This is a genomic window from Shewanella hafniensis (assembly GCF_019655335.1).
GTDB classification, from domain to species: Bacteria; Pseudomonadota; Gammaproteobacteria; order Enterobacterales; family Shewanellaceae; genus Shewanella; species Shewanella hafniensis.
In genome coordinates, this window is the sequence record NZ_BPFD01000026.1 from 1 (window position 1) to 54,287 (window position 54,287).

At 45.9% G+C, this 54,287-nt stretch carries 40 protein-coding genes; 17 read left to right on the plus strand and 23 right to left on the minus strand.

Translation table 11 applies throughout. The annotated features are described in order from the left end of the window. Nucleotides 1-831: 831 nt before the first annotated feature. A complete protein-coding gene (gene purL / locus K5Q99_RS09590; protein ID WP_220776745.1) occupies nucleotides 832-4,713 on the minus strand; it encodes a phosphoribosylformylglycinamidine synthase in 3,882 nt (1,293 codons plus the stop codon). A 280-nt stretch (nucleotides 4,714-4,993) separates the two neighbouring features. On the opposite strand from purL, the gene mltF reads away from it, so the two are divergent. Next, nucleotides 4,994-6,424 carry a membrane-bound lytic murein transglycosylase MltF gene (gene mltF, locus K5Q99_RS09595; protein ID WP_220776731.1) on the plus strand — a complete coding sequence of 477 codons (1,431 nt, stop codon included), beginning with the start codon at nucleotides 4,994-4,996 and terminating at the stop codon, nucleotides 6,422-6,424. A gap of 418 nt (nucleotides 6,425-6,842) precedes the next feature. On the opposite strand, the gene tadA is transcribed toward mltF, so the two are convergent. Continuing rightward, nucleotides 6,843-7,361 (minus strand): tRNA adenosine(34) deaminase TadA, encoded by a 519-nt coding sequence (gene tadA, locus K5Q99_RS09600; RefSeq protein WP_106651858.1) that lies wholly within the window; start codon nucleotides 7,359-7,361, stop codon nucleotides 6,843-6,845. Nucleotides 7,362-7,754: 393 nt separating this feature from the next. Here tadA and K5Q99_RS09605 point away from each other — a divergent pair, with 393 nt between their 5' ends. After that, nucleotides 7,755-8,402 (plus strand): GGDEF domain-containing protein, encoded by a 648-nt coding sequence (locus K5Q99_RS09605; RefSeq protein WP_220590771.1) that lies wholly within the window; start codon nucleotides 7,755-7,757, stop codon nucleotides 8,400-8,402. Between the two features lie 49 nt (nucleotides 8,403-8,451). Here the strand turns inward: K5Q99_RS09605 and guaA are convergent, their stop codons facing one another. Both guaA and guaB read right to left on the minus strand, forming a co-directional pair. After that, on the minus strand, nucleotides 8,452-10,029 hold the full coding sequence (gene guaA / locus K5Q99_RS09610; RefSeq protein ID WP_220590772.1) for a glutamine-hydrolyzing GMP synthase: 1,578 nt from the start codon (nucleotides 10,027-10,029) through the stop codon (nucleotides 8,452-8,454). Between the two features lie 119 nt (nucleotides 10,030-10,148). Next, the gene (gene guaB / locus K5Q99_RS09615; RefSeq protein ID WP_106651111.1) at nucleotides 10,149-11,615 is read right to left on the minus strand and encodes an IMP dehydrogenase; all 1,467 of its coding nucleotides are present in this window, start codon (nucleotides 11,613-11,615) and stop codon (nucleotides 10,149-10,151) included. A gap of 120 nt (nucleotides 11,616-11,735) precedes the next feature. Between guaB and xseA the strand changes: the two genes are divergently transcribed. Further along, a complete protein-coding gene (xseA, locus tag K5Q99_RS09620; RefSeq protein ID WP_220776732.1) occupies nucleotides 11,736-13,082 on the plus strand; it encodes an exodeoxyribonuclease VII large subunit in 1,347 nt (448 codons plus the stop codon). A 153-nt stretch (nucleotides 13,083-13,235) separates the two neighbouring features. Here xseA and K5Q99_RS09625 read toward each other — a convergent pair whose 3' ends face one another. Further along, entirely contained in the window at nucleotides 13,236-14,909 is a 1,674-nt protein-coding gene (locus K5Q99_RS09625) for a diguanylate cyclase (RefSeq protein WP_220776733.1), read from the minus strand. 246 nt (nucleotides 14,910-15,155) lie between these two features. Between K5Q99_RS09625 and K5Q99_RS09630 the strand changes: the two genes are divergently transcribed. After that, complete coding sequence (locus tag K5Q99_RS09630; RefSeq protein ID WP_106651114.1) at nucleotides 15,156-16,007, plus strand: DMT family transporter; 852 nt, start codon at nucleotides 15,156-15,158, stop codon at nucleotides 16,005-16,007. Nucleotides 16,008-16,067: 60 nt separating this feature from the next. On the opposite strand, the gene K5Q99_RS09635 is transcribed toward K5Q99_RS09630, so the two are convergent. The 3 genes from K5Q99_RS09635 to K5Q99_RS09645 form a co-directional block, all read right to left on the minus strand. After that, a complete protein-coding gene (locus tag K5Q99_RS09635) occupies nucleotides 16,068-16,607 on the minus strand; it encodes a YfaZ family outer membrane protein (protein ID WP_106651115.1) in 540 nt (179 codons plus the stop codon). A 165-nt stretch (nucleotides 16,608-16,772) separates the two neighbouring features. Then, nucleotides 16,773-17,276: a GNAT family N-acetyltransferase gene (locus K5Q99_RS09640; RefSeq protein ID WP_220776734.1), complete on the minus strand. Its 504-nt coding sequence runs from the start codon at nucleotides 17,274-17,276 to the stop codon at nucleotides 16,773-16,775. Between the two features lie 141 nt (nucleotides 17,277-17,417). Next, the gene (locus K5Q99_RS09645; RefSeq protein WP_011846297.1) at nucleotides 17,418-18,788 is read right to left on the minus strand and encodes a magnesium transporter; all 1,371 of its coding nucleotides are present in this window, start codon (nucleotides 18,786-18,788) and stop codon (nucleotides 17,418-17,420) included. Nucleotides 18,789-18,939: 151 nt separating this feature from the next. Here K5Q99_RS09645 and K5Q99_RS09650 point away from each other — a divergent pair, with 151 nt between their 5' ends. Continuing rightward, complete coding sequence (locus K5Q99_RS09650; RefSeq protein WP_106651117.1) at nucleotides 18,940-19,425, plus strand: glutathione peroxidase; 486 nt, start codon at nucleotides 18,940-18,942, stop codon at nucleotides 19,423-19,425. A gap of 615 nt (nucleotides 19,426-20,040) precedes the next feature. On the opposite strand, the gene K5Q99_RS09655 is transcribed toward K5Q99_RS09650, so the two are convergent. From K5Q99_RS09655 to K5Q99_RS09675, 5 genes are all read right to left on the minus strand, one after another. Then, a complete protein-coding gene (locus tag K5Q99_RS09655; protein ID WP_220776735.1) occupies nucleotides 20,041-21,900 on the minus strand; it encodes a M1 family metallopeptidase in 1,860 nt (619 codons plus the stop codon). Between the two features lie 686 nt (nucleotides 21,901-22,586). After that, nucleotides 22,587-23,558 (minus strand): PstS family phosphate ABC transporter substrate-binding protein, encoded by a 972-nt coding sequence (locus K5Q99_RS09660; protein WP_106651120.1) that lies wholly within the window; start codon nucleotides 23,556-23,558, stop codon nucleotides 22,587-22,589. Nucleotides 23,559-23,789: 231 nt separating this feature from the next. Continuing rightward, complete coding sequence (gene phoR / locus K5Q99_RS09665; protein WP_220776736.1) at nucleotides 23,790-25,088, minus strand: phosphate regulon sensor histidine kinase PhoR; 1,299 nt, start codon at nucleotides 25,086-25,088, stop codon at nucleotides 23,790-23,792. Between the two features lie 80 nt (nucleotides 25,089-25,168). Then, the gene (phoB, locus tag K5Q99_RS09670) at nucleotides 25,169-25,858 is read right to left on the minus strand and encodes a phosphate regulon transcriptional regulator PhoB (RefSeq protein WP_006085167.1); all 690 of its coding nucleotides are present in this window, start codon (nucleotides 25,856-25,858) and stop codon (nucleotides 25,169-25,171) included. Nucleotides 25,859-26,044: 186 nt separating this feature from the next. Next, nucleotides 26,045-26,989, minus strand: coding sequence for a porin (locus K5Q99_RS09675; protein WP_012196809.1), 945 nt, complete (start codon nucleotides 26,987-26,989; stop codon nucleotides 26,045-26,047). Between the two features lie 291 nt (nucleotides 26,990-27,280). Here K5Q99_RS09675 and rdgC point away from each other — a divergent pair, with 291 nt between their 5' ends. Continuing rightward, nucleotides 27,281-28,195 carry a recombination-associated protein RdgC gene (rdgC, locus tag K5Q99_RS09680; RefSeq protein ID WP_006085165.1) on the plus strand — a complete coding sequence of 305 codons (915 nt, stop codon included), beginning with the start codon at nucleotides 27,281-27,283 and terminating at the stop codon, nucleotides 28,193-28,195. A 202-nt stretch (nucleotides 28,196-28,397) separates the two neighbouring features. On the opposite strand, the gene K5Q99_RS09685 is transcribed toward rdgC, so the two are convergent. Next, nucleotides 28,398-30,215: a M61 family metallopeptidase gene (locus K5Q99_RS09685; protein WP_220776737.1), complete on the minus strand. Its 1,818-nt coding sequence runs from the start codon at nucleotides 30,213-30,215 to the stop codon at nucleotides 28,398-28,400. Nucleotides 30,216-30,349: 134 nt separating this feature from the next. On the opposite strand from K5Q99_RS09685, the gene K5Q99_RS09690 reads away from it, so the two are divergent. From K5Q99_RS09690 to K5Q99_RS09710, 5 genes are all read left to right on the plus strand, one after another. Continuing rightward, nucleotides 30,350-32,512 carry a tetratricopeptide repeat protein gene (locus K5Q99_RS09690; RefSeq protein WP_220776738.1) on the plus strand — a complete coding sequence of 721 codons (2,163 nt, stop codon included), beginning with the start codon at nucleotides 30,350-30,352 and terminating at the stop codon, nucleotides 32,510-32,512. 151 nt (nucleotides 32,513-32,663) lie between these two features. Further along, nucleotides 32,664-34,220, plus strand: coding sequence for a GGDEF domain-containing protein (locus tag K5Q99_RS09695; RefSeq protein WP_220776739.1), 1,557 nt, complete (start codon nucleotides 32,664-32,666; stop codon nucleotides 34,218-34,220). Between the two features lie 56 nt (nucleotides 34,221-34,276). Continuing rightward, nucleotides 34,277-35,632, plus strand: coding sequence for a nucleotide 5'-monophosphate nucleosidase PpnN (gene ppnN, locus K5Q99_RS09700; RefSeq protein WP_106651124.1), 1,356 nt, complete (start codon nucleotides 34,277-34,279; stop codon nucleotides 35,630-35,632). 21 nt (nucleotides 35,633-35,653) lie between these two features. Continuing rightward, nucleotides 35,654-36,442: a flap endonuclease Xni gene (xni, locus tag K5Q99_RS09705; protein WP_220776740.1), complete on the plus strand. Its 789-nt coding sequence runs from the start codon at nucleotides 35,654-35,656 to the stop codon at nucleotides 36,440-36,442. A 110-nt stretch (nucleotides 36,443-36,552) separates the two neighbouring features. Then, on the plus strand, nucleotides 36,553-36,975 hold the full coding sequence (locus K5Q99_RS09710; protein WP_220776741.1) for a DUF3192 domain-containing protein: 423 nt from the start codon (nucleotides 36,553-36,555) through the stop codon (nucleotides 36,973-36,975). 228 nt (nucleotides 36,976-37,203) lie between these two features. Here K5Q99_RS09710 and K5Q99_RS09715 read toward each other — a convergent pair whose 3' ends face one another. Next, nucleotides 37,204-40,038 carry a S9 family peptidase gene (locus tag K5Q99_RS09715; RefSeq protein ID WP_220776742.1) on the minus strand — a complete coding sequence of 945 codons (2,835 nt, stop codon included), beginning with the start codon at nucleotides 40,036-40,038 and terminating at the stop codon, nucleotides 37,204-37,206. Nucleotides 40,039-40,293: 255 nt separating this feature from the next. Between K5Q99_RS09715 and K5Q99_RS09720 the strand changes: the two genes are divergently transcribed. After that, nucleotides 40,294-41,301: an isocitrate dehydrogenase gene (locus K5Q99_RS09720; RefSeq protein ID WP_106651128.1), complete on the plus strand. Its 1,008-nt coding sequence runs from the start codon at nucleotides 40,294-40,296 to the stop codon at nucleotides 41,299-41,301. 263 nt (nucleotides 41,302-41,564) lie between these two features. On the opposite strand, the gene rlmM is transcribed toward K5Q99_RS09720, so the two are convergent. The 4 genes from rlmM to K5Q99_RS09740 form a co-directional block, all read right to left on the minus strand. Then, nucleotides 41,565-42,650, minus strand: a complete 1,086-nt coding sequence (rlmM, locus tag K5Q99_RS09725; RefSeq protein ID WP_012088667.1) for a 23S rRNA (cytidine(2498)-2'-O)-methyltransferase RlmM — start codon at nucleotides 42,648-42,650, stop codon at nucleotides 41,565-41,567. 177 nt (nucleotides 42,651-42,827) lie between these two features. Next, nucleotides 42,828-43,220 (minus strand): DUF423 domain-containing protein, encoded by a 393-nt coding sequence (locus K5Q99_RS09730; RefSeq protein ID WP_006080891.1) that lies wholly within the window; start codon nucleotides 43,218-43,220, stop codon nucleotides 42,828-42,830. A 58-nt stretch (nucleotides 43,221-43,278) separates the two neighbouring features. Further along, nucleotides 43,279-43,923, minus strand: a complete 645-nt coding sequence (locus K5Q99_RS09735; RefSeq protein ID WP_220776743.1) for an alpha/beta family hydrolase — start codon at nucleotides 43,921-43,923, stop codon at nucleotides 43,279-43,281. Next, nucleotides 43,904-44,815, minus strand: a complete 912-nt coding sequence (locus tag K5Q99_RS09740; RefSeq protein WP_006080889.1) for a transcriptional regulator GcvA — start codon at nucleotides 44,813-44,815, stop codon at nucleotides 43,904-43,906. The genes K5Q99_RS09735 and K5Q99_RS09740 overlap by 20 nt, the downstream gene beginning before the upstream one ends. A 211-nt stretch (nucleotides 44,816-45,026) precedes the next feature. Here K5Q99_RS09740 and K5Q99_RS09745 point away from each other — a divergent pair, with 211 nt between their 5' ends. Next, nucleotides 45,027-45,269 carry a hypothetical protein gene (locus tag K5Q99_RS09745; protein ID WP_006080888.1) on the plus strand — a complete coding sequence of 81 codons (243 nt, stop codon included), beginning with the start codon at nucleotides 45,027-45,029 and terminating at the stop codon, nucleotides 45,267-45,269. A gap of 131 nt (nucleotides 45,270-45,400) precedes the next feature. On the opposite strand, the gene thiI is transcribed toward K5Q99_RS09745, so the two are convergent. From thiI to pomA, 3 genes are all read right to left on the minus strand, one after another. Continuing rightward, complete coding sequence (gene thiI, locus K5Q99_RS09750) at nucleotides 45,401-46,855, minus strand: tRNA uracil 4-sulfurtransferase ThiI (protein ID WP_006080887.1); 1,455 nt, start codon at nucleotides 46,853-46,855, stop codon at nucleotides 45,401-45,403. Between the two features lie 462 nt (nucleotides 46,856-47,317). Beyond that, nucleotides 47,318-48,250, minus strand: coding sequence for a flagellar motor protein MotB (locus tag K5Q99_RS09755; RefSeq protein ID WP_006080886.1), 933 nt, complete (start codon nucleotides 48,248-48,250; stop codon nucleotides 47,318-47,320). A gap of 3 nt (nucleotides 48,251-48,253) precedes the next feature. Continuing rightward, nucleotides 48,254-49,021: a flagellar motor protein PomA gene (pomA, locus tag K5Q99_RS09760; protein WP_006080885.1), complete on the minus strand. Its 768-nt coding sequence runs from the start codon at nucleotides 49,019-49,021 to the stop codon at nucleotides 48,254-48,256. Nucleotides 49,022-49,335: 314 nt separating this feature from the next. On the opposite strand from pomA, the gene xseB reads away from it, so the two are divergent. The 3 genes from xseB to dxs are packed head-to-tail and all read left to right on the plus strand — an operon-like array spanning nucleotide 49,336 to nucleotide 52,349. Then, the gene (gene xseB, locus K5Q99_RS09765) at nucleotides 49,336-49,575 is read left to right on the plus strand and encodes an exodeoxyribonuclease VII small subunit (protein ID WP_006080884.1); all 240 of its coding nucleotides are present in this window, start codon (nucleotides 49,336-49,338) and stop codon (nucleotides 49,573-49,575) included. 2 nt (nucleotides 49,576-49,577) lie between these two features. Then, nucleotides 49,578-50,459, plus strand: coding sequence for a (2E,6E)-farnesyl diphosphate synthase (gene ispA / locus K5Q99_RS09770; RefSeq protein WP_220590785.1), 882 nt, complete (start codon nucleotides 49,578-49,580; stop codon nucleotides 50,457-50,459). A gap of 21 nt (nucleotides 50,460-50,480) precedes the next feature. After that, nucleotides 50,481-52,349 (plus strand): 1-deoxy-D-xylulose-5-phosphate synthase, encoded by a 1,869-nt coding sequence (gene dxs, locus K5Q99_RS09775; RefSeq protein ID WP_220776744.1) that lies wholly within the window; start codon nucleotides 50,481-50,483, stop codon nucleotides 52,347-52,349. Between the two features lie 169 nt (nucleotides 52,350-52,518). Here the strand turns inward: dxs and grpE are convergent, their stop codons facing one another. Next, nucleotides 52,519-53,139 carry a nucleotide exchange factor GrpE gene (gene grpE / locus K5Q99_RS09780; RefSeq protein WP_028760692.1) on the minus strand — a complete coding sequence of 207 codons (621 nt, stop codon included), beginning with the start codon at nucleotides 53,137-53,139 and terminating at the stop codon, nucleotides 52,519-52,521. Between the two features lie 100 nt (nucleotides 53,140-53,239). Between grpE and nadK the strand changes: the two genes are divergently transcribed. Beyond that, complete coding sequence (nadK, locus tag K5Q99_RS09785; protein ID WP_106651138.1) at nucleotides 53,240-54,118, plus strand: NAD(+) kinase; 879 nt, start codon at nucleotides 53,240-53,242, stop codon at nucleotides 54,116-54,118. Nucleotides 54,119-54,287 lie beyond the last annotated feature (169 nt).

The window sequence follows — 54,287 nt, forward strand, 5'->3', positions numbered from 1 at the left end:
AATTAGTGTAAACCCCTACTTTTATTGATTAGCCGCCACAAATCAGCTCCAGTTGCCAAAAAACTAACAAACAAATAATGTTGCAACAAATTAACTAAGAAAACATAAAATTATTTTCAGCGGAAATTAATTTAAAACCTTTAAAATCAATATATAAATCCATACATAGAAATTAGCATATAAAAACAGCAATAAAATTCATTAGTTTTAATAATGAATAATTGTATTTTTTCTCGTTTGAGAAGCTAACCTGAGTTGTTTAATATATATCCTGTGTTAAGGAGACAATTTGGTAGAACTGGTGTCGTAGCCCAGTCAATGCCAACTTCGCGCACATAGGTATTAACTTTTGGTGTGGAGATATCGATATGACTAAATTATTTGAACGTCTGGTTAACAGCTACAAGCGTGTTTTTGTTGAACTTTATACAGCTAATGAGCTGAAATAATCTCCAGAATTACTCGTGAAATTTATTGCATTAATTTGAAGTTTTGTTAGCGCAAAACGAGCCCCCATCTCTTTGAGAGTGGGGGCTTTTTCTATTCTAAAGCCGCAACATCTGCCTTCAACTCTAGAACCCCATAAAACGTCGCTTCCAGCATCAAGTATGCAACATACCTATTAATAGGTATTTACCGATGAAAGAAGCTATTTTTTCACTTTGGTCTATTAGATTATTTGCAATAAGTGTTAATGATTTGAAATCCAAGATATTTCATAAAAGTGCATTTTAAATATAAAAAAAGGAGCGAAATTATCGCTCCTTTTTTACCATTAACTAAACCCACTTTTACCCATCAATACAGGTAAAAGCCGCTGAGTTTACTCGCTTAACCTAAGGTCACTCGCGCATTACGGAACATACGTATCCAAGGGCTATCTTCACCCCAAGCATCTGGATGCCAAGAGTTAGCGACCGTTCTGAACACACGTTCAGGATGCGGCATCATCAAAGTAACGCGTCCGTCAGTGGTACAAATGCCCGTTAGGCCATTTGGAGAACCGTTCGGGTTTTGTGGATACTGAGTCGCGATATCGCCCTTGCCATTGACAAAGCGCAGGGCAATGGTGCCTGACGCTTCGGCCATTGCCAGCGCCTCAGCGCTGGCAAACTCAGCCAAACCTTCACCGTGTGATACGGCGATAGGCATACGCGAACCCACCATACCTTGGAAGAATAACGACGGGCTCTGTTGCACTTCAACTAAGCTGAAACGCGCTTCGAAACGCTCTGAGCGGTTACGCACAAAACGCGGCCAATGTTCGCTTCCTGGAATAATTTCTTTCAGGTTTGACAGCATTTGGCAACCGTTACACACGCCAAGGGCAAAACTTGAGTCACGTTCGAAGAAACGTGAAAACTCATTGCGGGCACGCTCGTTAAACAGAATCGACTTAGCCCAACCTTCACCTGCGCCTAATACGTCACCATAAGAGAAGCCACCACAGGCCACAAGACCTTGGAAATCCTCTAGGCTAATACGGCCAGATAAAATGTCCGACATGTGTACGTCGCGGCTTTCAAATCCAGCGCGGTCAAAAGCAGCGGCCATTTCTACGTGGGAGTTAACGCCCTGCTCACGCAAAATCGCCATCTTAGGTGCAGCGCCCTTAAGGATATAAGGCGCGGCAACGTCAGCACTTGGATCAAAACTTAAGTTAACGGTTAAGCCTAAATCGGTTTCGTCTTGCTTAAGTTTGAACTCTTCAAGTGCGCAGGCTGGGTTATCACGCAGTGCTTGCATACGATAAGTGGTTTCTGACCACACAGTGCGCAGCGCTACACGGCTATCACTGAAGATTTCACGCGCGCCATCATTAATGGTGATGCGTTGATCGTCAGCTAACGTGCCGATCACGTGGCAAGGTACGCCTGCGATAGCAAACTGAGCGGCAATTTTCGCCGCATTGTCGCGGCTCACTTGCAGCACAGCGCCGAGCTCTTCATTAAAGAGTCGCTCTAAATCCGTGCCCTGTAGATCTTCTAAATCGATATTCAGACCTGTATTACCCGCAAAGGCCATTTCCACTAAGGTAGTGAATAAACCGCCGTCGCTACGGTCGTGGTAAGCGATAACCGATTTCTTAGCCACTAGATTTTGCATGGTTTCGAAGAAACCGCGCAGCAGTGCAGCATCGTCAAGATCCGGCGCAACATCACCCAGCTCACCAAAAACTTGGGCTAAACAAGAACCGCCTAAACGATTTTTGCCCGCGCCTAAATCCACTAACAGTAAAGACGTTTCGCCCTTATCTGTGCGCAGTTCTGGCGTTACTGTATTGCGAATATCTTGCACCACACCAAAGGCGGTGATGACCAATGACATAGGCGATGTCACGGTTTTATCCGCGCCATCTTGCTGCCATGCGGTCTTCATCGACATAGAGTCTTTACCGACCGGAATAGTCAGGCTGAGCTCTGGACACAGTTCTTCACCCACGGCTTTCACCGCTTCATAAAGACCCGCATCTTCGCCAGGGTGACCCGCGGCAGACATCCAGTTGGCAGAAAGCTTGATACGCTTAAATGAACCGATATCGGCACCGGCGATGTTCATGATGGATTCAGCCACCGCCATACGGGCAGAGGCGCCAAAATCAAGCAGCGCCAGCGGTGTACGCTCGCCCAGAGACATAGCTTCACCAGCGTAGGTATCAAAGCTTGCCGCTGTGACCGCGCAATCGGCCACAGGTACTTGCCATGGACCCACCATTTGGTCACGGTTAACTAAACCCGTAACAGTGCGGTCACCAATGGTGATAAGGAAGGTTTTATCCGCAACGGTAGGCAAGCTCAGTACGCGTTTAACCGCTTCTTTAACTTCAATATTATCTTGCGCTAACGCGGGTGATACCGCTTTAGCCGATACCACATCGCGGCTCATCTTAGGCGCTTTGCCTAATAAGACTTCAAGCGGTAAATCGATAGGATTATTATCGAAATGGCTGTCGCTAAGCGTTAAATGTTTCTCAGCTGTAGCTTCACCCACAACCGCAAACGGGGCACGCTCACGCTCACAAATTGCAGTAAATAGTGCGAGGTTTTCAGGGGCAACGGACATCACATAACGTTCTTGTGATTCGTTACACCAGATTTCCAGCGGGCTCATGCCAGGCTCATCTGAAGGCACGTTACGCAGATTGAATAAACCGCCGCGCTCGCCGTCATTCACAAGTTCAGGGAAAGCGTTCGACAAACCGCCCGCGCCCACATCGTGGATAAATTGGATAGGGTTTTTATCGCCAAGCTGCCAACAGCGGTCAATCACTTCCTGACATCGACGTTCCATTTCGGGGTTTTCACGTTGCACAGAAGCAAAGTCGAGATCTTCACTCGATTGACCCGATGCCATAGATGAAGCAGCGCCGCCGCCCAAACCAATGTTCATCGCAGGGCCACCCAGCACAATCAGCTTAGCGCCGACGGTGATTTCGCCCTTCTGTACATGCTCTTCGCGAATGTTACCCAAACCACCGGCTAACATAATCGGCTTATGGTAACCACGGACTTCTACGCCGTTATGGCTGCTGACTTCCTGCTCGTAGGTACGGAAATAACCGACCAGTGCCGGACGACCAAACTCGTTGTTAAATGCCGCGCCGCCCAGTGGGCCTTCGGTCATGATGTCCAGCGCGCTCACGATGCGCTCTGGCTTGCCATAGTTACCTTCCCATGGCTGAACAAAACCCGGGATTTTTAAATTGGATACGCTAAAGCCCGTTAAACCGGCTTTAGGTTTAGAACCGCGGCCCGTTGCGCCTTCATCACGAATTTCACCACCTGAGCCGGTTGCAGCGCCAGGATAGGGGCTGATGGCGGTAGGATGGTTGTGGGTTTCCACTTTCATCAGGATGTGCATAGGTTCAGTATGGTAGTTGTACACCCCATCTGGATCGGGGAAGAAACGACCGGCAACCGAGCCTTCCATCACAGCAGCGTTATCTTTGTAGGCAGATAACACGTGATCAGGCGTGGTTTCAAAGGTGTTCTTAATCATTTTGAACAGTGACTTAGGCTGAACTTCACCGTCAATGGTCCAATCTGCGTTAAAAATCTTATGACGACAATGCTCAGAGTTCGCCTGGGCAAACATCATCAATTCGATGTCATGAGGATTGCGACCTAAACGGACGAAGTTCTCGACTAAATAATCGATTTCATCTTCGGCTAAAGCAAGCCCCAACTCAGTGTTAGCCACTTCAAGTGCGCGGCGACCTTCCCCAAGAATATTGACGCTCTTAAACGGCGCAGGCTCAGTGCGCTTAAACAGCACATCGGCTTTGGTAAAATCATCGAGGATAATTTCCACCATGCGATCGTGCAGCAACGCATTCAGGGCTTGTTGCTGAGGCGCAGTGAGCGCGTCTGACTCGACATAATACGCAACGCCTCGCTCCAAACGCTTCACTTTACCAAGGCCACAATTGTGTGCGATGTCAGTGGCTTTTGAAGACCAAGGAGAAATAGTACCGGGGCGAGGAGTGACAAACAGGAGTGAACCTTGGGGGATATGAGCTTCTATCGCAGGTCCATAGGTGAGAATTTTTTCAAGTTGCTGGCGTTCATTTGTGTCGAGCAACTCGCTCAAATCCGCTAAATGAACATACTCAGCATAGATTTGGCGTACCGGAAGCGCAGCGTTTTCGCAGGCCTCCATCAGCTTTTGCACCCTAAACGTCGAGAGTGCAGGGGCTCCGCGGATGATCTCCATCACGTCTATTCACCTTATTATTTATTATTGCAGGGGTCAGAGGTGGCGCTATTATAAGGAAATGTCTGCCACAAATCACCTGTGACCTTACGCAAAACAGTGTTTCCTGTGATATAAAAAACGCGACCATTTTAAGCCGCCATTTTCCCCCACGAATGATTTTTTTACGTTATCGCAGACAAACGGATATAATCCCACCAATGTCGGCCAGTTCACCCCATATGCCCCACTGTTAACTCGCTATCTATAATATTGATTTTATTTACTATAAGTACATTTAATGACTCGATTCCTGTTCGCTCTTATCTTAGGTTTCTTACTGACTGCCTGTCAGCAGGTGACCGTGGACGACACAGAATTCGTGCCGAAAAAATTAACTGAGTTAAGAGTCGGGACACTTTACGGCCCACAGATTTATATGACATCGGGCCAAGGTGATAGCGGTTTCGATTACGATATGGCGGTATTGTTCGCCGAATACTTAGATGTGCCCTTGAAAATGGTGCCCTACACTAATCGCACCGAACTGTACGAAGCCCTTAAAAAGAATGAAATCGACCTGATTGCTGCGGGCATGACAGAAACACCCGCAAGGCGTGAACAGTTCCGCCTAGGGCCGCCGCTGTACCGCGTTAATCAAGTATTGGTGTATCGCGAAGGCATGCCAGCGCCCAAAGACATCAGCGACTTAAAAGGTAAGATCACTGTCATCGCCGACTCTTCCTTCGTCGAGACATTAACTCAATTGCAAAAGCATTATCCAACGCTGGTGTGGGATCAAATTACCGACAAAGACAGCGAAGAATTGCTGGCGATGATCGCCAACAAAGAAATTGACTACACCATAGCCGATTCCAGCAGCGTACAAATCAACCGCCGCTACTTACCCGATCTGCGCTCTGGCCCCGTACTTGAAGAAAAGCTCGATGTAGTCTGGCTGTTGCCGCCGACCCGCAGTGATGAACTCATGAGTCAGTTGCTGGCCTTTTGGCACCAAGAAAAGCTGGCTGGCACGCTCGATCATCTCAACGAGAAATACTTTGGCCATGTGAAGCGCTTTGATTATGTCGATACTCGGGCATTTATCCGCGCCATCGAAACCGTCTTACCCCGCTATCGTCAGTTATTTGAAACCCATGCGGGCAATTTAGATTGGCGAAAACTTGCGGCGACTAGCTATCAAGAGTCCCATTGGAATCCGCATGCCCGCTCAGCAACGGGAGTACGCGGCATGATGATGTTGACTCAGCCTACGGCAAAAGAAATTGGCATCACCAACCGTTTGGATGCGGAAGAAAGCATCCGCGGCGGCGCGGCCTATTTGAACGATATGATCAATCGTCTGCCGGAATCCATTCCCGAGAGTCAACGTATGTGGTTTGCACTGGCGTCCTACAATATAGGGTATGCCCATGTTGAAGATGCACGTAAACTGGCTGAATCGATGGAGTTAAATCCCAATGCGTGGCGAGATTTAAAGAAAGTACTACCGCTACTGCAAAAGCGTAAATACTATCAAAAAACCCGCTACGGCTACGCCAGAGGCAGTGAAGCAGTCCATTACGTTGACAGTATTCGCCGCTACTACGACACGTTAGTCTGGGTAGATAATCAGTCGAAACAGCAAAACCCCGAGGAAGAACCGAGCGATCTTGCGTCGGAAGAACCCGCCATTCCCGCTGGAACATTGAGCACAGAACAACCTCAATAATCCGCATTGCCTGAGCCCAGTCTTTAGATCTGGGTTTCTAGAAACTTAAATCAAAAAGCCAAACTGCTAAACCAAAGCTCTGTGAGCTCAGCATCTGAAACTCTGTGCCAGAACCAAGCAGGCTTAAGCAACTTAGGTTTACGCTTAAAAACATCGCTTAGTTCAGCTTATCTGACCAGTGCTATTGCTGCGCTCAAGTGCAACTGCTACTGTCTTGGGTTTATGACCTGCGATACATCACTGCAGGGCATCAATAATAACAATGAATGGGGTCAATATGAGAAGAAAAACCATCAGCAATACTGTCGCGCGTCGTCGTACTTTACTCAAAGTTCGCCATCGTCGTATTTTGAATCGTCAGAAACTTTTCTTTACTTTTATTCAGTCTCAGGATTAATCCTGTCGCTTTTACCACTGTTTACTCAATTGCTTGCAGCGCCTTTTGAGCCTGTTTCAGGGCTTTTTTCTCCTCTCTACGCCGTTTAAAAAAACGACTCAATTGCGCGCTACAGGCATCGGCTAATACACCCGATGTGACTTCAACTTGATGATTAAATGCTGGGTGTTGCAGTAAATTCACTACCGTCCCCGCAGCACCGGTTTTTTCATCCCGAGCGCCATAAACCACCCGCGCGATCCGGCTGTGCACCATGGCACCTGCACACATAGCACAAGGTTCAAGGGTGACATATAAAGTCGCGTCTAACAGGCGATAGTTTTCGACCAAGCGCCCCGCTTCCCGCAAACATAAAATTTCCGCATGGGCGCTAGGATCATGTTGGCTAATGGATAAGTTGTAACCCGTCGCAATTTGCTGACCGTCTTTGACCAGAACCGCCCCGACAGGTACTTCACCCTCGGCCTCGGCTTTCTCGGCCATCAACATAGCCACTTGCATCCAATGTTCGTCCTGCTGCGATTGTTCAACTTGCTGCATTTGCTCCACTCACACGCTCATTTAATTAGCCTGAAAATAAAACCGGATTATAACAGCCAATCGCCTACATATCACAAAGTCAGCATTTCCAATGCAAGCCCCCTGCATAACACTGCCATCACACTATACTTTACCTATGGTTTTATCATCGATACTCCGATGACTCGATACTTTTGGCAGTGGTTAATTCTGATCATAAGTGCAGGCTTTTCTTGCATTATGCTGCACGGCAAGTCCATTAATAACGAAATCAATTATTACGAACTCAGCCTTGAATTGATCCGTTCTATCATTTGGTTATTTATGATGTTCTATATCAGCTACACGCGACATAACCGTCAAATCTATCTTTGGCTGTTAATTGGCTGTGGGAGCCTATTCATAGGTAACAATATGAATATACTGGATGAATTATCTACCTTCGAAGCCAGTTACTATCAAGAAGTCGAAGACTTACTCTTTACCTTTGGCATTCTCTGCGCTTGGTTCGGCCTCTATCAATTAATCCAACAACAAATCACCAAAAACCAAATACTCAATATTGCCGCAAATACCGACCCGCTAACAGGGCTGCTAAATCGACGCAGTTTCAATCAAAATGTCGAAAACAGTACCGACAATAATCCCAGTGCTTACTTAATCCTCGACATAGATCACTTCAAACAAATCAATGACACCTATGGCCATGCAGCGGGTGATTATGTATTAACAAAGCTTGCAAAACACATCAGCAAGAGTCTACGTAAACAAGATAGAGTTGCCCGCTGGGGAGGTGAAGAGTTTCTCATTGAGCTTAAACACTGCGATAGTCATACGGCCCAACTCAAAGCCGAACAACTCAGGGCGCTGATTGAAAGAAGTGATTTTCATTTTTCAGGTCAGTATCTAAGCGTCACAGTCAGTATTGGTATCGCAACCGTTGCAAATCAACACCTAAATAGAGATGAGATCATTAACCTTGCTGATAAAGCGCTATATCAGGCCAAAAACGGCGGGAGAAATCGAGTGGTTCTTGCTAGTGATCTCAAACAGAATGAATAACAAAAAAGGCGCACTAGGCGCCTTTAAATCGTTAATTCAGATAATTAACTTATTCCCATTCGATAGTCGCTGGCGGCTTGCCAGAGATATCGTAAACCACGCGGGAAATGCCATCGACTTCGTTAATGATGCGGTTTGATACGCGACCTAAGAAATCATACGGCAGATGTGCCCAATGAGCTGTCATAAAATCGATGGTTTCTACGGCACGCAGTGACACAACCCAGTCATATTTACGGCCATCACCCATCACGCCAACTGAGCGCACAGGTAAGAACACGGTAAAGGCTTGGCTGACTTTATTGTACAGATCGGCTTTATGCAGTTCTTCGATGAAGATAGCATCGGCGCGGCGCAGTAAGTCACAGTATTCTTTCTTCACTTCACCTAATACACGCACACCAAGACCTGGTCCTGGGAACGGGTGACGATAAAGCATGTTGTATGGCAGACCTAACTCTAAACCAATTTTGCGCACTTCATCTTTGAACAGTTCGCGCAGTGGCTCAACTAAACCCAGTTCCATATCGTCAGGCAAACCGCCAACGTTATGGTGCGACTTGATCACATGTGCTTTACCTGTGGCGCTGCCAGCAGATTCAATCACGTCAGGATAAATCGTGCCTTGCGCTAACCATTTGGCATTAGCGCATTTTTTCGATTCTTCATCGAAAATTTCCACAAATACGCGGCCGATGATCTTACGCTTAGCTTCTGGATCGGCTTCGCCTTTCATCGCATCGAGGAAGCGATTTTCCGCATCAACATGAATGATATTCAGGCCGAAATGATCGCCAAACATTTCCATCACTTGCTCAGCTTCGTTCAAACGCAATAAACCGTTATCAACGAATACGCAGGTCAGTTTTTTGCCGATAGCGCGGTGCAGCAACATAGCTACAACCGAAGAATCGACACCGCCCGACAAGCCTAAAATCACTTCATCATCACCAATTTGCTTCTTCAAGCGCTCAATTGCATCTTCGATGATAGAAGAAGGTTTCCAGTTCGCCGCACAGCCACAAATGTCTAAGGCAAAGTGCGATAACATGCGCATACCTTGGCGAGTGTGGGTCACTTCTGGGTGGAACTGTACGCCATAGAATTGTTTGGCTTCATTTGCCATAGCGGCAAAGGGACAAGTATCCGTTTTAGCGACCGCCACAAACCCTTCAGGAATGGCCGACACTTTATCGCCGTGGCTCATCCATACGTCGAGTAAGGGTTTACCTTCGCTGCTAACCGCATCTTCGATGCCTTTGAATAGCAACGAATCTGTTAGCATTTCAATTTGAGCGTAGCCGAATTCACCTTCGCCCACACCTTGGATAACTTTACCGCCCAGCTGCTCAGACATGGTTTGCATGCCGTAGCAAATGCCCAGTACAGGCACGCCTGCGGTAAAGACGTATTCAGGCGCACGCGGCGAGTTTTCAGCCGTAACACTTTCAGGTCCGCCAGCAAGAATAATACCGTTCGGGGCAAATTCGCGGATTTGGGCTTCTGTTACATCCCAAGCCCATAATTCACAGTACACACCGATTTCACGGATACGACGGGCAATCAGTTGAGTGTACTGAGATCCAAAATCGAGGATCAGTATCTTGTGCTCATGAATATCGCTCATGGATAACCTTTATCTCATCTATTGTTTTAACATTGCTCAACGCGGCGATAGCCAGCCTTGAGTATTGGATCACACGCTTTACAAAGAGGCGGCTTATCGCCGCCCCTTTTATCAAACGATTAAGAACCTGAACGATAGTTCGGCGCTTCTTTAGTGATAGTCACATCGTGCACGTGGGACTCACCCATACCAGCTGAAGTTACTTTCACAAATTGGGCTTTTTCATTCAGTTCTTGAATGGTGGCACAACCGGTTAAGCCCATGCATGAACGTAGGCCACCCATATGCTGATGGATGATTTCCTTCAACTTACCTTTGTAAGGTACGCGACCTTCAATGCCTTCTGGCACGAGTTTGTCGGCAGCATTGTCAGATTGGAAATAACGGTCAGATGAACCTTGAGACATAGCGCCTAGTGAACCCATGCCGCGATAAGATTTATACGCACGGCCTTGATAAAGTTCAGTTTCGCCCGGCGCTTCATCGGTACCAGCGAACATTGAGCCTGCCATGATGCAAGATGCACCGGCCGCTAATGCTTTAGCTAAGTCGCCAGAAAAACGTACGCCACCGTCGGCAATAACCGGAATACCTAAGCCTTTTACGGCTGCGGCTGCATCTGAAACTGCTGTGATTTGTGGCACGCCAACACCGGTTACAATACGCGTCGTACAAATTGAGCCAGGGCCAATACCCACTTTAACTGCGTTAACGCCAGCTTCAACCAGTGCTAATGCACCTTCAGCCGTAGCTACGTTACCACCAATAATTTGCAATGTTGGGTGTTTAGCACGCGTTTCACGAATGCGTTGCAAAACGCCTTCAGAATGGCCGTGGGAAGAATCGATAAGTAATACGTCAACGCCAGCTTTAACCAGTGCATCAACGCGCTCTTCGTTACCAGCACCCGCGCCAACGGCGGCGCCAACACGTAGACGGCCTAACTCATCTTTACAGGCGTTAGGTTTACGTTCGGCTTTCTCGAAGTCTTTAACTGTGATCAAACCTTTCAGTTTAAAGTTATCATCAACAACAAGGACTTTTTCGATACGGTGTGAGTGCATCAATTTTTGCACTTCATCTAATTTAGTGCCTTCGGCAACTGTGACTAAACGCGCTTTAGGCGTCATCACTTCTTCTACCGTTTTGCTCCAATCTGTGACGAAACGTACGTCACGGCCAGTAATGATACCAACCAACTCGTTTGCTTCGTTAACCACGGGATAACCAGCAAAACCATTCTTCAGTGTCAATACTTTCAGATCGGCTAAGGTCGTAGATGGCGTTACAGTCACAGGCTGTTGAACCACGCCCGCTTCGTAAATTTTTACTTTACGCACTTCTTCGGCTTGTTTTTCAATGCTCATGTTTTTATGAATAAAACCTAAACCGCCTTCCTGCGCCATAGCGATCGCAAGACGAGCTTCGGTAACTGTGTCCATAGCGGCAGACACAAGTGGGATATTCAATTCAATGGTATTGGTCAGGCGAGTTTTAAGAATGGCGGTATTTGGGAGTACAGTCGAATGCGCAGGAACAAGCAACACATCGTCAAAAGTAAGCGCTTCTTTAATTAAACGTAGCATATGCAACATCTCCCCAGTTGAGTAGGATTTAGAGGTGAAATATTGCGGCGGGATTATACCTTGCATATCGGCACTGGTAAATGGAAAATAGCAAATATCCCCATTTAATTGAGTAATTCGATGCAAGGCGCCAAAAACAATATTTATACTGTCTCGCGACTCAATGGTGAAGTCAGACAAATTCTAGAGGGACAACTGGGTAAAATTTGGCTCAATGGCGAAATATCCAACTTTTCCTCCCCCAGCTCAGGTCATTGGTATCTCACCTTAAAAGACCACTCTTCCCAGATCCGTTGTGCCATGTTTAAAGGCCGTAACCAAACGGTCAGCTTTAAGCCCATCAATGGTCAGCAAGTGTTAGTCAAAGGCGCGATCAGCGTGTATGAACCCAGAGGCGACTATCAATTATTGATTGAGTCCATGCTGCCAGCAGGGGATGGACTACTCGCCCAGCAATTCGATGCACTCAAAATGAAGCTCGCCGCCGAAGGATTATTTGCCGCCGATACCAAAAGATTGCTGCCAAAAAACATCCAACGCATTGGCGTTATTACTTCGCCAACCGGCGCAGCGATTCGCGATGTCTTACACGTACTCGCAAGGCGCGACCCTTCAATCGAAGTCATTATCTATCCGACTCAAGTTCAAGGCGAAACTGCGGCACAGAGTATTTGTCAGGCAATCAATATCGCCAACCAGCGTTTAGAGGTCGACGTATTATTGCTCACCCGTGGTGGCGGTTCGCTTGAAGATTTGTGGTGTTTTAACAGCGAAGCCCTCGCCCACACAATTTATAACAGCGCCCTGCCCGTGGTCAGCGCCGTCGGCCACGAAGTCGACACCACCATCAGTGATTACGTTGCCGATATTCGCGCCCCAACACCATCTGCAGGTGCAGAGTTGTTATCCCAAGATAGCGACAATAAGGCGCAAAAACTCGCAACAGCTTTATCGCGCCTGCAACAAAGTGCGAAACATTATCAGCTTAAACAAGAAAGACGGCTCAGCTTGCTTGAGCACAGGCTGCAACGCCAAGATCCCAAACGGACCTTGCAGCAGTTCGAACAAAGATTCGATGAGATGCAATTAAGACTGGAGTCGGCGCTGTCGAATCGCTTACACCTGCTCAGCCGTCGTCAGCAGTTGCTCGCAAGTCGCCTTGAACAGCAATCTCCCAAGCATAAGCTCGCCATTGAGGGGAACCGCCTAAGTTATCTTGCGAGTCGCTTACAGGATGCATTGCAGGACAAACTCAGCCAAAGTGAGCAACGGATAAAATACGCGGCCCATCAGCTTGAAACCGTCAGCCCGCTTGCGACCTTGAGCCGTGGTTACAGCATCACCACTGACATCCACCATCAAGTGGTCGACTCTGCCGATAAACTGACGATCGGTGATAGCCTGCAAACCCGCTTTCGCCATGGGCAAGTGATATCAACCGTCACTCAGATAAATTTGCTTGAATAAGTTGATAGTTAGAATACTGATATTTATAGCTTAGATAAGCAATTTTATACTTAAGGTAAAAACAATAAGGCGCAGAATTTATCTGCGCCTTTCTATGTTGTCTAGTTCTGTTCTAGCATCCCATGCAAATAGTTTTATTGAATGCTGAATTGGCTAGCTTAAATGCAGTCTCACATCGACACCACGGGTATCGGCATACTCTTGGCGACGCTTATCCATTCGCGATTGGTACAAATGAGTATCAGCAGAACGCAGCCATTCATGGGGATCGGCCACCTCAGAATTTAACGATATTCCGAAACTACACTGACAATCCTTAAAGCCTTGGCTAGCTAATTGTTCACCTAACCCATTAAATGTACTCAGTAATAGTGGGATACCCGCTGAAGGTGTCACAACGACAAACTCATCACCACTAATACGATAAAGCTTTAAATGCGCGAGATCCGTTGCTTGCAATAATTTCACTATCACTTGCAATAGTCTATCGCCCTCTTGATGGCCGAGCGTTTCGTTAACACTTTTCAGGCTATCGATATTCAATAGCGCTAACGCCATAGGCTGCACCACTTTATCGGCGAAGCCTAGTTGCGAATTCATATACTCATCAAAGGCATAGCGATTACCTACTCGGGTCAAACCATCTAAACGTGCCTTTTCCCATGCAATCGCTAACTCTTCAATATGCGCCTTACGTTCCTCCGCCAGTAACTTGAGCTTATTGGCTAACGCCAGGGATAGCAGTAACGCATCGGCCGTGCCACCCATCAGCGTCGCCAGCTCAGCATGTTCAATGAAATCAGGGGTTAGCCCCATATTACCGGGTAAAATAATTACCGCAGGCAAGAGTAAACAAGTAAAGGCGAGAATAAAATAACGCGCAGGAGCAAAGCCTTTTATCAAGCATACATTACCGCAGGTAATCGCTAGGGCAATCCACAGCATAATTAGCACAGAGGCAATAATCGCCGTATAGGACAACAACCAAATACTGGTCGGCAAAGCCACAATACAAGCAAACATTAAATACTGACTAAGGCGCCACAATCGCGGTGAGTAGCTAGGTAACTGCAAGAAGTGCTTGTAAAACATGATATTAAAAATAGGCAAACTGATGAAAAACAGATGATGCAACTCAAGATAATGGAAATTAAACAAGTGCGCTGGCAAATGGAAGGTCAGTGCCCAGCCACCAAAATACGCGAAGACGTAAAGGCCATAATAAAGAAAAGCTTTATCGAGAATAGAGATATAAATCAGAATATTATATAAGGCGATAAATAATAAGCCGCCTAGGCACAGCAGCACGGCCATGGCGAGGCGATCAGACATCAACTGATGATCCGTCACGCTTTGTAGGGCAATCTCGGGAGGCGATGAATAATAACGGCTACTCAGCTTAACTAACAGCCAATAATCCGTACCCATATTTAAGGTAACCTTACGGCCATAATCGAATAAAAATTCGTAGGGGGCGGTGTAACCGCTGTGGGCATGTTGTGTACTGCCGTCACTACCGAGTATCCAGTAATCAACAGATTCGATAATTGAATTACTGGCATCCACTACCCAATTCGACTGACGCTGATTAACCATCACAGGCGTGATCATCCAATAGTCACCGCCAGTTAAACTCACAGAATTAGCTTCATCGAGTTGGCCCATCCAATTGGGTACGGCATCAAACTGTTTTGGGGGCTGTTGATCCGCTTGAGCATGGAACAAATACGGCGAATCGAACGCAATTTCAGCGCTTAATACAGAGGGACTTAATGTCCATATAAAAAGTAAAAAACACCAAAATAGGGTTTGTTTAAGTTTGTTCATCGGCTTATTAAGTTAAAGGGCCATAGATCATTTAAACAGCTATGAAGTAAATGCTAATGCTGTCAATCTTAGTCGATAGTTGGAATTGTAGGTTAACTTTATGGCTACATTTAGTTTTTTACAATCAATTAGGCTAAATTAGTCGAATATCCCATGTCGTATGGAGGTATTTTAGTCTCAAAATCCAAACCGTGGCCTGAAATCAAAAATACAACTTAATACTGACTTATTTTTTGCTGGGTTCCTATGCTGCCTCTATTGATGATTTTAGCCGCACAATTACTGATTGCCAGTGGCAACCTGTTAGTGAAGTTGCTTGAAAATGATGTACCCGTGTTCCAACTGGTGCTCTACAGACAACTCTTTGCCACCTTGCTAGTGCTGCCTTTCGTATGGCGCTTACAGGGTAACCTCAAGCTGAGCCCTTATTATAAAGTGCATCTTGCCCGCGCCCTATTGATTGGGCTCGGCAACGCCATTTTTATGCTCGCCATTTTGCATCTTCCCCTCGCAACAGTAACCGCCGTGATTTATACCTCACCTTTGTTACTTCTGGTGCTTTCTGCGTTATTTTTACATGAACGCATCGGCTATCGACGCTCAGTTGCGGGGATCATTGGCTTTACTGGCATTTTACTCATCAGCCAACCAACAGAGTTTAACCTGTATATAGGTTTAGCCTTTTTCGGCGCTATGACGTCGGCGTTGAATAGTTTGATTTTAAAGGCCTATTCGACCCATGAACATCCTTTCTCTATGCTCTTTTGGTCTAATGCCTTTGCGATGATATTTCTGATACCAGCGACCTTATACGAAGGCGCGGATTTTAGTTTGCCAGTAGCACAGGTGGGATTAACGTTGGGACTATTTTATATTGGTATGACTTATCTCATCATCCATGCCTATCGACGTGCTGATGCGAGCCAAATGGCGCCTGTTGAATATACCGGATTGATTTTTGCAGCCTTGTTCGGCTGGTGGATACTCGGTGAAGAACTCGGCCTAGTGATGCTAATCGGCATTGGATTAGTCATTTTCTCATCCATATTGCCCAGCTACAGCGAGCTAAAAGCAAAATGGAAAAGCCGGCGAAGTTGACCTTGGCCGGCTCTTGTCATCGACTGCTAAGTTAACGCAGCGAGATCAAAACGATTGGTTTTAGAAGCGGAATTTGCCGCCAATATACACGCCATCTTCGAAAGTGAAATCGCGGGCGTCATCGTACTCATAGGCAATTTTGCGATAACCGACATAAAACGCCATGTTTGGCGTTACGCGATATTGCACTTTTGAATCGAGCTCATATTGACCATCAACATTGCCAAACGACAAGACTGACGGCGCATAGTAAGCAGCGGCGTGTAATGAAATATTAGGCCCCATAGATAACGCATAACGGCCACCAACAGAAATGGCGCTACCATTTGGAGAATAGTCAGACCAAAGCTGACTTAACTTAGCGCCAACTTCAAAGTGATGCACACCCACATCATGGGTCATGTGCATTGCACCTTGGGCAATATGGCCGCCCTCGTCGGCATAGATATAACCTAACACTGCGTTAGTATCTTTGTTCAATTGCAGCTCTAACTCAGTAGAAACCACATCGTTGTTCAACCCAAGATTAAATTCTGACGCATTCACTTGCAGCGCTGCTGCACTCAATAATAAAACACTTGCTACTCTGAACTTAGCCATAAAAACACCTCAATAAATGACTGTGGGTAATAGCCGCGGATCATACCGAATAAATAAAGAAAATCAGCCTATTTGCGTATAAATGGGGATTTTTTGCGATGGATATACAAATGTAAAACAAACTCGAAACAGCTGAAGATCTAAGCCTTTTCACTTACAGCACAATTATACCGCTTGAATGCGATCACCCACTAAAGACAGCATTATCGCTTCAGCGTCGACATTGGCACTTAAGGCTAAGTAATACCAACCCACAGTGTTGCCCGTGCCGCGGATACTCAAGTAATCACGCCAAAACTGAAAGCCAGCCTTCAATAAATTGGCTTGGCTCGAGGTGTTCTCGGCGCGAATAGTGGCGTATAAAATCATGATCCCTAAAGCCTTAGCCACTTCGATACGTTTTTGCGTTAAACCTTGGGCAATACCTTGACGCCGATAATGGGGCGACACCACCAAATAACCTAGCTCACCCACTGTACCTTTGCCGGCTTTTATCGCAGCGCAACCGACTATCTCACCCTCAAAGGTTTTCGCTAAGATCACCGCACGAGAATCGAAAAATACCTGATGATCCAGCTGATGGGCGTTATCATCACGCCCATCAATCAATTGGGCCGCCAGCGCTAATTCCTCTAGCTGTTCACTTATTACAAACTGAATGTCACTCATATCCAGATTAAACCGTTAATGTTGCCAACATACGGGGAATGAACGCCACTTAGCTGTGCACTCACTATCCCACTTTGCTATCGCTCTCACACTACAAATCTAACAGAGCACTATTGATATAACTGTTTATATACCAATGCACTACAGATATAAGAGGGTCGCCATACCTAAGAAAGTAAAGAAGCCCACCACATCCGTTACTGTGGTCAAGATCACTGACCCCGACAGCGCTGCATCTTGATTAAACTTCTGCAGCACCATAGGCACGACCACACCAGCAATTGCCGCCACGGCCATGTTAATCAAAATTGCGCAGCCAATCACTATGCCTATGGTCGCTTCTCCGAACCACCAGCCAGCGACTAAACCTATGACTATTGCCCACAAAAATCCATTAACTATGCCAATGCCGAGTTCGTTCTTCATTAACGAAAACAAGTTACCTGCTGAAATCTGTCCCATGGCCATACCGCGGATCATCAGCGTCAACGACTGACTACCCGCAATACCGCCCATAGAAGCGACAATCGGCATTAACACTGCTAACGCGACCACTTGGGATAACACATTTTCAAATAAGCCAATCGTCGCCGAAGCGAGAAAAGCCGTCAGCAAATTAATCCCGAGCCAGACAGCGCGGCGCTGGGCGCCCTTCATAATCGGCGCGAACAAGTCGTCGGACTCATCCATACCCGCTGTTGCCATCAACTGCGCTTCATAATGTTCACGCACTAAAGCGGTCGCGGTTCGCAGCGTCACGCGACCAATTAACTCGCCAGACTCATCGATCACAGGCAATTCAATTTCGCGGCTGTGCTCTATCGCTTCGGCCGCTTCCAATAAACTCGTGTCAGCGGATAACGCACGGCTATCCTCGGACAAAAGTGAAATCAATAACTCATCGGGATTATGCTTAAAAATGTCATACCGACGCACTGTACCTTGATACTTATCTTGATCATCAACGATAAACAAATTGTCGTTACAATCGAGTTCAATACGGCGGAAAAAGCGCTGTGCCTGAGCAACGCTCGCCTTATCACTGAGCACCAACATTTGATGATCGGTATAACGGCCGATTTCATTCTCAGAGTACTGATCGTAAAGCTCGAATCGTTGTCGCTGACGCTCGCCCATCTGAGCCAAGGCGCGATCGGTAAAACTTTCAGGGAGATAGTCACTCCACTCAATTAAATCTTCTGGGCTTAACTGGGCAAATAGCAAGTCCACTTCATTGTCGGGCATCCGTTTGAGGATCCCCATGCGCGGATCGGCACGCATTAAGCTCAACACTGTCACTCGGTCAGCAAATTCAACTTGCTGCCAACGTTCGTAACGCTCATCCAAGGGCAAGGATTCAAGCGCTAAGGCTATGGTTCCAGGTTCTGAGTCATTCAGAATTTCGCTGAACACTTCAGCTTGTTCTTCGCCTTCAACTTCAGTGAGTTGTTGAACAACCTGCCCCACGTCCGCTTGCATGTTTGTTTCGTATTCTGCGTCATTTTCTGTCACACAGATGCCCTTTTCTTTAGCTACAAAATTGCTGTAACTATATTGATAATCAAGTAAATTAGCAAACTCACAAAATAAATTGTGCACAACTATATTGCTGAAAACCTTTTTTAGGTTTATGCTGTTTGACTTAGATCCTATGGAGGTGAACATGACTACGAACATATACAGCCAATCAGCGACAGACATTCAAGGCAACGCGGTAAGTTTAGAGCAGTATCGAGGCAAAGTTCTCTTAATCGTCAATACCGCCAGTGAATGTGGATTTACACCGCAATACAAGGGATTAGAAGCGTTATATCAAAAATATAAAGACCAAGGATTAGTGATTTTGGGCTTTCCTTGCAATCAATTTGGCGCCCAAGAAAAAGCCGATGAGCAAGGTATTCAAGCCTTTTGTGAATTGAATTTTGGCGTGACATTTCCACTATTTTCTAAAATAGAAGTGAATGGCGAACATACCCATCCACTTTATCAATACCTTAAGAAAGCCGCTCCCGGTGTATTAGGTACTCAAGGTATCAAATGGAATTTCACCAAATTTTTAGTTAATCGCCAAGGCGAAGCGATTGAACGATTTGCATCGACCACGAAACCCGAAGCGTTAGAAAGTAAAATTGCCGCTTTGCTAAAATAATTTACTCGCTATCTATTTGAAATTTTGCGTTTTATAAAAATTTAGATTTATTTTAACTTTTTATGGAACTTTAACCGTACAAGCCCCTCAAATATATTGAACAGTGAATGTCTTTTTCATGTTCATCATCTCCCTAGGGCTTCTAGCGCGGCCCCCTTGACCTAGGAATAGGTCACTAGGCAACCATTGGGTTGCCTTTTTTTATCCCAATGATATATATGTAAAATAAATGTAACAGCTCATTTCAACTGCTTTTTATCCCTCAGAAAATCTTTTTTAAACTTTTTGGAATTTTTTTGCGATATCGATGAACTTAATTAAAAATGGCGACTCTGAGTATAGGTAAGGATTAACGGATAAGATTAAATGCAGCTTGAGAATGAAATATGTGGAATCACAGTTTCATCTACTCAAATGACACAGTTTCTGTTTTATCGCATTGAGTCTAATTAGTTGGTCGTTCATCATCATCTCCCTTTTGGGACACAATAGAAAACACGCTAGCGCACTGAATTCTATTTGTATCCCGCACTGATTTCCTTGTGGCAACCTTAGGTTGCCATTTTTTTTACTTAAATTTCTATCATACCTAAATCTCTATAATCGCCTAAATGTCTATAATATTAACGACTTGTCCAATTGAACTTGAATTGAAGGGTGATAGCCTGCGCGAGCCTTTGCATAGATATCTTTTAATTCAGAGTGATACCCCGCGATTTGCAGCTCCGCATAAAGTGGCCGCACAAATTTGCCGCGGCCAATACGCACTAAATAAGCACTTAAAGCCGGCAACACAGGGTCGTAATGATTGCGAATCGCCACCCTAAACCAATCACAGGCAATTTCTGCGTTAGTCGATTGGGTAAATTGGAAGGTTTCATCCAGATCCATCAGTTGTACTTGGCTGATGACTTCCGGTAATTGGGTCAAAAAATACTGCCAATTATGTACTCGCCAATCTTTTACACTTAATAGGCTCGCGGCCGTTCCCTGTATAAAGCACGCCAGCGCATCATCCACTTTATCTAAACTCATGGATGTTGGTCCGCAATATCCCTCGGGCAAACCTTCGCCATAAATCCACGTTAACAGCTCGGCTTCGGTGATCTTATCTGAGTGTAATGGCAGTAAGGTTTGCTGCGCGTATTCTACAAACACTTCGGTGGTAATCGCCTTAAAGGCAAAATGGTCCACATAATTGCGTAAAAATTTATCAAACGCCACTCGCCCTAGTCTGCGCTCGAGATCATGGACAAACATCGAGGCTTTATCATAGGTAAAACGATTAAAGGCAAGGTTAGGATCGCCCTGCTGCACATTGGCGGGCAAGGTTTGTTTATCCTTAGGCAAAGACGCCATTTCTTCTGTTAAGCGACCAAACTCTATCACCCACTCCAACTCTGCTTGTTCTTTGCCGTAAACCGCTTCCACAATACGGTTAGTAAAGTAAGTCGTAAAACCTTCGTTTAACCAGAGATCTCGCCAGGTTGCATTACTGACTAAATTGCCCGTCCACGAATGCGCTAACTCATGGGCAACGGTGGAAACCAAGCTTTTATCGCCGGCGATAAGTGTGGGCGTTAGAAAGGCTAAACGTGGATTTTCCATCCCGCCAAAGGGGAAACTCGGCGGCAGGATAATCATGTCGTAACGGTCCCACACATAAGGACCTAACAATGACTCGGCAACCTCGAGCATATGTTCGGTGTCTTCAAACTCTTTTGCGGCGGCCGCCAACATACTTGGCTCAGTATACACCCCGCATCTTGGGCCTATCGCTTGAAAGGCAATATCACCGACGGCCAGCGCCATCAAATGGGTCGGAATAGGTCGTTCCATCTCAAAGTGAAACACACCATTAAGCGGCGTGTCGGGATGATTCATCGCGCTCATAACGGCTCGCATGCCTTTGGGCACTTGCACTTTAGCATCAAAGGTTATCCGCGCCTTAGGCGTGTCCTGCAGTGGGATCCAGCTACGAGCATTGATCGGTTGCGATTGACTGAAGAGATAAGGTAACTGTTTACCCGCAGTTTGCTCAGGCGCTAACCACTGTAATCCTTGGGCGGCTGGAGAGGTGTGATAGTGAATGCAAACCTGCTTGCAAGGTGACGTTGGCAAACTGATGCATATTTTTTGCCCGAGAATAGAATTGGCGTCACTTAGTAGAAAATCGAGCGGCGCTTCATTTTCTGCTGTCGAAACACTCGTTGTATCAGCAGCATCCACGGCAGTAACCGCGAGTATGGTGAGATCGCGGCTATCGAGCCAAAGTTCAGTGACATCAAGCTCAAGGTAATCCAAGGACAGCGTCGCTTTGCCAAAAAGACGCTGCGCGTCAAAATCCACCAGCAAATCCAAAGAGACATGGGTCACTTGCACTTGTTCGGTATTAGCAAAAGAATGGTAATCTCGGGTGAAATCCCAAGTCGTGGCATCCGCTAAGGTATTCTTAGTCTTAGTTGGTTGTAACACTGTCGCCTCAATATTCAAGTTATGGGCACAGGGCGATGGGCGCTAGCCCCCTATCTCTGGCTCAATTGTAAAGGGTAAGTTTGAATGCATAATAGTGAACGCAGCTGTAGAGCAATACTGCATAACTTGTCGTTGTTATAACGACTCACAGCCATAACTCATCACAGATTATTATCGACTGCACATTTGCTCAGAGGCAAATCGTAGCAGAGTTTTAGATCAGCTTATCGGCGAGTTTTTGTAACAATTCATCTTTGGTGGCAATCACAGAGCTGCAATCGATTCTCTTGTGTCATGCAAGAATTGCGGGGCAATAGTCTACGACGCCAATTGCGAGGTACAAACGGAGCAAAAAATCGAGGCTCACACCTCTTTAAAAAAACATATGCAAAATTATTTAAAATATTTCGCACTTTCTCTGAACTAATTTAAAGATGCTGAGTCAGATATTATGAACCGAATCTTTGCAATGAGTTTCTTCGTTCATCATCATTCTCCTTTAGATGGTTTCTAGCGCGACCGTCCCAAGATTCCGATTTGGAATTTACAGCAACCTATTTAGGTTGCTTTTTTTATGTCTTTGATTTGGCATTTACCAGACAAAATGACCAAACAACACAGTTCAGATAAAACCCAAAAAACAAAAAGGACCTCCGAGGAGGTCCTTGAGTCACAAGCCGTTTAACTTACAAGCGGATACCCACTTTTTCTAAATCTTTGGCTACAACACTTTTCGGAATAGTAACATAACCATCTTTTTCAACTACTTGCTGGCCTTGCTTAGACAACACGTAACGGATAAATTCTTTTTCCATTGGTGCTAAGTCTTTATTTGGTTGCTTGTTCACGTAAACATATAGGTAACGTGATAATGGATAAGTACCGTTAGCTGCGTTTTCTGCCGTTGCTTCGATAAACTCATTACCTTTTTTAGCAATTGCCACTGCTTTAACACCAGCGGTTTTGTAGCCAATACCTGAGTAACCAACCGCGTTTAGAGATTGAGAAACTGATTGCACGACAGATGCAGAACCAGGCTGCTCGTTCACGTTGGCTTTAAAGTCACCTTTACACAGTGCGTGCTCTTTAAAGTAACCATAAGTACCTGATACAGAGTTACGACCGTAAAGTTGTACGTCTTTAGCAGACCAGTTACCGTCTAAACCCAACTCACCCCAACGTTGGATATCGCTGCTACCACATTTGTGAGTAGAAGAGAAAATACCATCAACTTGCTCAACGGTTAACCCTTTGATTGGGTTATCTTTGTGAACAAATACCGCTAAAGCATCGATAGCTACACGAATTTCAGTTGGCTTATAACCATAATGTTTTTCAAACGCTTCGATTTCGTTAGGCTTCATCTTACGGCTCATTGGGCCGAATTGTGAAGTGCCTTCAGTCAACGCTGGTGGCGCAGTAGAAGAACCTGCCGCTTGGATTTGGATATTGACGTTAGGGTACATTTGTTTAAATTCTTCAGCCCAAAGTGTCATCATGTTGGCTAACGTATCTGAACCTACAGATGATAAGTTGCCTGACACGCCACTTGCTTTTTCATAGGTTGGCAGAGATTGATCAATCGATGCCATCGCAGTTGCAGAGAATACACCAGCGGCTGTTAGGGTAATCGCGCCGACAAGCTTTTTCAGTTTCATTATGTGCTCCAGTAGTAAGCTAACTAATTCGTAACTTAAGTTTCTTCAGACGCAGCCAGTATCAATCGCTACAATGACAATTCTATGTCCGTGATGTGACACTTAGATGACAATGCGTTATATATCGATTTTTTCTGTCATTAATAATGAACTCAGTAGCCCTAGAAATAAAAAAAACAGGCCATAGTGACCTGTTTTTATCATTAATTGCGAATATTTCAATCAAGCAATTTATTTCTTACGCTCGATAAGATGCAAGGGAATAACAAAGCTAAAGGTACTGCCTTTACCCACTTCACTGCTGATTTTAAGCTCACTGTGATGATGGTTAAGTGCATGCTTTACAATCGCAAGACCTAAACCACTGCCACCAGTTTGCCTTGAACGCGCACTGTCTACCCGATAAAAACGTTCAGTTAATCGACCTATGTGCTGGGGCGCAATGCCTTCGCCCGTATCCGTTACGCTAAAAATGGCTCCCGTGGCCATACTGCGCCACTGCACTGTGATTTTGCCGCCGGGTTCAGTGTAACGAATCGCATTAGAAATCAAATTAGAACAAGCGCTTCGAAGCTGCAATTCATTCCCATGGGAATCAAGCCCAGGTTCGCAATAGAAGCTCAGCTCGTATCTGTCTTGTGCCAGCGCTTTAGCTTCTTCCTTCAGCACCTCCATCAGTTGCGTCATGTTCACTGTATGTTCGAGGTTGATATCGGCCGCATCTTCAATCCGCGATAATATCAATAGCTGTTCGACCATGGACTGCATTCGCCGCGTCTGCTGCTGCATTAAGGCCAGCGGCTTGACGTTCATCGAATCGGGTTCCGCCATGCTTTGCATCATTTCAAGGTAACCCTGTAGCACAGTGAGCGGCGTTTTCAGCTCATGTGACACATTGGCGACAAACTCTTTACGCATGCCCTCAAGCTGACGTATACGAGTGATATCCCGCGCAATTAACAATAGCTGCCTGTCACCGTAGGCCATGATACGGATCTCAAGCAAACGCCTATCCGATACTGGCGAAGGTAACTCCAGCGGCTCTTTGTATTGTGCGGATTTAATATAAGCGGAAAAATCAGGATGGCGGATCAAGTTATCAATACGCTGGCCATTATCCTGCGGCCAAACAAAACCGAGAATAAGCTGCGCTAACTTGTTGCACCATAAAATATTATGCTCTGAATCGAGCACCACAGCGGCATCGGGTAACGCCTCTGCACCTTGGCGGAATCGCGCCAACAATGCGGCTAATTGACCGACACGTCGACGATTTTTCCCTTGAAGGCGATAAATGCCATTAAACACCCCTTCCCAACTCCCACTGCCCTGCGGCGGCGTGAGTTTCCTATCGCGCCATAACCAAAAGTTAAGCCGTGATAATTGTCGGTAATGCCAGCAAACCAGCCCTAGCATGCCGATAAAGAGTATCCAGAGAAGTTTCCCTACCAATAAACCTATTAGCGCACAAAGCAGTAGATATAAGGCTAAGCGCGTAAACAACCGGTACCCTGAATAAGAGTCAGACATAAATAAACCCAAACATCAGGCTAAATAAGAGGAGCACAAGATAGCCTAAAAGCTAACTTGTGCCTAACACTTATTCGGCACTAAATGCGTGTAGAGAAACGATAACCTGCGCCACGAACCGTTTGGATCAAGCGGTCGTGACCAGACTCTTCAACGGCTTTACGAAGGCGTCTGATATGCACGTCAACGGTTCTGTCTTCAACATACACATTAGTTCCCCACACATTGTCGAGCAGCTGTTCGCGGCTGTAGACACGTTCTGGGTGGGTCATGAAAAAGTGTAATAAACGAAATTCGGTTGGACCCATATCTAATACAGTCTCGCCTACGCTCACCCTGTGGCTCACAGGATCGAGCATTAAGCCCTGCACATCAATGGTTTCTTCTAAACGAGTCGGTGCACTGCGACGCAATACGGCCTTAATACGTGCGACAAGTTCTTTAGGGGAGAAAGGTTTAGTGATGTAATCATCGGCGCCGACTTCGAGACCTTTGACTTTATCTTCCTCTTCACCGCGGGCAGTTAACATGATGATCGGAATTTGGCGCGTGAACTCATCTTGCTTCAAGCGTTTCGCCAATTGAATACCACTTCCGCCAGGAAACATCCAATCCAATAAAATCAGATCGGGGTAAGGCTCCTTTAGCAGCGCAATGGCCGAATCAAAATCTTCCGCCGCAGAGGTGGTAAACCCGTGCTGTTCCATTACAAAAGTCAGCATCTCGCGGATGGCTAACTCGTCTTCTACTATCAATATCCTTGCAGTCATAAGTGATTTTCTGTCAGTGAATGTCAACACGGCTATTATTAGTCATTTTTATTACAGATTTATGAATAAGCACGCCGCTCGAGCCATATAGTAGCGATATTTGTCATAATAAGTTTATATAACTGTTTGTTTATAGCAATAAAAAAGGAGGCTATATGCCTCCTTAATTGAATCTTAATACTGGATTTAGAATTTGTGTTCTAAGCCAACACCGATATATTTGTCATCATCAGCAGACGCTTCTAACGAACGATTGGTGTAGAAAGCGAAGACTTTAGTCGGTTTAGCCAGTGCATAATCAGCACCTACTGACCATGAATCACCTTTATCTTCCATGTCTTGATATTGTGCTTTTAAAGTAACAGCATCGATATCGTAAGCGGCACTGAACAGGTAACCATTAACGCTATCCGTCGTTACAGGCAGCGCGTTTTTATAAGTTTCTTCCTGTTGTTGGTACATACCGCCTAAAGTTAAATTAGCGATTTTACCTTGAACCGATGCACGCAGGATTTCATAACCTTTCACATCTGAGTCATAAGCAATAGCAGCATAGATAGGTGATTTTTTCAGTTTAGCGTCACCGTACATAGCGGCTAAGCTGAAACCATCTTGACCCTGTTGGTCAGCATCACCTTCAGCAGCATAAGTCGCACCGAATACAAAACCGCTGATTGATGGAGATAAGTAAGTCGCAGTTTGACCTAAACGGTTGTCGCCTTTGAACAGGCTTTTTAAGTCGCCAGATAAATCGTTGAATTGGTCAACGTTACCTTGAGAGATTTTTAACAGCGTGTCGTTACGACCCACAGAGAACGAACCGAATGCGCCTTTTAGGCCAACAAATTGGTTACGAGCTTTAAAGTTGTCGCTAGTCGCAGCACCTGTATCAACTTCGTATTCAACTGTATAGAAGGCTTCCAGCGAGCTAGACAGTTCGAAATTACCCTTCACACCAAAACGAGAAGCATTACTTTGAATAGTTGTTGTAGCATCACCTTTCTCATCATTTGATTGAGCGGTGACATTCAACTTACCATAAACAGTCAGTGGCTCAGCGGCATAAGCTGAAGCCAGAGTTGCAGAAGCTAGCGCAGAAGCAAGTAGAGTTTTACAAAAAACGTTCATCATTTAATCCTTTCGACGTTATGTTCGTCTTGGTTATTGGTTTGGAACGACCGAAAGTGTGCAATGAATGTGTTTCAGTTTTATTTCAATTGTGACCATTTAGTGCACAAGGTAAAAAAGCTGACGCTAAGCTTGGTGCTAAACCCAGTAAAGATGGGGCCTACAGCCGAGTTAATTCTTATGTTACAGTTTAATGAATTCTGATTAGCCACTAGAAATTAGCTGTCGAACACAGGTTTACCCCGCCCAAACTATGCCGTAAACTGCCACTTTAATTTTCAATGAGCGCCTCTTATGTGGTTTAAAAATCTTACTCTTTATCGTTTCAATAAACCTTTTGCCGTCGAAACCGAAGCGCTAGAAACTGCGTTGGCCGATTTCACTTTCTCCCCGTGCTCAAGCCAAGATGTCAGTAAATTTGGTTTCTCAAATGCGTTAGGCAAAAAAGGCAGTTCTTTGGTACACAGCGCCGACAATCGCCATCTGATTTGTGTGACTAAAGAAGAGAAAATCCTCCCAGGCCAAGTCGTCAAAGAAGCCCTAGAAGAAAAAGTCGCCCTCATTGAAGATGAAGAAAATCGTAAGATGGCGAAAAAAGAAAAAGATGCGCTAAAAGATGAAATCATCACAAGTTTACTGCCCCGCGCCTTTTCACGCCGCAGCCAGACTCACGCACTGATATTGCCAGAACTGGAAATGATCCTTGTCGACAGTTCAAGCGCCACTAAGGCCGAAGAATTGTTAGCACTCCTACGCAAAGCACTCGGTAGTCTGCCAGTGATCCCATTGAGCTTTAAAGCGCCAGTCGAATCCAATTTAACCGAATGGTTAAAACTTGGCAGCGCGCCATTACCTTTTGAAATGCAAGATGAAGCTGAACTTAAATCCGAAGCGGATGAAGGTGGCATTGTGCGTTTCAAGCAACAGGATTTAAAAGAAGACGAAGTATTAGCTCACCTCGCAACAGGCAAGCAAGTCCACAAGTTAGCACTGCATTTCGGCCAATCGATTGCACTATTATTGCAATCGGATGCCAGCGTTAAACGCCTTAAATTCTCAGAAGAATTTAGAGCAGGTAACGATGAAGTCGGCACTGATGACCCTATGGCACGTTTAGATGCCGACTTTGCCTTAATGGGCAGCGAGTTAGTCGCCTTGATGCATGCGCTCGTGGCAGCACTTGGTGGACTCGAAGAAGCACAAGTTTAAGCTGTACTAAATTTAAGCTAAGTGAGTAACCCAAGTGAGTGAGTTAGGTAAACTAAATTAGCGACTCACTCATATTCTTCTCGGATGAGCGAGTTGAAATAACAAAAGGCGCAACTTCTAAATGAGGGTGCGCCTTTTTTATATCTACTAAACGCCTAAGATTAAGGCATTCGGCTTAATCGCAAGTCGAATACCCTTAGCTTTAGTCATTGGTTTTAGACACTAACTCACCTTTATTATCAAACGGCCAATCAATGCCTAACCAAGCCTTGAAGAAGGCTTTTTGCTGTTTAGTCGCTTTCGCATCACCCTTAAGCACTAGCTTACCGCTTTGCTGTTCACTAAGGGTGAGCTTAACTTGCTTGATTTTATCGTTGCTGAATAATGTTACTTCAATACTATCGCCAGCCTTAAAGTCGTTGATGCGCTTATCAAAACCTGCAGCCGTCACCTTAAGACCATTAATCGCTAATACTTCATCCCCCGCAACAATCCCCGCTTGCCATGCAGGGCCATTACGCAGCACTTGGTCTAACACTAAAGAGCCATGGACGCTGCTTAACGTCATGCCGGCAAATGCCTTGGCTTTTGAATCTTTACCATAGGACAAAACTAACCCAGCCTGCGATAACAACTCAGGGAAATCTAAACTCATCGGGCTATTCACGTTTGCCTGCCACCAAGGCGCATAATCTTTGCCGGATAAGTCTTTGAGGATATGCTGCACATCGCTAACAGCATAGCCCTTTGGCACACGGTGATCTTGATATAAACGGCGATGCACATCGCGATATGAATGCTTAAGTTTCGTATCCTGCAGCAGAGAGAAATCTAACGCCAAAGAGGTTAAGTAACCCTCAGAATAAATATTCACACTGTGATTAATCGCATAATCGCCGCCCGTACTGCTCCACTCTCCAGCACTCGCCTCGGCGACTGATTGGGTTTCACGCCCTGGAGTAAGCTGGTTTTTCTCCACGCGTTTAGCTAAGTCTTCGAGGAACTCTTTAGGCGTCATCACCCCAGCACGCAGCAGTAACTGACCTTGGAAATAACTGGTAGAGCCTTCGGCCATCCACAGTAATTCCGTCATGTTTTCATGTTGATAATCGTATGGCACGAGTCCCGCAGGACGATAAGCCTTTACGTTCCAAGTATGGATAAACTCATGGGATGCAGTGCTAATAAAACGCAGGTAATCCTTGCGTTCACGAAAACTAAAACGCGGCAGTTGGATAACCGTAGAATTTAAATGTTCTGTCGCGCCACTGGCGCCGCTAGTGGCGTGCACCATATACACATAACGATCAAAGGGATAATCATCCCAAATCGCCTTTGCTTGACCACTTAATGCCGTTAAATCCTTAACGACTTTATCGGCGTCATAGTTACCTTCACCCCAAAATACCAACTCATAACTTTTGCCATTAGCGCTGAATTGCTTATGGGTGCTGACACCGGTTTCGATAGGGGAATCAATTAACACATCGTAATTCGGTGCGATGAAAGAATGCGCTGGTGTGCCTGATGCCATACCTGAGTAACTTTGCCACGCTTCAGGAACGTTCAATTGAACCGATACCGGCTCAGAGCGAAATTGCGGGCTATACATGAACACGCCGCTGGCATCTAAGTAGGCATGGCTCGCATCAATATGGCGCACCCTTTGGCCTAATTCATTGGCATACAACTGATAACTAACTGTTACGCTGGTTGGCTTCGTGAGCGCGACTTGCCATTCACCGCTCGCGGTACGTTTCCAAGGGAGTTCCTGACCTTGATTGTCTTTGGCGCTAAATAAACGCACGCCATCGGCCAAAGGCAATACTTGATATTTACCCGTGCGCCATACAGGCAAATTGACAGTAAAATCTGTGGTCTTCACTTCAGGAAAAGTGACACTCACTTGGGCAATATGATGCTCGGGTTTAACGAGGTCAATTTGATATTTAACATCGGCTAATACTTGGCCCGAAAATAACGCACTTAATATCAAGATTGATAATCTGTTGGGTTTCACTCTTGCTTCCTTCTGTTATTATGCTTCTTATGATTTTTCCAAGTATAACAAGTCGATGTAGCATCCTCATTAGGCGCTAACAAAAGCTAACAAAATAAGTTCCTTGACTTAAGGAATGAGGAATCACAGTTCAAATGCAAAAACTCACGGTTATTTTATTTACTCTGTTGCTGTCACTGCCTTTTAGCGTTCAAAGCCGAGATATCGAAGCTGATGAAGTTGAGTTAAGAGAATCGCCACAGCAAATGTATGATGCGCTCAACCAATCCATTTCCTTCCCCCTTTCGTTTCAAAACCGTGACCAATTTGAACGTGCAGCCCAAGAGCAAGGCTACAGTCCAACCGAATTTGAACAGATTTTGTATCTGCTGACTCGGCTGAATATGGAGCCGAACGTGAAAACCAAGGTCGGTTTTCAAGACGCAAAAAGCTTGATTGCAGTTTTATCCACTGCGGCGCAATCGCCCTATGAACTTGCAATGGTCGCCATGTTGAATGGGCGTTACCTTGGCCGTACCGAGCAAAAATATCAAGAAGCGATTGGCCTGTATAATGAAGCGCTCACCCGCATCAACGACAGCTATGACATCGAAGCATTGATTCTTAAGCACAATATTCATGAGCACTTAGGTGGCTTACATTTATTAATCCGCCAGGAAGTGCCTGCACTGATGCACTTCCACACATACCGCGACATTGCCTATAAACTCAGAAACGATTACTTAATCGCGGCGGCTGAAGCGAGGCTTGGCTTTTATTACAATTTTAATCAGCAGCTTACAAAATCACTACAGCATTATAGTGAAGCGATTCGGATCTCCAATCGTTCTAATTACCCTTCAATGAAAACCAATCTGCAATTGCAACTTTCTAAGGTATACCGTGACTTAAAGCAGTGGGATGAAGCGCTTAAAAATGCTCATGAAGCCGCTGCTGGCTTTAAAAAGATGGGCAATGACACTTATCTTTCAAGTTGTATGACAGTGATCGCTATGGTCTATGGCGAACAAGGGGATTGGCATAAAGCGATTGATTACTACCTAAATGCCCAGCAATTAGATGCAAAACGCGGTAACTACATCGCACAGGGCCTTAATTTCCATAATTTAGGACAAGCCTACTCAAATATTAATGACAATGTTAACGCCCTAAAATATTTACTGATGGCCAATCAAATATTCAAAGAAAAACAAAGCCATCACTATCAAGTTTATAACGAACTCTTAATTGGTGAAATCGCCCAAACCAACCAAGATTGGCCGCTGATGATGGCCCATGCCGATATCGCATTAGCACTCGCGGTCGATTTAAAACTGGTCGATGAACAAAAATCCGCACTCACCCTTATCGCCTCGGCGGCGCAAAAATTAGGTGAATTAGCAAAAACCATCGATGCCCAAGCCCGTATCATTGATCTAGGTAAAAAGCCAGCTGAGACAGATAAAGACTCCCCTGTGTCGGCCTCTGCCCTTGCAGAGCAACAGCTAAAACTTGAGCTCAACATGCTACAGGGAAAACTCGTTGAGACAGTGAAAGAAAGCAACAACACTCACACGCTACTGCTCATTTGCAGCCTTATTGCCGGACTCTTGCTGCTCGTGATTATTTTCATGCTACAAAATCGCCGCAAAATAACGGCTAAAAACGCGGCATTAACTCAATTAACGCTACAGGAGCCCTTCACTCACAATTTAGGGTATGCCGCATTATTAGCGCACTTAAGCCATAATCAAAGTCAGGAATCCACAACAGCACTCGGGATTATCGCCTTTCCCACCCAACTTACGGCGGATCTGGACTATGGCCAATATTTTAGTGATGCAGTAACAGCGCAAATTGCCAATCATCTAACGGATGCACTCGCAGCATCTGTTTATGTGGTACGCCAAGGGGTATTTGCGGTTCGTTTCACGCAACCTATTGAGCCGACACAAATACTCAGCCAAGTACGCCTGAAACTCGACCAACAGCACATAGTCCATCATTTCCGCCTTGGTTTTGCCAACTTGCCACTGCTGGCGAAATCAGAAATTAAAATGGCCGCGAAATTAAAGTTTGAAACCGTGCAGATGGCGCTCGCCTGTGCCCGCAGTTTAGAGGGAAGTGACGATTATTATGTTGCCCTTAGAGCGCTCGACTTTGTCCCTTTGAGCTTGTTTGCCAATCCACTATTTTTACACCTTGAAAAAGGCATTGAGCGTGGATTAATCAGATTAGAGACCAACGGGAATAAAGAAGATATTCGCTGGCCTTGCTGGGAAAACAACCAAGATAGGCAATTATTGGAAAATATTTGATCAATATCGGTAATTAATCACAGAGTCACAGGCAAATCGCATTTGCACTCTACGCCCAGTGTTATAACATTAGTATCATATGAGTTAACAGCTAATCTGGACATAGGATTGTCATGTTTTTTAGCCTTGCAGAGTTAGGACAATACTCAGGATGAAGGATTCAAGCGCTACAGTTTCACAACTTGCCTTGCTGCAACAGAAACTCCATTCGGCCAAACTTGCCCTCGATGAAGTCAATGAAGATAGAAATGCAAAGTTACAGACATTACTGCAATTTATTGGTCACTTAAGCCTCGCCTGCAAAGGGCAAAATCTTGAGCTGGATAATAAACTCGCCAAACTTCGCCATAACTTAAATACGTTTGAGCGAGTCGATGAGGCGTTGCCAGAATTAGTCGATGTCGAGCGCCTGTTAAAAGGCCAATATCACCACGTGATGGTACAACTCGAAGAGAGTCGTACGGGTTTGTCACAGGTGATCCGTCAAATCCAACGCGTTAACTCTGCACCTGAAAAACTCAAAAAAGAAGTTAATTACTTCAAACAAGATCTGGCTAAACCTTTCCACACGGTTTGGGAATATATTCCTAAAGTTAAGCAAATCATCGGCTTCTACGAAACCATATTACAGCTAGAATTTAACGAATCAGAAAAACTCGATGTCTTGCCTAAGCACAGGCAACTCGCCCACGAACTGGCGCAGATGATTTCAGAAATCGAGTTCCGTAAAGATCAGCGTGACCAAGTCCTAGTGATCAAAGAAGTGCTCTCTTCTGAGATTGAAGTTGACAGTTTGCTCGAAGCCTACCAAACCATTTTAGCCTTATTGCTTGATAACATCGCCCGCGAGAAATCGGCATCGCAAGAGTTTTTGTTTGCCCTCAACGATGCCTTAGCCGCAGTGCGTGAGGTGGTGAGCGAATCTTACAATCACAATCAACGTAGCTTCCAATTAAAAACCCAGCTAAATCGTGAGATTAACACCCGCGTCGACAACGCCGGTGAAATCATTATCGATGTGGAAGACGTCGTTGACCTTAAAGCTCAACTAACAGAGCAACTTAACTCTATCCGCTCGGCATTAGCCCGTAAAGAAGCCCTAGAGCAAAGAGAGCAAGCTCTGCTGCGCAAGTCGATGGAGACAATGCGTAAAGAGCTTAATGAGTTAAGTAGTGAGGCTAACACCTACAAAGAGCGTTTGTTTGAACAACAAAAACTCAACTTACTCGACAGCTTAACTCAATTGCCTAACCGTGCTGCATTAGAAGAGCGCATGGAGCTAGAATACCGTAACTATCAACGGCATAAGTCCCCGCTGTGGGTTGCCGTTGCCGATATCGATCACTTCAAAACCATCAACGACAGTTTTGGCCACAGCACAGGTGATAAAACCTTGCAAGTTATAGCAATGGCATTGAAAAACTCACTACGAGATACCGAATTTGTGGCCCGTTATGGCGGCGAAGAATTTGTCCTGTTATTACCTGATGTCGCACCTGCTGATATCGCTCAACTTTTAAACAGAGTGCGCGAGAAAGTAAAAAATATTCCATTTAAATTTAAAAATCAGAGAATTACAGTTACAGTATCTATAGGGGCTGCGCAAGTTATGGGAAGTGAGCTCATACATGAGACCTTCGAACGCGCCGATGCAGCACTCTATAAAGCAAAACACGAAAGCAGAGACAGGGTTGTGATTGACGTATAATTGAGCCCCACTATACGCCTTCTCTAATCACTCCTGTCATGACGAAGGAGTGATAAATGATAGTAAAAGTCAGCCCTAAGGGCAGCATGGATCAGCTTTCGCAACTTGAAGTTGATCGCCTCAAAAAAAGTGCCAAAAGCGCACTATATCAACTGTACCGTAACTGCTCTTTAGCAGTACTTGCTGCGGGTTTAAAAACCGACAACTCTAAAGCCCTATTCGAGCAATACCATGATTTTGATATCCACGTCCTACAACGTGAACGCGGAGTTAAATTAGAACTGGTCAATCCCCCTGAACAAGCCTTTGTCGATGGCCAGATTATCACCGGCATTCAAGAACATCTGTTCTCAGTCTTACGCGACATCCTCTATATCAGCGACAGATACGACTCACTCAAACACATTAATCTGACCAACGCCCACCATATCACCAATGTGGTGTTTGATATTTTGCGTAACGCGCGGGCGATTGCCCCCATGAAAGACCCTAACGTCATCGTCTGTTGGGGCGGACACAGCATCAATGCCATCGAATACCAGTATACCCGCGAGGTAGGTTATCAACTTGGCCTAAGGGAATTGGACATTTGCACTGGCTGTGGTCCTGGCGCGATGGAAGGCCCGATGAAAGGCGCGGCTATAGGTCATGCCAAACAAAGGATCAAAAATGCCCGATATATTGGTTTAACTGAACCAAGTATTATTGCCGCCGAACCACCAAATCAAATCGTCAATGAACTGGTGATTTTACCCGATATTGAAAAACGCCTCGAAGCCTTCGTGCGCTTAGGCCACGGCATTATTATTTTCCCAGGAGGTGCTGGCACGGCGGAAGAATTACTCTATATCTTAGGTATCTTACTCAACGAAGAAAATCAAGAAACCCCTTTCCCGCTGATCCTCACTGGCCCCACGGAAAGCGCCGATTACTTCATCAAAATTGATGAGTTTATTGCCTCAACCTTAGGCCCAGAAGCTCAGAAGAAGTATCAAATCATCATAGATAATCCCACTGAAGTAGCGCGTATCATGAAGAAAAGCATGGAGCAAGTGAAAGCCTATCGCCGCTCAACGGGTGATGCTTACCAATATCAGTGGGCACTGAAGATTGAATCTGAATTCCAGTTACCTTTTATCCCGAGCCACGAGGTGATGGCAAACTTGGACTTGCACTTCCAAACCAATAAAGCCGAGCTTGCCGCCAACCTGCGCAAAGCGTTTTCGGGTATAGTGGCGGGTAACGTCAAGTCGGAAACAATCAAGCACATAGAGCGTGATGGACCCTTCCAATTAAAAGGCGATCCCAAGCTCATGGATATGATGGATAAACTCTTGAGTGCATTTGTACAACAACAAAGAATGAAGCTTCCCGGAAGCGCCTATATTCCTTGCTACCAAATAGTGAAATAGAGAGCGAAACAACGACACCCCATGAACAAGTTTTTAATCATCGATGGTCTCAACTTGGTTCGCCGCATCTATGCGGCGATCCCCGATGAAACAGATATGCAAAGCCTCACAGAGCGCGTCAGTTCGGCGTGCACTAAACTGTTGCGGGTACATCGCCCTACCCATGTGGCTATCGTGTGGGACGGTGATGAAATATCATGGCGTAAACAGCTTTATCCCGATTACAAAAAAGGCCGTAAACCTATGCCAGAACCACTGGCACAGGGTTTAGTTGCGCTGCAAGACCATTTAACCGCAATGCATATTGCCTCTATTTATGCGGCGGCTGAAGCCGATGATGTGATTGCGACACTGGCGATAAAAACCGCCAAAGCGCAAGGTGAAGCCATAATTGTGTCCACCGACAAAGGTTTTAGTCAGCTTAATCATCGCCAAATCAGTCAATGGGATCACTTTAATCAGCAATATCTTGATATTGCGGCATTGGAACAAAAACTTGGCGTTGAGCGCAGCCAATTTCTCGACTTGATGGCATTAGCGGGCGACAGCGGTAATAAAATACCCGGTATTGCAGGCATAGGCCCTAAGTCGGCCGCCGAGTTATTGAAAACCTTTAGAAGCTTACCGACCTTGTTTTCATCCTTATCCAACTTAGGCGCTAAGCAAGCGAAGAAACTTGCCGAAGGTAAGGAGATGGCAAGACTCAGCTATAAGCTGGCGCAGTTACAAACAGACCTGCCACTCAATATCAACTTGAAAGACTTTCGCGTGATTGGCTCCCCACCTGAAAAAACCATCAATCAAGACTAAACTTCTGTTAATACAAAGTTGCAATTAACGCATTTACCTTAGCGCAACAAAAGCGTATTTTATGGACGTGCTCAAGTGACTCATTTAATGAGGTAAAGGAATAACTATAAATGAAATCAAAAGTTTCAGTAATTATCGGTAGTATTTTTGCCGCCTACGTCGTCTTTGTTGCCGTGGTTGTACTGGTTTATGAACCAACGCCAGAAGACATGAATTGGGAAGACAGACAGGCCTATAACAGCCAGAAGATGAACGATTTAACCTTAGGGCAAAATATCGATTCGGTAAAAGAATTGCTCGGTAAAGCCGACTTTTCAGAGGCAAAAGCCGTCAAAGAAACTAAGTTACAGGTGCTCTTTTATCGCACTCACCATGAGAAATCAGACGGTGTGACGACCAAAGAGGAATGTACCCCGCTTATTTTTGAAAATGATAAGTTGATTGCTTGGGGCCAAGATACCTACAAGCAATACCTCGATGCGGGCACAGACACTGTGCTCACTTCCGCCCACGAGACATTGAGCAGTAAATAAATACGGCTGACTGCTAAATAAAAACGCCACCTATATCGGTGGCGTTTTTATTTCACAATGACTTAGCTCTGAATGACGCTATATTTAACTTACTAAGCCATTGAATGGCTTTAGCAAATAAACGACTAAGGCGCTAAGCATCCAACTTAGCCTCTGAGTCGCAGAGTGTCTTTAAGTGACTGAATACCTAGGTCACTCAGCGCAATACCAATAAGCTAAACCAGTCGCTTATTCATCATCGGCCTTGTACTCGACATAGGCTTCGCCTTTGCTGAGCCATTCTGGTGCGGGTTTACCTTTCAGATAATGGTCGAAATACTGCATCATACGAATGCTGTAATCGAGCTTGTTCGGGTACTTTTTCAAGTGATGCGGCTCATCCTCGTATTGTAAGAACACCACATCTTTACCCGCACGGCGCATAGCCAAATACATTTCAACACCTTGCTCCCATGGTACTGCATCGTCCTTATCACCAAACATGATCATCAAAGGCGTTTGAATACGGTCAGCGTAAAATACTGGTGAGTTTTCAATGTACTTTTGCGGCGCGGCAAACAAACTTGCGCCAATACGACTCTGTCCGGTTTCATACTGGAACTGACGCGCAATACCTGTGCCGTGGCGAATACCGCTATAGGCACTGGTCATGTTCGATACCGGCGCACCTGCAACCGCCGCCTTAAACATCTTAGTTTGAGTAATGGCAAACGCCGTTTGATAGCCACTCCAAGAATGACCTTGCAGCCCAATAGCATCGGGATCGGCAATGCCCATCTCAATCAGCTTTTGCACGCCAGAGGTGAGCGCTTGCACCGAACTCGCACCTGGGTAACCAATTTCAAAACGAATATCCGGTAGGAACACCGCATAGCCATTATTGATATACCAAGCAAAGTTAGGTCTGTGGTTAATGTTCATCTGCGGAAAGGCGTGCAGTCTATCCGTCATAAAGCGATAGTAATAAACCAGTACAGGATAGCGCTTACCCGCTTGATAATTCGTCGGCTTGATCAGCACGCCATCTAACGGTTTACCATCGCCATTTGTCCAGTGAACTAACTCGGATTGGCTCCAGTTAAAGGCTTGACGCTGCTTATCTAAATCCGTTTGCTTAACTGCATTTTGCGGTGCGCTATAGCTGGTCGTATATAAGTCAGGGAATAAGTCAAAACGCTCCTTAGAAAACACGATAGTATCGCCGTCTTTACTGCGTCCCAATACTGTCAGCTTATACTCACCTTGCATCAACGTCTTCACACCCGCTTCGCCCAAGGTGGCTTGATAAAAACCATCGGCCTTGGTTTTATCACTATAACCGTGGAGTAACACAGTGGCGTTATAGGCAAGTTCGGTCGGCTCATCGGGATTATCGACTAAGCCCTCAAGGCGATATTGAATTTTCTGGGTGCGCCCTTTACCTGCGGTTAGCGCAAAACCTGCCTTAGATTCAGTATTAAACTGCCAGACATCGTATTTATCGTAAACTAAGAACCCTGCGTCATCTTTAAGCCAAGGACCAAAACCGTATCCCGGCGCGCTCGAAGGATAATCATGGTCTTCATCAGCAAAGCTGACCTTCAGGGATTTTGTGAGATTAGTACGACGAGCCTCAGCAATATCGTAAAGATACACATTACCTTGCTGATAATAAGCCACATACTTGCCGTTACCCGACAAACTTGGCTCGGCATCGCTCGGCTGCTGAGTCAAAAAAGGCACTTTACTACCAGTGTTAATATCGACCAAATAATAGTCTTGATAGAAGCCCGCCCACGTCGCCATCTTACGATAGGGCAAATCTGAACTCGCCAACATAAAGCGCTTATGTTGTGAAATGGTCACATCTGGCACAGTTTTATCGCCAAGCTGCACCACGTTATTTGAGCCTAAATGCAATACCGCAAGGTAAGTGCGTTTTTGCTCATCCTCATATTGTTTGATTTCGTGGGGTTTAATCCGTGAGTCATCACCATGCCATACCTTAAGCCCGCGCTGTCCGGTAACAATATCGGCATTAAACAGGTCTTTTTCTTCGGTGACTTTCTGCAAACTAAGCTGCTGACTCACCTCTGGCACGCGGCCGAAGAACAGGCGTTCGCTGTCCAATGAGAAGCGTAAACTTGTGTGGCGATTGAGTTTCCACTCGGGTGACTCAGGGGTTTTGCTGATTTTACCCGATTGCAAATCGACCAGCGATAACTGATAGCTGCGACCATAGGGCAACTCGCTATCTTTGCCCTGCGTAAACGCTAGCCAACGACCATTTTTAGCCAGCGCTAACGCGCCAACCTGTTGGCTAGGCGAGTCAAAAGCAACGGTTTTTTGGTGGGTACGTAAATCCACTAACTGCAATTGATGCTGTTTATTGGCGATATCGTTCACCGCTAACGCAAGTCGATGGCTCCCCTTATCAAACACATAACCTGTCACTTGCTCAACATCGATGCGCTGGGTTTGACCGTCTAAACTAAGCAAAGTAAAACGGCGGCCTTGGTCAAACTTATCAACCTTTGGCTTATCCGCTTTAGCAGGAGTTTGTATGCCTGCTTCAGCGAGTTTTTCGATGGTTTTAGGCTCAGCATCTTTTTTAGACTCTTCATCGGCATCAAACCACATTGCCAAATGTTTACCGTCATCACTGAACACGAATTCCTTCACGCGCTCAAAGCGGGTTTGAGTGCCCGTTTGGGTATCGAGTAATACCATGTCAGATTTGAGTTTTTTCTTCGCCTTGGCGTCACTCGTTTCACGCGTGAGCAAACTCGGTTTGACCACCACAGCCACAAAGCGTCCATCGTGACTCACTAAAGGATCTGACCCACCCGCAATTTGATAACTTTGCTGCGACAGCACATTTTTCACAATGACGTGACTATCCCCGCGATCGGGCGCAGACTCGACCGCGATAACTTGGCCCTTATCTGAGATAACCGGTTTTTCAAGGGACTCAAAGTGCATGATGTCTGTGAGGGTGAGCGGTTTAGTGCTGGTTTCAGCCTGCACTGCAGGCAATATTCCAAGGGATAACAGCACCAGAGATGTGATAGGGATTAACTTCAATGTCTTCCTCTTTTATATATTTGTTAGACTAAAGTAGACTTTTTTAACCATTGGCTCTCCATCATGGTGAGAACCCAGTATTTTTACAAGTTATACCACATAAAAAATCGTGATATTGCTCACTATTTCCTGTGAAGTTTGACCAAAGATGGTTAAAATAATAGACAGAAAAAATACCAAATTCATAGTCCTGCTACCCAGTTAACGCTGGGGGCAGACAATTGCAGTAACGACGAACCGTGGAAGGACTTCTCCATGTCAAAAAGAACGATAACCGTAATTCCAGGTGATGGAATTGGCCCAAGTATTATTGATTCAGCCTTAAAAATTCTCGATAAAGCGGGCTGTGATTTTGAATATGAATTTGCCGATGCTGGCCTGACTGCACTCGAAAAGCAAGGCGAATTACTGCCACAACGCACCTTAGAATTAATCGAAAAAAATCGTATCACGCTAAAAGGTCCATTGACGACGCCAGTAGGTGAAGGCTTTACCTCTATCAACGTAACTTTACGTAAAAAATTCGGTCTGTACGCTAACGTGCGCCCAGTACTGTCTTTCAAAGGTACCCAAGCGCGTTACGAGAACATCGACATCATCACAGTACGTGAAAACACCGAAGGCATGTATTCTGGCCACGGCCAAAAAGTATCTGACGATGGTTTAACGGCTGAAGCGACCAGTATCGTGACTCGCCAAGGTGCCGAGCAAATCGCCACTTTCGCCTACGAACTGGCCCGCAAAGAAAACCGCAAGAAAGTCACTATCGTGCACAAAGCCAACATCATGAAGTCAACGTCAGGCCTATTCCTGAAAGTGGCCCGTGAAGTGAGCCTACGTTACCCAGACATCAAGACAGAAGAAATGATCGTCGATGCAACGTGCATGAAGTTAGTGATGAACCCAGAAAACTTCGATGTGATCGTGACGACCAACCTATTCGGTGACATTTTATCGGATCTGTGTGCCGGTTTAGTCGGTGGTTTAGGTATGGCACCAGGCGCAAACATTGGCCGTGATGCAGCGATTTTCGAAGCCGTTCACGGTAGTGCACCGGATATCGCTGGTAAAAACCTTGCAAACCCAACCTCAGTGATTTTAGCGTCTATTCAGATGCTGGAATATTTAGGTATGGCTGACAAAGCTGAGCAAATCCGTAAAGCGGTATCTGCAGTGATCGAAGAAGGCGACCGTACCACTCGCGATTTAGGCGGCACTCACGGCACAACTGACTTCACTCAAGCGGTTCTTGAGCGTCTGTGATCTCAATGCTGAGCGCGTTTAAGCCGAGTCTATAACGCGCTTGTTCAACCATAAGCTTCATAAGAAGTAAGCGCTTGAAACTCAAATGAGTAAACACGAAAAAGCCCCGAAGTTTCCTTTGGGGCTTTTTGTTATCTGGCTTTTAAATCTGCATGGCTTTAAAACTGCGTATCTTTTAAATCTGCGTGACGATTACCGTATTAGCGTACCTAAGTAACGTACGCGAGTAACGACAGCAATATCACTGCAGAGTTTCGCAGGAATTAATTCCACGCGGTATTAGGACGCAGCCATAAATGCACTGTCACTTCATCACGATCGTGATAAAGATGCTTACACTGCACTTTAAAATCGCTCACGCCATTCTCTTTAAGAATGGTCTGCATGGTCTCAAGAATGGCAGTGACTTCTTTATAGCGGCTCTTCATCGGTAATTTAAGGTTGAAAATCGCTTCCTTAAACCAACCGTTAATTGCCCAGGCTTCAATCAGTTCGGCAACGCGCGCTGGTTTCTCAACCATGTCGCACACTAGCCAATAGATATTTTTGCGCTGTGGCTCGAAACGGAAACCGTCTTCACGGTAATGCTTCACTTGGCCCGTTTCCATGAGTTTCTCATCCATGGGACCATTGTCGACAGCCGACACAAACATGCCGCGACGCACCAGTTGATAAGTCCAGCCACCTGGGCAAGCGCCCAAATCCACTGAGTTCATACCACTGCGAATACGCTCTTCTTGCTCTTCCTTAGGCACGAATTGGCCAAAGGCTTCATCGAGTTTCAGGCTAGAACGACTCGGAGCATCCGCCGCCATTTTCAGACGTGGAATACCCATAAAGTGTGGCGAGCTGTTATTGCTGTAGGAATAACCCACATAGGCACGGCCGGGTCCGATAAAACACACGTGGATAATCGGACGTTTTGGATTTTCCTGCGCGAGCAAACTGCCAGATTTTTTCAAATGCTGGCGTAAAGGCACAGTGAACTTACGGCAAAAAGCCGATAGCTCTTTCGCTTCGTTAGTATCTGGCGTTTCAACCCGCACTTCACCCGCTTTGCTGACGTCACTGAGTGCCGCCACGATTGGGCTAATTCTGTCGTTTTCAGGCAAGTCGACTAATAAGTCGCTGGCAGCAAACATCTGGCGAGCGAAAATGAGCGAATCTAAAGGCAGTTGTTTCACTAACGTATCTGCGGCGTCATCTTCAAAACATTGGTACACGACATAGGCGTCGTTATTGTTGGCCTTAACAAAGCCACCCACATTGAGCTCACCGGCTCGCTGTTGGATTTCTGCAGCGCATTCTTTTTCAAAGCCTGCGCGGCAAAATAAAAATAGGTTTTTCATGGGGATCCCTGAGAAATCCAAGCCAAAGCATTGGCTGACTATCGATTTGGGCGTCAGTATACCAATTTCAATCCACAAATGCCCTATTTGCCTACAGCGGAACCTTGAATTGCGATTGGAGAAATAAAAAAGGCTTAGGTGCGCCCTAAGCCTGTTAACTCACATTGACATTCGAGATTAAGACTCGTGACCGTCAATGACTTTATGGCGCCATACCGCGGCAGCAAATAATAACCAGCCGAGTAAGAAACACCCACCGCCCATCGGCGTAACAGGGCCAAGCCACTTAGTGCCGAACAATGCCAGTCCGTATAACGAGCCAGAAAACAACACTATGCCTGCAATAAACAAATACGCCGACCAATCCAATAAACGTGAGGTTAACCATTGGCCCGAAAAGGCAACCATGATTAAGGCGAAGGTATGGTAGAAATGGTATTGCACCCCAAGATTAAACACGTCAATCAAATCCGGTGGTGCGACTGCTTTTAAACCATGAGCACCAAAAGCCCCTAAGGCGACGGCTAAGAATCCGCTCACGGCGGCGAGTAACAATAGACCTTTACGCATTTAACTCTCCTGCTGGAATGGGCTTAGCTCATTCAACATTCATTCGCTCAACATTAAGCTAACCAATAAAATCGCTAGATAAATCAATGGCACGTGCAAGGTTAGCCGCTTCAGTGGTGCCTGACGACTTTCTTGGGACAAAACTATGATCACCGTCGGTTATCCAAGCCAATTCTATCTCTGCCTTCAAGGGCCAATTTGGGATCTGCTCTTTGCCACCAAACTTATCCCGCTCGCCCTGTACGACTAATACTGGGACTTGGCATTCATTCAAAGGTTCCAATCTAGGCTCACCGCCTTTAAGTGGCACAAAGGGGTAACCTAAACAAATGACTCTATCGATGCGCGCCGCTAATGCGGGATCGCAGGCTAATAACGCTGCCATACGTCCGCCCATGGATTTGCCCATCAGTACGACACGCTCGACCTTAGGTTGTGAATGGGCTATATCGAGCATCTGTGTAAAACACGCGAGCAATTTAGGCGCGCGGTCCGGTGGACGCCGTTTACCATCGACGGCATTGGCCTGCATATAGGGAAAATTAAAACGCATCACTTGGTAGCCCTTAGCCACAAGCCCCGCCGACATGGCCTGCATAAACTCAGAGTCCATGTTAGCGCCCGCGCCGTGGGCCAATAAAATCATTGTGCTCGCAGGCTCACCCTCTAATACAAAACTTGGCTTATCCGGGCAACAACTCACTACGCGACTCCTCAGCAAACATATCTAACATCCATTCGCGAAACGCGACGACCTTACCAAGTTCAGCGTGATTCTGCTGGCAAACCAAGTAGTAAGCATCTTTACTGACCAAGACTTCTTGGAATGGGCACACAAGACGCCCCGCTTTTATATCGGGACGCGCCAGTACGCTGTAACCTAAAGCCACGCCTTGACCATGGGCCGCCGCCTGCAATACCAAGGACGAATGACTGAAGATCGGGCCTTGGTTCACATTAATATCGTTAATCCCACATTGTCTAAACCACGCCTGCCAATCGTGACGATTCATATCATGTAATAGTGTGTGATATTTTAAATCGCTCGGTTTTGACAGCGGCTTAGGACCATTGAGTAACATGGGCGAACACACAGGAATGAGCACTTCGTTTCTGAGCTTATCGGCGCGCAGACCAGGCCAATTGCCTAGACCATAATAAATGGCCACATCCACATCATCGGTTAATGAGCTCGCTTCGGTATCGACGGCTTTAATACGCACGTCGATATCGGGATTTTTCTCACTGAACTTTGCCAAACGCGGCACTAACCATTGAATTGCAAAACTGGGCGACATACTGACCGTTAGCGAACCAATCGCGCTGCGGGCGAGTAATCGGTCGGTAGCATCGGCGAGTTGAATAAAGATGTCTTTGATGTCGAGGAAGTAGCTCTGCCCTTCTTCAGTTAAAAGCAAAGAGCGGTTCTTTCGGCGAAATAATTTTAATCCGAGGAAATCTTCTAATGCCTTTATTTGATGGCTCACCGCAGCCTGCGTAACAAACAATTCTTCTGCTGCGCGCGTAAAGCTCAAATGCCGCGCGGCTGCCTCAAATGCTTTAACCGCATTAAGCGGTGGTAATCGTCTGGACATAGTGATCTCAGTCTCGTTTTTTAATTAGTTTTTCCAATCCGTATTGTTACATTTAATCGTTTGTAAAGGCCAGTGATTTTGGTTAAATTTTGCGCCATTGAAACAGCGGTATCCACGAAACACTTATATCTATGAAACACCCTAGTTGGACAATCTCAAAGTTGGTGATGGGAATGTCTGACAGCGTTAATTTGTCAGCCCGGAGGCGACTATGTTTAATTTAAAATCAGCGTTTGCGTTAGCGATAATTTCGGCACTCAGCTTAAATGCCAGTGCTAATGTACTCGTTGACGAAATCGTCATCGATACTAGCGACTTACAAGCTAGTATCACTGCAGACTTAACTGCTGCAATGAATAAAATGCACCAAGAAGTGCTACAAGAAGCCACGCTATTGATTGCCGCAGATGATGTCGCATCAAATCAGCAAGTCGTTAAGCCTAACAGCTTATAAGACAACACCAATTTAGGTTTTCACCACGAAGACCAAAAGAAAAAGCCGCATTAATATGCGGCTTTTTTGTATTCAATCTCTATGGGTACTTCCCACTGACAAGACATGTCAGTGGGCAAGTTTGCATGGATTTATGGGCGATACACTTTGACGTTAGTGTAGCCTTGCTCGATTAAATACAATGCCTGCAATTTACTCATCACCCCACGCTCACAATACAGCAAATAGGTTTTTTGCTTATCGAGATCGGCAAATTGAGTCGCTAACTTGAAGAATGGGATACGTTTAATCTCAATGCCTTCAATTTGCAACGGTTTGCTTTCCTCTTCTTCAGGGGCGCGAATATCAATGACCACTTGGTTGGTATCAATACTGGCGACCGTTTCAGTCTCAGTAATCCGAGTATCCATTTGTTCTGCGATCTCCCTGATATCAATAGTGACAGACTGGGCGATGATTTGATCGATCAAATCTTCAGAGAACTTCTTCTCTTCCGCTTCAACTTTAGCTAATACCGCTTTAACTGTTGGCTTTTGCGAAATCACGCCGCAATATTCAGGCATCGACTTGGCAAAATCTTCGGTGCCGATTTTACGGCTCTCGTTGATAATGTCTTGTTTATCCATGGCAATCAGCGGACGTAAAATCAGCAGCTCAGTACAGCGGTCAATCACGTTTAAGTTGGTCAGCGTTTGGCTAGAGACTTGGCCTAAACTTTCACCGGTCACCAAGGCTTGAATGCCCATACGGTCGGCAATACGCGCCGCAGTGCGCATCATCATACGCTTGAGCACAACGCCCATTTGGCCATTATCGATACGCTCTAAAATCTCAGCGACCACAGGCTCAAAAGGCACAGAGATAAACTTCACCTTATGGGATTCGCCGTAGGTTTTCCACAAATGGTAAGCCACTTGTTTAACACCAATTTCGTGCTGTGCGCCGCCAAGATTGAAGAAGCAGTAATGGGTACGCGCGCCCTTTTTGATAAACTGATAGCTAGACACACCAGAGTCAAAACCACCTGAAATCAAAGACAACACATCTTCCTGAGTCGCCATCGGGAAACCACCTAAGCCTTCAATACGCTTAGTGACCATGTAAAGATTATCGCGTTCAATTTCAAGGTTAACAGTAATATCGGGATTCTTTAAACGCACGCCTAAAGCATCGGTAAACTGATTTAAGCCGCCGCCGACGTAACGCTCCACTTCGATAGAATTAAAATCGTGATCGCCAGTGCGCTTCACTCGCACGCAGAAGGTTTTACCCGCGAGTTGGTCACGGTAAACAGGCAAGACTTGCTGATAAATATCGTCCACAGATTCAAAGCTGTACTCATCCACTTGCACTACGTGTGCAATGCCAGGAATACACGCCAGACGCTCACCGAAGGCTTGTGCCAATTCAGGCTTATCCTTTGGCACCATTACCATAATGCGGTCCCACTGACGTTGAACTTTAGCGTCTTCGTCGACTTTTTTGAGCACATTACGTATGTTGGTTTCAAGCATTTTGGTGAAGCGCATCCTTACGGGTTTGCTCTTCATCATGATTTCTGGGTACAGCTTTACAATAAACTTCATGGGATTTCCGCGGGCAATTTTAAAACAGCAAAATTGGTTAAAAGAATAATCGGGGGATTATATACCCAAGCGACCTAAAAATGCGAGTTTCAGCGCGCATCGCAAACAGCCACACAAGCCACATTCATGGCGGATTAATGGCATATTAGTGATTAAGTCACGACGGGATTTTTAAGCGAATTCGGTTGGGATAATGTCAGTGAAGCCTATTCACTGAGTTAAAATTGCTCTGTTTGAAATGAGTTATTTGAGATGAATTATTTGATATACGTCGTGGAGGTAAGCTTGAAGGAAGCTTAGGGATTACACACTCTCTGCGATTGGCGTAAAGCCCAAATGGATTCAAACCAACCACAGCGCTTTGATGCACAAAGCGTTAGCAAAAAAAGGGAAAGTCCACATTCGCCCAATAAAAAAGCCGCAACAGGATTGCGGCTTTAGTTTCAGTGAATACCAAGCTACCTAAGGCGAATTACCAACCTGAATTTCATCAGATTCCTTCGCTTTACCTTGCTCAATGGCAATTTCCACCCTGCGGTTACGGGCACGATTCTCCGGTGAATCGTTTGGCACTATCGGGTTATTAGACGCCATGCCAACCACTTTCATCCGTTTAGAATCAAAGCCTTTAACTTGTACTAACTCGTGGGCCACAGCCACAGCGCGTTTGCTGGATAAATCCCAGTTAGAGCTATAAAGCTCATCGCTGATTTGCATATCATCCGTGTAACCCGATACGGTAATAATCCCCGGCACATCTTTTAGCAGTTCGCCAACAGAGCGCACCACAGGCTTAAATCGTGGTTGAAGGAAGCCCGAACCAGAGGCAAATGCGCCCTTCTCACGGATACGGATAATAATCTGCTGACCTAAGGACTCAATTTCAATCGCACCATCGGTGATCTCTTTATTGAGCTCCTGCGCCATCTTCTTCACTTCTTGATTGATCTTATCCTGCGCCGCTGCCGCTTCGGCTTTAACCGCATCGGCCACTTCCTGCGCCGTTGCAGTGGCTTCACCGCCACGCTGAGAACCACTTTGCTGCTGAACGCCACCAGCACTGTCGTCTTCACCCGCTTGGTAATCCAATACAGGTTCCGTCATTTCATTGGTTTGCTGGTTGATAATTTCAATCGGCGTGGGATCGGGACGTCCAGGTCTAAATTCTAAGGCAATAACAGACGTCCCTTTCGGGATATCTTTGACTTCCACCTTATTTTGCACACCAAAGGCATACTTCATTGAGCCCGCGATCTGCTTAAACTTCATTACGTCCATTTCGGAAAATGACAATAACAACACGAAGAAACACATCAACAGCGACATCAAGTCAGCAAAGGTCGCCAACCACATCGGTGCTCCGGCCGGTGGACAGTTGCACTTAGCCTTAGCCATGGGCTACTCTCCGTCCGTTGTATCTATTTTGCGATTTTTCTCAGCCAGATAATTTTTCAAGAAGCCTTCAATCACCCGTGGGTTTTGTCCGTCTTGAATCGCCAATACCGCATCCATAATCAAGTTACGGTTCAGCATTTCTTCACCCATCCTAAGCGTTAACTTATCCGCGATAGGAAGACAAACCATGTTGGCGACCATAGCGCCGTATAAGGTGGTTAACAAGGCCACCGCCATCGAGGGGCCGATGGATTTAGGATCTGACATGTTTGACAGCATGGCCACAAGACCCACCAGCGTACCAATCATGCCCATTGCCGGACCTACGTCACCAAACGCTCTAAAAATGCCGATCCCAGTACGATGGCGCTCTTCGGTCAGCGCAATATCCTTCTCTAAGGCCGCGCGCACCACTTCACCATCGTGACCATCAACAAGCATGTCGACGGCTTTTTGCATAAAGCTGTTAGTAATCTGCGCTTCTTCTAAGGCTAAAAAACCGCCTTTACGGGCGGCATCAGCCATAGTCACGGACTGTTCAATCAAATCTTCTGGCTTATCAATCTTAAAAATAAACGCTTTTGCGGCGATTTTTACCGCGCCAAAAAACTGTTTAAGAGTGAACTTCATCATCACCACGAAGAAGGACCCACCGAAAACAATAAGAATCGAGGGTACATCAACGAAAATCATTAAACCGCCGCTGGTGGCCATTGCCCCGAGGATAAAACCAAAGGCACCCACAATTCCAATTACTGTTGCTAAATCCACAACGGCTCCTCAATTTTCGTAATAAACGACATAATACTTACCCTAGGTAAGCAATAACACTCAGTTGTTCCACTGAGTAAGATAATCCCACCGACACACATGCGAGCCTTGTCTATCCAGTTAAAAATTACCATACAAATGATGATACTATTGTCAGTTATCGGACACACACTAAGCAAGTTTAGCGACAATTTATATTTTCTGAAAAAATTTCAGTAACAAAGCGTGCTATTGAGCAAATATCTTTAGTCTGAATTTGACCCTAAAGCCGCCCTGATATACCTTGTGTCCGCTAAATCAAAGGAAGCATAAACGTGGCGAAGAAACCCGAAAATCTCAGTTTTGAAGAATCCCTTGGCGAACTCGAGCGCATTGTTGCCGATCTAGAACAAGGCGATATCTCCCTCGATGACGCGTTAAAACAATTTGAACGTGGCATCAATCTGGTTCGAAATAGCCAAGCAAAACTCGAACAAGCCCAACAAAAAGTGGCCATTTTACTGAAACAAGATGAAAATGCGCCCCTATCCCCCTATGCCGTTGAGGGCGAATAAGCGTGTTAGTCAGTGCCATTCAAGAATATCAACAACGGGTTGATAATCAATTAAAACAGCGTTTTAGTACGCTTGAAGATACCGCTCCCCAATTAAAAGCCGCCATGACTTACGGCGCATTATTGGGTGGCAAACGCATTCGACCTTTCCTCGTATACAGTGTCGGACACATGTTTGGGGTCGAGCTCGAAAAATTAGATGCCTGCGCCGCAGCCATTGAATGTATCCATGCTTATTCATTGATCCACGATGATTTACCCGCCATGGATGATGATGAGCTGCGCCGTGGTCAGCCCACTGTGCATATCGCCTTTGATGAAGCGACCGCCATTTTAGCGGGGGATGCACTGCAGACCTTAGCCTTTGAAATTGTCACCGAAGCGGTAGCAGGGATCAGCAGCGAGCAACATATCGCTATGGTCAGAGTACTAGCAAAAGCCTCAGGTTATCGTGGCATGTGTGGCGGCCAAGCGATAGACTTAGCCTCAACCGATAAACATATTGATCTTAAAGCATTAACTCAGCTACATAATATGAAAACTGGCGCCCTTATCAGTTGCGCCGTTGAGTTAGCATTAATCGCCGCAAACGCGCCAAAAGATCAGTATGCTGCTATGATGGATTTTGCCCGTGCGGTCGGACTCGCCTTCCAAGTACAAGACGATATCCTTGACATAGTAGCCACCACCGAAGAACTCGGTAAGCCGCAAGGCTCTGATACTGAATCGAATAAGAGTACGTTTCCACAACTACTTGGACTACAAGGTGCACAAGACACCGCCAAACAACTGATCCAAGAGGCACTATCAGCGCTGGCTAAATTGCCATACAATAGCCAGTTAATTGCAGACTTCGCCCGCTATATCATTGAGCGAAGAATATAATAAGAGTCGAAGTATCTCGCTATGAGTTTGGACATTTCTCAGTTTCCCGTGTTGGCGCAGGCCAACACCCCCAATGAACTCCGCCAGCTTCCTCAGGCACTTTTACCACAAGTAGCCGACGAACTGCGCGAGTTCCTTCTTAAGTCTGTTGGCATGTCCAGCGGACATTTTGCCTCTGGGCTCGGCACAGTGGAACTCACTGTTGCGTTGCACTATGTCTACAACACCCCTTTTGATCGGCTGATTTGGGATGTGGGCCATCAGGCTTATCCCCATAAAATTCTCACGGGTCGTCGCGACAAGATGCACACCATTCGCCAAAAAGATGGCTTGCATCCTTTCCCATGGCGTGAAGAAAGTGAATACGACACTTTCAGCGTTGGGCATTCAGGCACGTCTATCAGCGCCGCACTGGCGATGGCGATTGCCGCAGAAAAAGAACAAGCGGGTCGTAAAGTTGTTGCCGTGATCGGTGATGGCGCCATGACTGGTGGTATGGTGTTTGAAGCCATGAACCACGCAGGCGACTTACACAATGACATGCTCGTGGTACTGAACGACAACGAAATGTCGATCTCTGAAAATGTCGGCGCCCTCAATAACCATTTAGCCCAACTGATGTCAGGCCGTTTCTACACTACGCTGCGCGAAGGCGGCAAGAAAGTATTGAAAGGCATGCCCGTCATCAAAGAAATGGCCAAACGCACTGAGGAACACCTCAAGGGCATGGTCGTTCCTGGCACGCTATTTGAGGAGTTAGGTTTCAACTATATCGGTCCTATCGACGGCCACGATGTTGATGCTCTGGTCGAGACCATGCGTAATATGCGCAATCTGAAAGGTCCACAGGTGCTGCACATCATGACGAAGAAAGGTCGTGGTTATGAACCTGCTGAAAAAGATCCTATCGGTTGGCATGCCGTACCTAAGTTTGACCCGTCGCTGTTTAAAAAGCCGGCCACCAAACCCGGTTTACCGACCTTTTCCCAAGTCTTCGGCAAATGGTTATGCGACATCGCTGAGCAAGATGAGAAAGTATTAGCCATTACTCCTGCGATGCGCGAAGGCTCGGGTATGGTTGAGTTTTCCCAGCGTTTCCCGAAACAATATTTCGATGCGGCGATTGCCGAGCAGCATGCAGTAACTTTAGCCGCTGGTTTTGCCTGTGAAGGTTTCAAGCCTGTAGTCGCGATTTACTCGACCTTCCTGCAACGCGCCTACGATCAACTTATTCATGATGTGGCGCTACAGCAATTACCGGTATTGTTCGCTATCGATCGCGGCGGTATTGTCGGTGCAGATGGTCCAACTCACCAAGGTGCATTCGATTTAAGCTTTATGCGTTGCATCCCCAACATGGTGATCATGGCGCCGTCGGATGAAAACGAATGTCGTCAAATGCTCTACACTGGCTATTGCTATGATGCGGGTCCAAGTGCAGTGCGTTATCCAAGGGGCAGTGCTACGGGAGCGATGCAAGTCGAAGCGATGACGGCATTACCGATTGGTAAAGGCGTGATCAAACGTGTGGGCAAGCGCATTGCCATTCTCAACTTTGGCACCTTGTTAGCCTCGGCGTTAACCGCTGCCGAAAGCTTAGATGCAACGGTTGTCGATATGCGCTTTGTAAAACCGCTCGATGTTGATTTAGTCAAAGAGATGGCGCAAACCCACGAAGTGCTCATCACTGTGGAAGAAAATGCCATCATGGGCGGCGCAGGTACTGGCGTACTTGAACAGCTTCAAAAGCTGCGAATGCCCAAGGACGTGCTTCAAATTGGTTTGCCTGATGAATTTATCAAACATGGCTCACCCGAGGAAGTTACCCATGACTTGCAACTGGATGCCGAAGGCATACTGGCGCAAATCAATGCTTATCTAGCGCAATAAGCGATTCAATAGATGGCGGCGTAATAGAGCGAGAACTCGGTCAAGTACTGCTGACCGATTCTGTTTGCCGATTCTGTTTGCCGATTCAGATTTCGCCCATAAAAAAAGGACTGCAATTGCAGTCCTTTTTTGTTGCTGTGTGTTAGAACAGCGGCCTAACCAATAAAGCTTAAGCTTCGATATCTATCGTTGCGCTTTCTTGGTTAGGGCCACCCTGTGACACCATTACCATAGCAGGGCGCAGCAAGCGACTGTTCAGCTCATAACCCTTTTGCATCACCAACATCACAGTGTTCGCAGGGAACTCGGCACTTGGCTGCATACCAATCGCTTGATGTTGATCAGGGTTAAATGACTGACCTTGTGGATCAATCTGCTTAACACCAAATTTAGCCACCGCAGTGAGTAAGCTTTTTTGAGTTAACTCAACACCTTGATAAATCGCTTTCGTCGCTTCATCTTCAGGGTTAGTCCCCATCAATGCACGCTCCATGTTATCAAGCACTGGCAAAAGTTCATTGGCGAACTTTTCCAAGGCAAACTTGTTCGCCTTTTCCACATCCATTGCGGCACGACGACGAATATTGTCGACTTCGGCTGCGGCGCGGATAACTGAATCCTTCTGCTCTTCAACTTTCGCCAAAGCTTCAGCGAGTAACTGTTCCAGCTCTTCAATACGGAAATTGGCCTGGGTAAGCTCATCGATCAGACTTGCTTCTGCGGTAGATACTTCAGACTCTACACCCTCTTGGATCAGATCCTGTTCTGCTTTAATCGATTCGTTGCTCATTTTCACTCCAGCTAAAAATGCTTTGTTTCTGAAATACTCTGGGCATATTATGGGGATCAATTTTGACGTTTCAAGGCCTAAGGCCAGATCTAGCATAAATATGACCACAAAGTTTCATACTATCGGCCTTATCGGCAAACCTCATCACCAAGGGACCAACCAAACCTTAAAACGTCTGCATCATTGGCTGACAATGCAAGGCTTTGAAGTCTTAGTGGAAGAGCGTGTTGCTACCGAACTAGGGCCCAATATCGAGGCGGTCGATTTGCTAGAAATTGGCGCGCGCTGCGACTTAGCCATAGTCGTCGGTGGTGACGGTAACATGCTTGGCGCCGCTCGGGTATTAGCCCGCTTCGATTTAGGCGTGATTGGCGTTAACCGCGGCAATTTAGGCTTTTTAACCGATCTGCCGCCCGATGCCTTTGAAGAAGCCCTCGCTAAGGTACTCGACGGTGAGTTCGATACCGAGCATAGATTCTTACTCGAAGCCGAAGTCTATCGCCACGGTATGCTCAAGGCGAGCAATACCGCCGTCAACGAAGCCGTACTCCATCCGGGTAAAATTGCCCACATGATTGAGTTTGAGGTCTATATTGACGATCAATTTATGTACAGCCAGCGTGCCGACGGCATGATAGTGTCAACACCAACCGGTTCGACGGCTTATGCCCTCTCCGCTGGCGGCGCTATCCTGACGCCTAATTTACAGGCCCTGATTTTAGTGCCTATGTTCCCGCACACTTTGTCGTGTCGCCCGATTGTCGTCGATGCCTGCAGCACGATAAAAATGGTTGTGTCACCCGAAAATGGCGAGAACCTCGAAGTCAGCTGTGATGGCCATGTGCATTTAGCCGTGTTACCGGGCGATGAAATCATAGTGCGCCGCAGCTCTGAACGTTTACGGCTTATTCATCCTAAAGGTCACAATTATTTCCACGTGCTGCGAACAAAATTAGGCTGGGGCAGCAAGTTGTTTTAAGCCTGCGCATATTTGTCCTATTTCCCATCATGGGTCCTATTTCTATAACTTACCCAATTACCCTATTAAAGAGACGTATTCCGTCTCTTTTTTATTTTGTAAATATTCCCATAGAAATGGCGGCTAAAGACGAGAAGCTCTTTTTGAGTTTGTTGAAAGAGAAGTATAC

Bases quoted from the DNA above. Each gene is read 5' to 3' on its own strand.
- K5Q99_RS09740 (WP_006080889.1), bottom strand. From the start codon at position 44,815: ATGTCCAGACGATTACCACCGCTTAATGCGGTTAAAGCATTTGAGGCA.
- K5Q99_RS09660 (WP_106651120.1), bottom strand. From the start codon at position 23,558: ATGAAACTGAAAAAGCTTGTCGGCGCGATTACCCTAACAGCCGCTGGT.
- mltF (WP_220776731.1), top strand. From the start codon at position 4,994: ATGACTCGATTCCTGTTCGCTCTTATCTTAGGTTTCTTACTGACTGCC.
- nadK (WP_106651138.1), top strand. From the start codon at position 53,240: ATGACCACAAAGTTTCATACTATCGGCCTTATCGGCAAACCTCATCAC.
- K5Q99_RS09650 (WP_106651117.1), top strand. From the start codon at position 18,940: ATGACTACGAACATATACAGCCAATCAGCGACAGACATTCAAGGCAAC.
- ppnN (WP_106651124.1), top strand. From the start codon at position 34,277: ATGATAGTAAAAGTCAGCCCTAAGGGCAGCATGGATCAGCTTTCGCAA.
- K5Q99_RS09690 (WP_220776738.1), top strand. From the start codon at position 30,350: ATGCAAAAACTCACGGTTATTTTATTTACTCTGTTGCTGTCACTGCCT.
- xseA (WP_220776732.1), top strand. From the start codon at position 11,736: ATGCAAGGCGCCAAAAACAATATTTATACTGTCTCGCGACTCAATGGT.
- guaB (WP_106651111.1), bottom strand. From the start codon at position 11,615: ATGCTACGTTTAATTAAAGAAGCGCTTACTTTTGACGATGTGTTGCTT.
- K5Q99_RS09755 (WP_006080886.1), bottom strand. From the start codon at position 48,250: ATGGCTAAGGCTAAGTGCAACTGTCCACCGGCCGGAGCACCGATGTGG.
- grpE (WP_028760692.1), bottom strand. From the start codon at position 53,139: ATGAGCAACGAATCGATTAAAGCAGAACAGGATCTGATCCAAGAGGGT.
- K5Q99_RS09635 (WP_106651115.1), bottom strand. From the start codon at position 16,607: ATGGCTAAGTTCAGAGTAGCAAGTGTTTTATTATTGAGTGCAGCAGCG.
- K5Q99_RS09730 (WP_006080891.1), bottom strand. From the start codon at position 43,220: ATGCGTAAAGGTCTATTGTTACTCGCCGCCGTGAGCGGATTCTTAGCC.
- K5Q99_RS09720 (WP_106651128.1), top strand. From the start codon at position 40,294: ATGTCAAAAAGAACGATAACCGTAATTCCAGGTGATGGAATTGGCCCA.
- rdgC (WP_006085165.1), top strand. From the start codon at position 27,281: ATGTGGTTTAAAAATCTTACTCTTTATCGTTTCAATAAACCTTTTGCC.
- K5Q99_RS09710 (WP_220776741.1), top strand. From the start codon at position 36,553: ATGAAATCAAAAGTTTCAGTAATTATCGGTAGTATTTTTGCCGCCTAC.
- purL (WP_220776745.1), bottom strand. From the start codon at position 4,713: ATGGAGATCATCCGCGGAGCCCCTGCACTCTCGACGTTTAGGGTGCAA.
- guaA (WP_220590772.1), bottom strand. From the start codon at position 10,029: ATGAGCGATATTCATGAGCACAAGATACTGATCCTCGATTTTGGATCT.
- thiI (WP_006080887.1), bottom strand. From the start codon at position 46,855: ATGAAGTTTATTGTAAAGCTGTACCCAGAAATCATGATGAAGAGCAAA.
- rlmM (WP_012088667.1), bottom strand. From the start codon at position 42,650: ATGAAAAACCTATTTTTATTTTGCCGCGCAGGCTTTGAAAAAGAATGC.
- phoR (WP_220776736.1), bottom strand. From the start codon at position 25,088: ATGTCTGACTCTTATTCAGGGTACCGGTTGTTTACGCGCTTAGCCTTA.
- K5Q99_RS09605 (WP_220590771.1), top strand. From the start codon at position 7,755: ATGAATATACTGGATGAATTATCTACCTTCGAAGCCAGTTACTATCAA.
- xni (WP_220776740.1), top strand. From the start codon at position 35,654: ATGAACAAGTTTTTAATCATCGATGGTCTCAACTTGGTTCGCCGCATC.
- K5Q99_RS09625 (WP_220776733.1), bottom strand. From the start codon at position 14,909: ATGAACAAACTTAAACAAACCCTATTTTGGTGTTTTTTACTTTTTATA.
- K5Q99_RS09695 (WP_220776739.1), top strand. From the start codon at position 32,664: ATGAAGGATTCAAGCGCTACAGTTTCACAACTTGCCTTGCTGCAACAG.
- phoB (WP_006085167.1), bottom strand. From the start codon at position 25,858: ATGACTGCAAGGATATTGATAGTAGAAGACGAGTTAGCCATCCGCGAG.
- dxs (WP_220776744.1), top strand. From the start codon at position 50,481: ATGAGTTTGGACATTTCTCAGTTTCCCGTGTTGGCGCAGGCCAACACC.
- K5Q99_RS09630 (WP_106651114.1), top strand. From the start codon at position 15,156: ATGCTGCCTCTATTGATGATTTTAGCCGCACAATTACTGATTGCCAGT.
- K5Q99_RS09675 (WP_012196809.1), bottom strand. From the start codon at position 26,989: ATGATGAACGTTTTTTGTAAAACTCTACTTGCTTCTGCGCTAGCTTCT.
- K5Q99_RS09640 (WP_220776734.1), bottom strand. From the start codon at position 17,276: ATGAGTGACATTCAGTTTGTAATAAGTGAACAGCTAGAGGAATTAGCG.
- K5Q99_RS09745 (WP_006080888.1), top strand. From the start codon at position 45,027: ATGTTTAATTTAAAATCAGCGTTTGCGTTAGCGATAATTTCGGCACTC.
- tadA (WP_106651858.1), bottom strand. From the start codon at position 7,361: ATGCAGCAAGTTGAACAATCGCAGCAGGACGAACATTGGATGCAAGTG.